Source organism: Agromyces sp. C10 (assembly GCF_023217995.1).
In the GTDB taxonomy this organism is placed as follows: Bacteria; Actinomycetota; Actinomycetes; order Actinomycetales; family Microbacteriaceae; genus Agromyces; species Agromyces indicus.
Genome location: NZ_JALPSX010000007.1, coordinates 1 through 55,528 on the forward strand (window position 1 = coordinate 1; position 55,528 = coordinate 55,528).

Annotated in this window: 52 protein-coding genes and 1 pseudogene (1 of these 53 cut by a window edge); 24 read left to right on the forward strand and 29 right to left on the reverse strand. The window is 72.5% G+C overall.

Features of this window, described 5'->3' with window-relative positions; all coding sequences use genetic code 11:
* Position 1: 1 nt before the first annotated feature.
* The 3 genes from M1L56_RS09135 to M1L56_RS09145 all read right to left on the reverse strand — a co-directional run bounded on the left by M1L56_RS09135 (position 2) and on the right by M1L56_RS09145 (position 3,452).
* Positions 2 to 1,462, reverse strand: a complete 1,461-nt coding sequence (locus M1L56_RS09135; RefSeq protein ID WP_248598978.1) for an MFS transporter — start codon at positions 1,460 to 1,462, stop codon at positions 2 to 4.
* 139 nt (positions 1,463 to 1,601) lie between these two features.
* Positions 1,602 to 2,390, reverse strand: coding sequence for an endonuclease/exonuclease/phosphatase family protein (locus tag M1L56_RS09140; protein WP_248598979.1), 789 nt, complete (start codon positions 2,388 to 2,390; stop codon positions 1,602 to 1,604).
* A 168-nt stretch (positions 2,391 to 2,558) separates the two neighbouring features.
* Positions 2,559 to 3,452 carry a serine protein kinase RIO gene (locus M1L56_RS09145; protein ID WP_248599137.1) on the reverse strand — a complete coding sequence of 298 codons (894 nt, stop codon included), beginning with the start codon at positions 3,450 to 3,452 and terminating at the stop codon, positions 2,559 to 2,561.
* A 324-nt stretch (positions 3,453 to 3,776) separates the two neighbouring features.
* Between M1L56_RS09145 and M1L56_RS09150 the strand changes: the two genes are divergently transcribed.
* Positions 3,777 to 5,384, forward strand: a complete 1,608-nt coding sequence (locus M1L56_RS09150; protein WP_248598980.1) for an MFS transporter — start codon at positions 3,777 to 3,779, stop codon at positions 5,382 to 5,384.
* Between the two features lie 42 nt (positions 5,385 to 5,426).
* On the opposite strand, the gene M1L56_RS09155 is transcribed toward M1L56_RS09150, so the two are convergent.
* From M1L56_RS09155 to M1L56_RS09175, 5 genes are all read right to left on the reverse strand, one after another.
* A complete protein-coding gene (locus tag M1L56_RS09155; RefSeq protein WP_248598981.1) occupies positions 5,427 to 6,005 on the reverse strand; it encodes a hypothetical protein in 579 nt (192 codons plus the stop codon).
* Positions 6,006 to 6,048: 43 nt separating this feature from the next.
* Positions 6,049 to 7,359 carry a 23S rRNA (adenine(2503)-C(2))-methyltransferase RlmN gene (rlmN, locus tag M1L56_RS09160; protein ID WP_248598982.1) on the reverse strand — a complete coding sequence of 437 codons (1,311 nt, stop codon included), beginning with the start codon at positions 7,357 to 7,359 and terminating at the stop codon, positions 6,049 to 6,051.
* Between the two features lie 72 nt (positions 7,360 to 7,431).
* The gene (locus M1L56_RS09165; RefSeq protein ID WP_248598983.1) at positions 7,432 to 8,955 is read right to left on the reverse strand and encodes a M1 family metallopeptidase; all 1,524 of its coding nucleotides are present in this window, start codon (positions 8,953 to 8,955) and stop codon (positions 7,432 to 7,434) included.
* Positions 8,956 to 9,126: 171 nt separating this feature from the next.
* Positions 9,127 to 9,678: a hypothetical protein gene (locus tag M1L56_RS09170; RefSeq protein ID WP_248598984.1), complete on the reverse strand. Its 552-nt coding sequence runs from the start codon at positions 9,676 to 9,678 to the stop codon at positions 9,127 to 9,129.
* 228 nt (positions 9,679 to 9,906) lie between these two features.
* The gene (locus tag M1L56_RS09175; RefSeq protein ID WP_248598985.1) at positions 9,907 to 10,659 is read right to left on the reverse strand and encodes a hypothetical protein; all 753 of its coding nucleotides are present in this window, start codon (positions 10,657 to 10,659) and stop codon (positions 9,907 to 9,909) included.
* Positions 10,660 to 11,070: 411 nt separating this feature from the next.
* Here M1L56_RS09175 and dnaK point away from each other — a divergent pair, with 411 nt between their 5' ends.
* From dnaK to M1L56_RS09200, 5 genes are all read left to right on the forward strand, one after another.
* Positions 11,071 to 12,948 carry a molecular chaperone DnaK gene (gene dnaK / locus M1L56_RS09180; RefSeq protein ID WP_067949528.1) on the forward strand — a complete coding sequence of 626 codons (1,878 nt, stop codon included), beginning with the start codon at positions 11,071 to 11,073 and terminating at the stop codon, positions 12,946 to 12,948.
* Between the two features lie 2 nt (positions 12,949 to 12,950).
* Positions 12,951 to 13,622 (forward strand): nucleotide exchange factor GrpE, encoded by a 672-nt coding sequence (locus tag M1L56_RS09185; protein ID WP_248598986.1) that lies wholly within the window; start codon positions 12,951 to 12,953, stop codon positions 13,620 to 13,622.
* 127 nt (positions 13,623 to 13,749) lie between these two features.
* Positions 13,750 to 14,745: a DnaJ C-terminal domain-containing protein gene (locus tag M1L56_RS09190; RefSeq protein ID WP_067949526.1), complete on the forward strand. Its 996-nt coding sequence runs from the start codon at positions 13,750 to 13,752 to the stop codon at positions 14,743 to 14,745.
* Positions 14,745 to 15,167 carry a heat shock protein transcriptional repressor HspR gene (locus M1L56_RS09195; RefSeq protein ID WP_248598987.1) on the forward strand — a complete coding sequence of 141 codons (423 nt, stop codon included), beginning with the start codon at positions 14,745 to 14,747 and terminating at the stop codon, positions 15,165 to 15,167. Before M1L56_RS09190 ends, M1L56_RS09195 begins: the two co-directional genes overlap by 1 nt.
* Before the next feature lie 111 nt (positions 15,168 to 15,278).
* Positions 15,279 to 16,061 (forward strand): EAL domain-containing protein, encoded by a 783-nt coding sequence (locus M1L56_RS09200; RefSeq protein WP_248598988.1) that lies wholly within the window; start codon positions 15,279 to 15,281, stop codon positions 16,059 to 16,061.
* Here the strand turns inward: M1L56_RS09200 and M1L56_RS09205 are convergent.
* The 9 genes from M1L56_RS09205 to M1L56_RS09245 all read right to left on the reverse strand — a co-directional run bounded on the left by M1L56_RS09205 (position 16,046) and on the right by M1L56_RS09245 (position 25,120).
* Positions 16,046 to 16,318 (reverse strand): hypothetical protein, encoded by a 273-nt coding sequence (locus M1L56_RS09205; protein ID WP_248598989.1) that lies wholly within the window; start codon positions 16,316 to 16,318, stop codon positions 16,046 to 16,048. The two genes, M1L56_RS09200 and M1L56_RS09205, sit on opposite strands and share 16 nt — an antisense overlap.
* 41 nt (positions 16,319 to 16,359) lie before the next feature.
* On the reverse strand, positions 16,360 to 16,674 hold the full coding sequence (locus M1L56_RS09210; RefSeq protein WP_067949519.1) for a hypothetical protein: 315 nt from the start codon (positions 16,672 to 16,674) through the stop codon (positions 16,360 to 16,362).
* A 28-nt stretch (positions 16,675 to 16,702) separates the two neighbouring features.
* Positions 16,703 to 17,014, reverse strand: coding sequence for an ATP-dependent DNA ligase (locus M1L56_RS09215; protein ID WP_248598990.1), 312 nt, complete (start codon positions 17,012 to 17,014; stop codon positions 16,703 to 16,705).
* A 97-nt stretch (positions 17,015 to 17,111) separates the two neighbouring features.
* Complete coding sequence (locus M1L56_RS09220; RefSeq protein ID WP_248598991.1) at positions 17,112 to 18,563, reverse strand: sensor domain-containing diguanylate cyclase; 1,452 nt, start codon at positions 18,561 to 18,563, stop codon at positions 17,112 to 17,114.
* Positions 18,560 to 19,381 (reverse strand): alpha/beta fold hydrolase, encoded by an 822-nt coding sequence (locus M1L56_RS09225; RefSeq protein ID WP_067949512.1) that lies wholly within the window; start codon positions 19,379 to 19,381, stop codon positions 18,560 to 18,562. Before M1L56_RS09225 ends, M1L56_RS09220 begins: the two co-directional genes overlap by 4 nt.
* 209 nt (positions 19,382 to 19,590) lie before the next feature.
* Entirely contained in the window at positions 19,591 to 21,081 is a 1,491-nt protein-coding gene (locus M1L56_RS09230) for a cryptochrome/photolyase family protein (RefSeq protein ID WP_248598992.1), read from the reverse strand.
* Positions 21,082 to 21,087: 6 nt separating this feature from the next.
* Positions 21,088 to 21,858, reverse strand: a complete 771-nt coding sequence (locus M1L56_RS09235; protein ID WP_248598993.1) for a hypothetical protein — start codon at positions 21,856 to 21,858, stop codon at positions 21,088 to 21,090.
* 35 nt (positions 21,859 to 21,893) lie between these two features.
* Positions 21,894 to 23,243: an MFS transporter gene (locus M1L56_RS09240; protein ID WP_248598994.1), complete on the reverse strand. Its 1,350-nt coding sequence runs from the start codon at positions 23,241 to 23,243 to the stop codon at positions 21,894 to 21,896.
* 107 nt (positions 23,244 to 23,350) lie between these two features.
* Positions 23,351 to 25,120, reverse strand: coding sequence for a bifunctional UDP-sugar hydrolase/5'-nucleotidase (locus M1L56_RS09245; protein ID WP_248598995.1), 1,770 nt, complete (start codon positions 25,118 to 25,120; stop codon positions 23,351 to 23,353).
* Positions 25,121 to 25,370: 250 nt separating this feature from the next.
* On the opposite strand from M1L56_RS09245, the gene M1L56_RS09250 reads away from it, so the two are divergent.
* Entirely contained in the window at positions 25,371 to 26,801 is a 1,431-nt protein-coding gene (locus M1L56_RS09250; protein WP_248598996.1) for a M20/M25/M40 family metallo-hydrolase, read from the forward strand.
* Here the strand turns inward: M1L56_RS09250 and M1L56_RS09255 are convergent.
* Complete coding sequence (locus tag M1L56_RS09255) at positions 26,798 to 27,274, reverse strand: DUF4383 domain-containing protein (protein WP_248598997.1); 477 nt, start codon at positions 27,272 to 27,274, stop codon at positions 26,798 to 26,800. The genes M1L56_RS09250 and M1L56_RS09255 overlap by 4 nt on opposite strands.
* Before the next feature lie 98 nt (positions 27,275 to 27,372).
* Here M1L56_RS09255 and M1L56_RS09260 point away from each other — a divergent pair, with 98 nt between their 5' ends.
* The 5 genes from M1L56_RS09260 to M1L56_RS09280 all read left to right on the forward strand — a co-directional run bounded on the left by M1L56_RS09260 (position 27,373) and on the right by M1L56_RS09280 (position 33,248).
* A complete protein-coding gene (locus M1L56_RS09260; protein WP_248598998.1) occupies positions 27,373 to 28,503 on the forward strand; it encodes a methyltransferase in 1,131 nt (376 codons plus the stop codon).
* 58 nt (positions 28,504 to 28,561) lie between these two features.
* Positions 28,562 to 31,240 carry an adenylate/guanylate cyclase domain-containing protein gene (locus M1L56_RS09265; RefSeq protein ID WP_248598999.1) on the forward strand — a complete coding sequence of 893 codons (2,679 nt, stop codon included), beginning with the start codon at positions 28,562 to 28,564 and terminating at the stop codon, positions 31,238 to 31,240.
* A gap of 12 nt (positions 31,241 to 31,252) precedes the next feature.
* On the forward strand, positions 31,253 to 31,549 hold the full coding sequence (gene clpS, locus M1L56_RS09270; RefSeq protein ID WP_248599000.1) for an ATP-dependent Clp protease adapter ClpS: 297 nt from the start codon (positions 31,253 to 31,255) through the stop codon (positions 31,547 to 31,549).
* Positions 31,546 to 32,043 carry a DUF2017 family protein gene (locus M1L56_RS09275; protein ID WP_248599001.1) on the forward strand — a complete coding sequence of 166 codons (498 nt, stop codon included), beginning with the start codon at positions 31,546 to 31,548 and terminating at the stop codon, positions 32,041 to 32,043. The genes clpS and M1L56_RS09275 overlap by 4 nt, the downstream gene beginning before the upstream one ends.
* A 74-nt stretch (positions 32,044 to 32,117) precedes the next feature.
* Positions 32,118 to 33,248 carry a DUF998 domain-containing protein gene (locus M1L56_RS09280; RefSeq protein WP_248599002.1) on the forward strand — a complete coding sequence of 377 codons (1,131 nt, stop codon included), beginning with the start codon at positions 32,118 to 32,120 and terminating at the stop codon, positions 33,246 to 33,248.
* A 60-nt stretch (positions 33,249 to 33,308) separates the two neighbouring features.
* On the opposite strand, the gene M1L56_RS09285 is transcribed toward M1L56_RS09280, so the two are convergent.
* Positions 33,309 to 33,704: an SHOCT domain-containing protein gene (locus tag M1L56_RS09285; protein ID WP_248599003.1), complete on the reverse strand. Its 396-nt coding sequence runs from the start codon at positions 33,702 to 33,704 to the stop codon at positions 33,309 to 33,311.
* A gap of 176 nt (positions 33,705 to 33,880) precedes the next feature.
* Here M1L56_RS09285 and M1L56_RS15930 point away from each other — a divergent pair.
* The 5 genes and pseudogenes from M1L56_RS15930 to M1L56_RS09305 all read left to right on the forward strand — a co-directional run.
* Positions 33,881 to 34,291 (forward strand): annotated as a pseudogene (locus M1L56_RS15930) (AI-2E family transporter); the annotation flags it as partial.
* A 139-nt stretch (positions 34,292 to 34,430) separates the two neighbouring features.
* Positions 34,431 to 34,868, forward strand: coding sequence for an AI-2E family transporter (locus tag M1L56_RS09290; RefSeq protein WP_308198842.1), 438 nt, complete (start codon positions 34,431 to 34,433; stop codon positions 34,866 to 34,868).
* Between the two features lie 84 nt (positions 34,869 to 34,952).
* Entirely contained in the window at positions 34,953 to 36,101 is a 1,149-nt protein-coding gene (locus tag M1L56_RS09295) for a type III polyketide synthase (RefSeq protein ID WP_248599004.1), read from the forward strand.
* 3 nt (positions 36,102 to 36,104) lie between these two features.
* On the forward strand, positions 36,105 to 36,866 hold the full coding sequence (locus tag M1L56_RS09300) for a methyltransferase domain-containing protein (protein WP_248599005.1): 762 nt from the start codon (positions 36,105 to 36,107) through the stop codon (positions 36,864 to 36,866).
* The gene (locus tag M1L56_RS09305; RefSeq protein WP_248599006.1) at positions 36,859 to 38,031 is read left to right on the forward strand and encodes an NAD(P)/FAD-dependent oxidoreductase; all 1,173 of its coding nucleotides are present in this window, start codon (positions 36,859 to 36,861) and stop codon (positions 38,029 to 38,031) included. The genes M1L56_RS09300 and M1L56_RS09305 overlap by 8 nt, the downstream gene beginning before the upstream one ends.
* A gap of 87 nt (positions 38,032 to 38,118) precedes the next feature.
* Here the strand turns inward: M1L56_RS09305 and M1L56_RS09310 are convergent, their stop codons facing one another.
* Positions 38,119 to 38,571, reverse strand: a complete 453-nt coding sequence (locus M1L56_RS09310) for a nitroreductase family deazaflavin-dependent oxidoreductase (protein ID WP_248599007.1) — start codon at positions 38,569 to 38,571, stop codon at positions 38,119 to 38,121.
* Positions 38,572 to 38,731: 160 nt separating this feature from the next.
* Between M1L56_RS09310 and M1L56_RS09315 the strand changes: the two genes are divergently transcribed.
* Positions 38,732 to 39,067, forward strand: a complete 336-nt coding sequence (locus tag M1L56_RS09315; RefSeq protein ID WP_248599008.1) for a hypothetical protein — start codon at positions 38,732 to 38,734, stop codon at positions 39,065 to 39,067.
* A gap of 224 nt (positions 39,068 to 39,291) precedes the next feature.
* Positions 39,292 to 41,502, forward strand: coding sequence for an ATP-dependent Clp protease ATP-binding subunit (locus tag M1L56_RS09320; RefSeq protein ID WP_248599138.1), 2,211 nt, complete (start codon positions 39,292 to 39,294; stop codon positions 41,500 to 41,502).
* Positions 41,503 to 41,520: 18 nt separating this feature from the next.
* Here M1L56_RS09320 and M1L56_RS09325 read toward each other — a convergent pair whose 3' ends face one another.
* Positions 41,521 to 41,877: an alkaline shock response membrane anchor protein AmaP gene (locus M1L56_RS09325; RefSeq protein ID WP_248599009.1), complete on the reverse strand. Its 357-nt coding sequence runs from the start codon at positions 41,875 to 41,877 to the stop codon at positions 41,521 to 41,523.
* A 70-nt stretch (positions 41,878 to 41,947) separates the two neighbouring features.
* On the opposite strand from M1L56_RS09325, the gene M1L56_RS09330 reads away from it, so the two are divergent.
* The gene (locus tag M1L56_RS09330; protein ID WP_248599010.1) at positions 41,948 to 42,997 is read left to right on the forward strand and encodes a zinc-dependent alcohol dehydrogenase family protein; all 1,050 of its coding nucleotides are present in this window, start codon (positions 41,948 to 41,950) and stop codon (positions 42,995 to 42,997) included.
* A 96-nt stretch (positions 42,998 to 43,093) separates the two neighbouring features.
* On the opposite strand, the gene M1L56_RS09335 is transcribed toward M1L56_RS09330, so the two are convergent.
* The 6 genes from M1L56_RS09335 to M1L56_RS09360 all read right to left on the reverse strand — a co-directional run bounded on the left by M1L56_RS09335 (position 43,094) and on the right by M1L56_RS09360 (position 49,294).
* Positions 43,094 to 43,684 (reverse strand): nitroreductase family protein, encoded by a 591-nt coding sequence (locus M1L56_RS09335; protein ID WP_248599011.1) that lies wholly within the window; start codon positions 43,682 to 43,684, stop codon positions 43,094 to 43,096.
* 96 nt (positions 43,685 to 43,780) lie between these two features.
* Entirely contained in the window at positions 43,781 to 44,866 is a 1,086-nt protein-coding gene (locus M1L56_RS09340) for a low specificity L-threonine aldolase (protein WP_248599012.1), read from the reverse strand.
* A 254-nt stretch (positions 44,867 to 45,120) separates the two neighbouring features.
* A complete protein-coding gene (locus tag M1L56_RS09345) occupies positions 45,121 to 46,233 on the reverse strand; it encodes an ABC transporter permease (protein WP_067949480.1) in 1,113 nt (370 codons plus the stop codon).
* Positions 46,230 to 47,114, reverse strand: a complete 885-nt coding sequence (locus M1L56_RS09350) for an ABC transporter ATP-binding protein (RefSeq protein ID WP_067949478.1) — start codon at positions 47,112 to 47,114, stop codon at positions 46,230 to 46,232. The genes M1L56_RS09345 and M1L56_RS09350 overlap by 4 nt, the downstream gene beginning before the upstream one ends.
* Positions 47,115 to 47,222: 108 nt before the next feature.
* Positions 47,223 to 47,987 (reverse strand): response regulator transcription factor, encoded by a 765-nt coding sequence (locus M1L56_RS09355; protein ID WP_248599013.1) that lies wholly within the window; start codon positions 47,985 to 47,987, stop codon positions 47,223 to 47,225.
* Positions 47,984 to 49,294, reverse strand: a complete 1,311-nt coding sequence (locus M1L56_RS09360) for a sensor histidine kinase (protein WP_248599014.1) — start codon at positions 49,292 to 49,294, stop codon at positions 47,984 to 47,986. Before M1L56_RS09360 ends, M1L56_RS09355 begins: the two co-directional genes overlap by 4 nt.
* Before the next feature lie 162 nt (positions 49,295 to 49,456).
* On the opposite strand from M1L56_RS09360, the gene M1L56_RS09365 reads away from it, so the two are divergent.
* Positions 49,457 to 50,809, forward strand: a complete 1,353-nt coding sequence (locus M1L56_RS09365) for an MFS transporter (RefSeq protein WP_248599139.1) — start codon at positions 49,457 to 49,459, stop codon at positions 50,807 to 50,809.
* A gap of 59 nt (positions 50,810 to 50,868) precedes the next feature.
* Here the strand turns inward: M1L56_RS09365 and M1L56_RS09370 are convergent, their stop codons facing one another.
* Together M1L56_RS09370 and M1L56_RS09375 are read right to left on the reverse strand one after the other, a co-directional pair.
* Entirely contained in the window at positions 50,869 to 51,333 is a 465-nt protein-coding gene (locus tag M1L56_RS09370; RefSeq protein WP_248599015.1) for an SRPBCC domain-containing protein, read from the reverse strand.
* On the reverse strand, positions 51,314 to 51,667 hold the full coding sequence (locus tag M1L56_RS09375; protein WP_248599016.1) for a metalloregulator ArsR/SmtB family transcription factor: 354 nt from the start codon (positions 51,665 to 51,667) through the stop codon (positions 51,314 to 51,316). The genes M1L56_RS09370 and M1L56_RS09375 overlap by 20 nt, the downstream gene beginning before the upstream one ends.
* A 182-nt stretch (positions 51,668 to 51,849) precedes the next feature.
* Between M1L56_RS09375 and M1L56_RS09380 the strand changes: the two genes are divergently transcribed.
* From M1L56_RS09380 to M1L56_RS09390, 3 genes are all read left to right on the forward strand, one after another.
* A complete protein-coding gene (locus M1L56_RS09380; RefSeq protein WP_248599017.1) occupies positions 51,850 to 52,869 on the forward strand; it encodes an extracellular solute-binding protein in 1,020 nt (339 codons plus the stop codon).
* 73 nt (positions 52,870 to 52,942) lie between these two features.
* Positions 52,943 to 54,550 (forward strand): iron ABC transporter permease, encoded by a 1,608-nt coding sequence (locus tag M1L56_RS09385; RefSeq protein ID WP_248599018.1) that lies wholly within the window; start codon positions 52,943 to 52,945, stop codon positions 54,548 to 54,550.
* On the forward strand, positions 54,547 to 55,528 hold the 5' portion of the coding sequence (locus tag M1L56_RS09390; protein ID WP_248599019.1) for an ABC transporter ATP-binding protein. It continues 155 nt past the right edge of the window; 982 of the gene's 1,137 nt are visible here — the first part of the coding sequence; the start codon lies at positions 54,547 to 54,549; its stop codon lies beyond the right edge, outside the window. The genes M1L56_RS09385 and M1L56_RS09390 overlap by 4 nt, the downstream gene beginning before the upstream one ends.

Consider the following 55,528-nt stretch of genomic DNA (forward strand, 5'->3'; position numbering starts at 1 on the left):
GCTAGCCGTCGGAGCGGGGCACTGAGGACGGGGTCGCGTGCGCGGCATCCGCGACCCGCTTCGGCAGCCGCACGAACAGCATCATCACGAACCCGGCCGCGAGGACGAGCGCGATGCCCAGGATGCCCCAGTACTGCGCGCCGAACACCGCGATGAATCCCGCCCACGCGAGCGGTGCGAGGAAGCTCGCCGCGCGGCCAGTGGTCGCGTACAGCCCGAAGATCTCACCCTCGCGTCCGGCCGGGGTCACCCGGGCGAGGAACGACCGGCTCGCGGCCTGGGCGGGCCCCACGAGGGCCGACAGGAACAGGCCGAACACCCAGAACACCGTCTTGCCGGCGTCGTGTGCGACGAAGACGACGACCGCCGAGACGATCAGCCCGCCGAGGGTCGCGAGGATCACGGCCCGCGGACCGAACCGGTCGTCGAGCCGGCCGACCACGATCGTCGACACGCCCGCCACCACGTTGGCGGCGACGCCGAAGATCACGACCTCGTTGAACGAGAAGCCGAACGTGATGCTCGCGATCACCGCGCCGAATGTGAAGACGCCCGCGAGCCCGTCGCGGTACACCGCGCTCGCCAGCAGGAACCAGAACGTCGGACGCGCCTCGCGCCAGAGCCGGGCGATGTCCCGCCCGAGCACCACGTAGCTGCGGAAGAAGCCGACGCGCTCGCGGCCCGGTGCGGCCGGGGCCTCGGGCACGTTGAGGAAGATCGGCAGCGAGAACACCACCGTCCAGATCGCGCAGAACAGCGCCACGAGCCGGATGTTGAGCCCGCCGTCGGTCGGGATGCCGAACCAGTCGGCGAAGTCGGCCACGACGACCAGCGCGAGCACCACGATGCCGCCGAGGTAGCCGAAGCCCCAGCCGAGCCCGCTCACGCGACCCACCGTGCGCGCGTTCGACACCTGCACGAGCATGGCGTTGTAGTTCACGCCCGCGATCTCCTGGAACACCGTGCCGGCCGCGAGCAGCCCCGCCCCCAGCCAGAAGAAGCGCCAGTCCGCCTCGACGAACACCATCATCGCCTGGCAGAGCACCACCCCGCCCGTGGCGAGGGCCAGCCAGAACTTGCGCCGGCCCGCGGCATCCGCTCGCTGCCCCAGCACCGGCGCGAGCACCGCGATGAGGATGCCGCCGAGGCCGACCGCGAGCCCCAGCTGCGACGAGAGCTCGGCGAGGCCGCGCTCGTACGCGGGATCGTCGGGCGACAGCCCGGCCACCTGCGGCGCGAGGAACAGGGCGCTCGTGAGGTACACCGAGAAGACGAACGTCGTGATGACGGAGTTGAACGGCTGCGTCGCCCAGTCCCACAGCGCCCACGACCACACCTGCCGGCGCGGCACGGGCCGGTCGCCGGCGAGCTCGAGGCCGGTGATGACCCGCAGCTCGCCGGTCGAGAGGTGCGGGGCGGTCGCGGTCGAGGCGCGCTCCGCCGGGGGCTGTGGGTCGGTCATGGGGGCAGTCTTCCGGCGCGGGGTGAACGGGCGGTGACGGCGCGCCCGGCCGGGCCGATCCGCGTCGATCCCGTGCAGGCTAGCGGCTCGGAGCACCCGGGCGGAAGTGGTCGCGAGCACCGCCCGACCGGTGTGCGCGTCACCGCGGCGGGAGGCGCACGTCGGCCGTCACCATGAAGTGGTCGCTCGGGAAGAGCCCGCCGATCGGCTCATCGACGATCGATGCGGCCTCCACGACGGCGCCGGATCCGTTGGCGATGAGGATGTGGTCGATCCGCCGATCCATCTCCTTCACCGCCTCGAGCGGTGCGAACGGAACCGCCGAGCTCAGCGTCACCGCATCCGCTGCACCGCCGGCGATCGCCCAGGCATCCACCGCCACCGGCGCCAGCGGCGCGAACTCGGCCTGGGAGACGTCGCAGTTGAGGTCGGCGAGGAGGAACGTCGGCGGCGCCTGGTCGGGCGCGCCGATCAACTCGGCGAGCCGCGTCGTCTGGGCGAGGTGGTCGTCGGCGTACGCCGGTTCCCATTCGGTGGCCGCGACCACGACGCGGAACGGCGTCTCGGGGTGCGCGATCCGCGCCTCGAGGGCGACCGGGGCGACCTGCCGGTGGCTCACGGGCAGCTCGTGCTCCACGGTGCCGGCGATCGGCCACCGGCTGACGAGGCCCACGCCCATCCGCACCCCTGCCTGGTCGTCGTGCTCCGGCGGCTCCGGCACCGGCGGCAGCGACGGGCCCGCGAAGGCGGCGTGCATCCCGAGGTGCGCGGCGATGCGATCGGCCTGCGACTCCGTCCGGGTCGCCCAGCACTCCTGCAGGCCGAGCACGTCCGGGGCGACGCGTTCGAGCGTCGCCAGGATCCCGCGCTCGCGCGCCCGCCAGTCGGGCGCGAACCGCCAGAGCACGTTCCACGTCGCGAGTCGCATGCGCGGCAGCGTAGGCGCGAGCGCCGAGGATCGCGAGCCCCTTGCGCCGCCCGGGTCGCCTGGGTGCGAGCCCGGCGGACGGGAATCGTCGGATCGGCGATCCGGTACCGACGATTCCCGTCCGACCTGTGCTCGGCGGCGTCCAACCAGACGAGCGGATGCCGCGCCTCAGCCGGTCACGTCGCCGACGAGCTGCGCGAACAGGTCCTCGGCGTCGCACTCGAGCCGCTGCCGCGTGAACCAGTCGCACACGTTGACGCAGTCGCGGTGCAGCAGGTCGAATCCGTTCGGGTTCGCGACGACGTCGACCACCTGCGGCAGATCGATCGCGACCACGCGTTCCCGGTGCACGAGCAGGTTGTACGGCGAGAGGTCGCCGTGCGCGAGGCCCGCGAACGCGAGCGTGTGCATGAAGTCCACGACCTGGTGGAACAGGTCGCGCAGCTCGTCGCGCGAGGCGCGGACCTGCGCGAGCCGCGGCGCCGCCACCCGCCCCTCGCCGATGAACTCCATGAGCACCTCGGTCTCGCCGACCTGCACGGGATACGGGACGGCCGCGCCGAGCTCGGCCAGCCGGCTGAGCGCGGCGAACTCGGCGTACGCCCACTCGGTGCGCGCGACCTCGCGGCCGTACGACGACGAGCGCTGCACGGCGCGCACGTCACGGCTGCGGCGCGGCGCCGCGCGGCCCTCGGTGTACACCGCCGAGCGATGGAACATCCGATGTTCGGTGCCGCGATAGCGCTTCGCGGCGAGGAGCGTGCGGTTGCCGGGCACCTCGGGCGGCGCACCCGGCACCGCGCGTTCGATGAGCCAGAGGTCGGCCTCCTTGCCGGTCTTCACGATGCCGAGTTCGGTGTCGATCGCGGCGGCGGAGGTGACGACCCAGTCGGGGCGCGGGAGAGGCCCGCGCTCGCTGGGCTGGGTGGCCGGCCAGGTGGACCAGCGCTGGTCCTCGCCCGGCTCGACGTCGGCGAAGGCGAGGTCGTGGGCGAACGCCGCGGCGAGCGGCGTGGCGGATGCCGCGCGGCGCGCGGCGGAATCGTCGAGTGACGACAGCATGTTCACGGTGGTTCTCCGAGATCGTGGAGGCCACCGTCGCGGATGCTAGCGGGCGGCCTCGCAGGGAAGGGTGTCTGCGATACGCGCGACAAGGACGGTGTTCATCGCTCACTCCTTCCGGTCTCGGCCCGCTGGGCGCTCGTGCTCGCCTCGATCGAGGCGACGGATGCCGCGTGGCGCGGCCCGCACGAGCATACGCCCGTGCCGCGGCATCCGTCCAGACCCCGGGGTCGCGGATCAGCGCTCACGCTTCGCGGCCCGCTCCCGAGCGAGCGGGAGGCCGTTGGTCCCTGGGGGCGCCGTACGCGCGTGCTCTGATGAGGCATGACCACGCCGACGAGCGGGCCCGACGCGCCCGCGGCATCCGGGATCGAGCCCTTCAACGGTCGGCTCGCCATCCTGCTCGCGATGGCGATGTTCGTGCTCGTCGTCGACACGTCGATCATGAACGTGTCGATCTCGGCGGTCGTGCGCGACCTCGGGACCACGGCGAGCGGCGTGCAGGGCGCGATCGCGCTCGAGGCGCTCGTCTCCGCGGCGTTCATCCTCATCGGCGGCAAGGCGGGCGACCTCATCGGCCGAAAGCTCGCGTACGTCCTCGGACTGCTGGGTTACGCGATCGGCGCCGTCGCGATGACCCTCGCCCAGGGCCTCACCGCGATCATCGTGTTCTGGGCGGTCATCGGCGGCATCGGCGCCTCGCTGCTGCTGCCGTCGATGCAGTCGCTCATCCACGGCAACTTCACCGGCGCCCACCAGAAGCGGGTCTACGCGCTCGTCGGGGCCTCCGCCGCGATCGCCGCCGCCGTCGGCCCCCTCATCGGCGGGTTCATCACCACGTTCCTGTCCTGGCGCGTCGGCTTCCTGATGGAGGCGGTCATCATCGCGATCGTCCTGTCCGGCATCCGTCTCGTGAAGGACGTGCCTTACACGGGTTCGCGCGCGGTCGACTGGGTGGGGGCGCTGCTCTCGGTCGTCGGCATGGGCGGGGTCGTGCTCGGCATCCTCGTCTGGCAGGAGGGTGGCGCCTACGTCGGCGTGCTCATCGGCGTCGGCGCCGTCGCGCTCGCCGGCTTCGTCTGGTGGCTCCGCGATCGCAAGCGCCGGAAGCGGGCGACGCTCATCGACCGCGCGCTGTTCGAGTCGAAGCCCTTCCGATTCGGCGCGAGCGGCCAGCTCCTGCAGCAGGTCGCGCTCGGCGGAACCATGATCGTGCTGCCGCTCTACCTGCAGATGGTGCTCGAGTACAACGCGCTGTGGGCGGGGCTGTCGATCGCGCCGCTGTCGCTCACCATGTTCGTCGTGGCGCTCCTCGCCGGGCGTCGCGGTCGCGGCCGGCCCGCGAACGTCATCCTGCTCGGGTTCGCCCTGCTCGTCGTCGGCGTCGCGATCCTCATGCCGATCGTCCCGCGCGCGGACTCCGGCTGGTGGCTGCTGCTGCCGCTCGTCGTCGCCGGCGCCGGCCTCGGCCTGCTCGTCTCGCAGCTGAACAACTACACGCTCTCGCCGATCTCCGACGAGCGCGTGAGCGAGGCCGCGGGCGTGAACTCCGCCGCCGGATCGTTCGGCCTGTCGTTCGGCATCGCCTTCGCCGGCGCGATCATGCTCGCCACTCTCTCGTTCACGTTCACCGCGAGAGCGGATGCCAGCACCGTGCTGTCCGACGAGCAACAGCAGCAGGTGGCCGCCGTGCTCGAGGAGGACGCCCAGCTCGTCTCCAACACCGGCCTCGAGGAACTCCTCGCCGACGAACCCGAGGACGTGCAGGACGAGATCCTCGCGATCAACACCGAGGCCCGGCACATCGCACTGCAGGTCGCCCTGCTCGTGCCGCTGTTCGCCGGACTCCTCGGCATCCTCAACGCGCTCAGGATGCGACGCCAGCCCGACCCGAAGCCGTCCGCGGCGGCGGAGGGGGTGCTCGGCGGGTGAGCCGCAGGCCTGGGTGAGCCGTCCCGCGCTCGCCGTCCCGCGCTAGCCCGACTGGGCGAGCTGGACGAGGAAGTCGGCCGAGGTGGTGAAGTACGTCACGCCGTCGACGTGCGCCATGACGGGGATGTAGTTCGGGTCGTAGTCCGGCGGGGCCTCGAGTGCGCCGGGAAGCGGGTAGCCGGTCTCGACCCACCCGGACCCCTGCAGCCCGGCCGAACGCGCCTGCCACGCGGCATCCGTCTCGGACAGGATCGTGAACCAGACGCCGAGGTCGCCGTCGCCGAGCCAGGTGCACGACAACCCGCCGTCGGCGGCGAGCTCGGCGGCGGCCGGACCGAAGGGCTCGGAGCGGTCCGCGCGGTACTCCAGCCCGTCGGCTTCGAGGCGCGCGGCGTCCTCGGTCGCGAGCACGTTCTCGCAGGTGATCTCCTCGCCGGACGACGTGGTCGGCGCGGGCGCCGCGCTCGCGGTCGGGCTCACCGAGCCGGCGGACCCGGACGCGCTCGGGGGCGCACTGCCGGTGGGGCGCGACGCGGGCGGGGCGGGCTCCGCGACGCATCCGGTGAGGAGGCCCAGGACGAGCCCCGCGCCGGCGAGCGCCGGAAGCGACGTTCGGATCATGGCGGTAGCGTACCCGCGGCTCCGGATCGGGCAGGTGAAGCGGTCAGGCGCGGGCGGCGACCGCCTCGTCCTCCTCGGTCGCGACGAGCTGCCCGCAGGCGCCGTCGATCTCCTTGCCGCGCGTGTCGCGGATCGTGGTGGGGATGCCGGCGGCCGTGAGGCGACGCACGAACTCCTGCTGCACGTCGACCTCGGACGCGGTCCAGATCGAGCCGGGCGTCGGGTTCAGTGGAATCGGGTTGACGTGCACCCACCCGTGGCCGCGCTCGTTGAGCTTCTCGGCGAGCAGGTCGGCGCGCCATCCGTGGTCGTTCATGTCCTTGATGAGGGCGTACTCGATCGACACGCGCCGGCCGGTCTTCTCGAAGTACTCGCGTGCGGCATCGAGCGCCTCGTCGACCTTCCAGCGCGAGTTCACCGGGATGAGTTCGTCGCGCAGCCCGTCGTCGGGCGCGTGCAGGCTGAGCGCGAACGTGACGGGCACGTGCTCGTCGGCGAGCTTGCGGATGGCGGGCACGAGGCCGACCGTCGAGACGGTGATGTTGCGGGCCGACATGCCGAGGCCGTTCGGCGCGGGCGCGGCCATGGTGCGCACGGCCCGCATGAGCCGGGCGTAGTTCGCGAGCGGCTCGCCCATTCCCATGAACACGATGTTCGAGACGCGCTCGGGCGTGCCGTCGTCGGCGCGCTTGCCGTGCAGCGCACCCGAGGCGATGACGCGGTTCGCGGCGACGACCTGGTCGAGGATCTCGGCGGCCGACATGTTGCGCGTGAGGCCCGCCTGGCCGGTCGCGCAGAACGGGCAGTTCATGCCGCAGCCGGCCTGGCTCGACACGCACAGCGTGATGCGGCCCGGGTAGCGCATGAGCACCGACTCGACGAGCGCACCGTCGTGCAGCTTCCAGAGGAACTTGATCGTGTCGCCGCGGTCGGTCTCGAGGCGCTTCACCTCGGTGAGCAGCGGCGGCAGCAGCCCGGCGACGAGCTCCTCGCGGCCCTCAGCCGGGAGGTCGGTCATCTCGGCGGGGTCGGTGGTCCAGCGCGTGAAGTAGTGGCGGGCGACCTGCTTGAGCCGGAACGCGGGCACGCCGAGCTCGTCGGCCTTCGCCTTCCACTCCTCGGGTGCGAGGTCGGCGAGGTGGGCGGGCGGCTTGCCGCGCTTCGGCGACGCGAACTGCAGCAGCGGGCGGCCGTCGGCGTCCTTCGCCTGCTGCCATCCCTCGGTCTTCGGCCGCACCTGGCGGGGCTTGGTCGAGCGGATGCCGGTGCTGCGCGTCTCGCGCACGGCGCCGTCGCGCGGGGTCGCCGCCGGCTCCGCGATGCGGGCAGGGGTGTCGGGCGCGTCGGTCGGCATCCCTCCAGCGTACGCGGAGGCGCCCGAGCATCCGCTGGATGCCCGGGCGCCCCGGTCGTGCGTGCCCGCCCGCTACGGCGCGACGGTCCAGGTGGCCGGCGGCTTCACCTGGTCGTACAGCCACGTCTGGAAGAACACGTCGAGGTCCTTGCCCGAGACCTCTTCGTAGATGGCCTGGAAGTCCTCCGACGTGCCCGCCGAGTCGTCGTACCGCTCGAGCCAGAGCTTCGCGGCGTTGAAGAAGGCGGTGTCGCCGACCTCGAGTCGCAGCGCGTGGAGCGTGGCCGCGCCCTTGTCGTAGACCTGCGGGGCGAAGAGACCCATCGGACCCGGATCGCCGATCTGGAAGGCCCAGTACGCCGCGTTGCGCGCCGGGGCGTACCAGTTGTTGTACGCCGTCTGCGCGGTACGGATGCCGCGATGCTCGTTCCACATCCACGTCGCGTACGTCGCCCAACCCTCGTTGAGCCAGATGTCCTGCCACCGCTCCGGGCTCACGGCATTGCCGAACCACTGATGGGCGAGTTCGTGCGCGACGGTGCCCTCGCTGGCCTGCGTGGAGTAGACCGGGCGAGTCTGCGTCTCGAGCGCGTACGCGATCGAGTCGTTGTCGACGATCGAGCCGTACGCCACGAAGGGATATGCGCCGAACTTCGACTCGAAGAAGTCGATCATCGCGACCTGGCGGCCGAGGCTCGCGTTGGTCGTCGTGAGTCGAGTCGAGGTCAGCTTGGTGTCGACCGCGTCGATGATCGGCACGCCGCTCGTCGAGTAGTAGGTGGGACGCAGGTCGAAGTCCCCGACCGAGGCCGTCGTCAGGTAGCTCGCCTGCTGGTCGGGTGCATCCCAGAACCAGGTCGTCCAGCCGTCGGCCGTCTCCTGCGGCTTCGGCTGGATCCCGTTCGCGACCGCGACCTTGCCCGCGGGGACCGTGATGGCGAAGCTGTAGGTCGCCTTGTCGGTCTGGTGGTCGCTCACCGGGTACCACGTCATCGAGCCCTCCGGCTCGCTCGCCACCATCGCGCCATCGCGCATGGTGACCCAGCCGTACAGCGAGTCCTCGATGTCCGTCGGCCGCGTGGTCGCGCCGCCATACTCGATCACGAGCTTCACCGCCTGGCCCGCCTTGATCTTCGGCCGCGGCTGGATCGTGAGCTCCCAGCTTCGTTGCGCGTCGTCCTGCACGTGCCAGTACGCGGCACCGTCGACGACCTGACCGGCCAGGGGCGGCTCGATCCCGGTCGCCGCCTTGCCGTTCACCGTGACCGAGCGGACATCCATTCCCCGCAGATCGAGGTTGAACCGGTCGAGGTCCTGCGTGGCGACGAGGTCGATCGTGGCGACACCGTCGAACTGACCCGACAGCGGCGCGGGGGATGGGGCGGGCGGTGCGTAGCGGATGGCGAGATCGTAGTGCTGGACGTCGTATCCGCCGTTGCCGGCGAAGGGGAAGTACGCGTCGCCGACGCCCGAAGCGCCGGCCGTGTATCGCGGTCCCGCATTGTCGGGACCCTTGCCCGGGGCCGCCGCGGCCGCCGTCGCGCCGAATGCGCCGAGGACCACCATCGCGGCGGTCGCCCCGCCGATCAACCTCATCCTGTGCCGAATCATGCTCACCCTTTCCTGATGCCGGTGGCTGCACCCTATGAGAAAGCGTTTGGCGCGCAACAGACCCCCGAGCGGGGAAGTGCGCAGGTTTCCGGCGTCCTTCAGCGCGTCACGCCTGATCCGTGCGTGGGTGCCGATTCGGACAGCGTTTTCGAAGGGTCAGCTCGCCGGACGGACCCACTGCGCGAAATCGGGCGCGCTGACCCACGTGATCGTCCCGTCGGCGAGCACCACGATCGGGCTCACGCCGCTGCCCGGCTCGGCCGGGCCCGTCCACGCGCCGGCCACGGGCCCGTCGGCCTGCGCATAGCCGGCCTCGGCGAGGGCGGTCGTCCACCCGCCCTCGTCCACGCCGGTCGCGTGGGCGAGGGCCAGCATGATGTCGGTCTGCGGCTTCACCCACGCGCAGGCGATCCCGCCGTCCTCGACGATCCGCTGGGCGACCGGGTCGATCGGGTCGGGATTGCGCGTTTCGAGCCCGTCGGCCTCGAGCTTCGCGTACGCGTCGGGCGCGAGCACGTCCTCGCAGCTCGCGCCGATCGCGGGCTGTTCCGTGGTCGTCGGCTCCGTGGTCGGCTCGGGCGAGGCGGCGGCCGGCGTCGTGGGCGCCGCCGTCTCGGCGGGGTCGTCGCCCGCACAGGCGGCGAGGCCCAGTGAGAGTGCCAGTGCAGCGGATGCCGCGAGCACGCGCGGCGCGAGGGTCCGAGTCATGCGCCTCACCGTATCGCCCGCGCCCCGCACCGACGTCGGTGCGTCCCCGAGAAGTCGGCACCGCGGCATCCGTCGGCTCTAGCTCGCACGAACGCCCCGCCAGCCGCGGCCGCGCAGCGCGCGTTCGAGTTGGTCGAGGGCCCGCTCCATCGGCAGCCGGCGCCCGACCCGGATCACGATCCACCCGTCTGCGGCGAGGTCGTTGAGCCGTTCGACGTCTCGGTGGAACTACGCGTCGTCGCCGCGGTGCTGCTCGCCGTCGTACTCGAGCAGCACCCCGTACGCGCGGAAGACGAGGTCGCCGTGCGCGGTCCACCCCGCGCTCAGCGGGATCGGCGCATTGAGCTCCGGCTCGGGGAAGCCGGCGCGTACCACCTGCAGCCGCAGCCGGGTCTCCCGCGGCGACGCCGCACCCGGCCGGAGGTCGAGCCGTGCCGCATCCCGCGCGCTCGTCCCGCGTCCGCCGCGATGCCGCTCGATCGCCGCGTCGAGCTCGTCGGCCGAGACGAGCGGGCGGGGCCAGCCGAGCAGCCGGTCTCCGGCGGCGACGAGGTCGTCGTGGGACAGCGCGGTCGCGAGCTGGCACCACGAGTCGCACGCCGACACCACGGGGAGCCCGCGGACGGCGCCGACCCGGACCCGATCGGCGCGGAGCCGGTGGCCGACCACGCCCGGCACGCGCGGCTCGCGTCCGCGCAGGGCGGAGACGTGCAGCGGCCCCCGTTCCAGCGCGGACGGCAGCGGCACGCCCCACAGCAGGGCGGCCGTGGCGTGGCTGAACACCTGGGTGACGGGCATGCGGGCGGCGAACGCGGCGCAGCGCTCGGCATGGGTCGCCGGGGGGACGGTGGCGCGTACGCCGTGGAAGGGCGCGGAGAGGTCGAGCGCGCGGAGCCGCCCACGCGGGACGCCGAGCTCATCGGCACGCGGCACCGAGAACGGCACTCGGCGGAGTTGCGGCGGGAGGGGGCGCGCCGGCACCGGACCATGCTGCGCGCCGCGCCCACGGCGCACCGGCGCCGAGGCGCGTGCGGTGGGTCCACTCGCCTCATCGCGGCCTGTGCAGGACCGGTCGCCGCTTCGAACCCCCATCGAGTGTCCAATGGATGCCGCCACGGGAGCGTCGCGGCGACATCCATTGGACACTCGCACGCGAGGGCTGAGGCCCGGCCCGGGGGATGGGGCGCAGGGGGAATGCGGACGGGCGAGGTCGGTTGAGTCACATAGGCTCAACTTTCAGCGTCCCGACTTGACATCGAACGGATGCCGCTGCGAGACTTGAGCGGTCGAGGCTCAAGTCTCGACGAGCAGACTTCGGCCGCGGGCGGGCACCGCCGGGCCGATCGCCGCGGGGCGACATCCGAGAACCCCCCGGCAGAAGGAGAGACACACATGTCACGTGCAGTCGGAATCGACCTGGGGACCACCAACTCGGTCGTGAGCGTCCTCGAGGGCGGCGAGCCCGTCGTCATCGCGAACGCCGAGGGCTTCCGCACCACCCCGTCGGTGGTGGCATTCACGAAGGACGGCGAGGTGCTCGTCGGCGAGACCGCCAAGCGCCAGGCCGTGACCAACGTCGATCGCACCATCTCGTCGGTCAAGCGCCACATGGGCACCGACTGGAAGAAGGAGATCGACGGCAAGACCTACACGCCGCAGGAGATCTCGGCGCGCATCCTGCAGAAGCTGAAGCGCGACGCCGAGCAGTACCTGGGCGACACGGTCACCGACGCGGTCATCACCGTGCCGGCGTACTTCAACGACGCGGAGCGCCAGGCGACCAAGGAGGCCGGTGAGATCGCGGGCCTCAACGTGCTCCGCATCATCAACGAGCCCACCGCCGCCGCGCTCGCGTACGGCCTCGACAAGGGCAAGGAGGACGAGCTCATCCTCGTCTTCGACCTCGGTGGCGGCACGTTCGACGTGTCCCTCCTCGAGGTGGGCAAGGACGACGACTTCTCGACCATCCAGGTCCGTGCGACCGCGGGCGACAACCGCCTCGGCGGCGACGACTGGGACCAGCGCATCGTCGAGCACCTGATCAAGCGCTTCAAGGACTCGACGGGTGTCGACGTCTCGAAGGACAAGATCGCCCTCCAGCGCCTCAAGGAGGCCGCGGAGCAGGCCAAGAAGGAGCTCTCGTCGAGCATGTCGACGAGCATCCAGCTGCCCTACCTCTCGCTCACCGAGAACGGCCCGGCCAACCTCGACGAGACGCTCACGCGCGCTCAGTTCGAGAACATGACGAGCGACCTGCTCGACCGCACGAAGAAGCCGTTCGAGGATGTCATCCGCGAGGCCGGCATCAAGGTGGCCGACATCGCGCACGTCGTGCTCGTCGGCGGTTCGACCCGCATGCCCGCCGTCTCCGAGCTCGTGAAGCAGGAGACCGGCAAGGAGCCCAACAAGGGCGTGAACCCGGACGAGGTCGTCGCCGTCGGCGCCGCTCTCCAGGCCGGCGTCCTCAAGGGCGAGCGCAAGGACGTGCTGCTCATCGACGTCACCCCCCTGAGCCTCGGCATCGAGACCAAGGGCGGCATCATGACCAAGCTCATCGAGCGCAACACGGCCATCCCGACCAAGCGGAGCGAGACCTTCACGACCGCCGACGACAACCAGCCGTCGGTCGCGATCCAGGTGTTCCAGGGCGAGCGCGAGTTCACGCGCGACAACAAGCCGCTCGGCACGTTCGAGCTGACCGGCATCGCCCCGGCTCCCCGCGGCATCCCGCAGGTCGAGGTCACCTTCGACATCGACGCGAACGGCATCGTGCACGTGTCGGCGCGCGACAAGGGCACCGGCAAGGAGCAGTCGATGACCATCACCGGCGGCTCGTCGCTGCCGAAGGAGGACATCGACCGGATGGTGCGCGACGCCGAGGAGCACGCGGCGGAGGACAAGAAGCGCCGCGAGTCGGCCGAGACGCGCAACCAGGCGGAGCAGCTCGTCTACTCGATCGAGAAGCTGATCAAGGACAACGAGGACAAGCTCCCGGCCGACGTGAAGAACGAGGTCCAGGGCGACGTCGACGCGCTGAAGACCGCGCTCGCCGGTGACGACGACGACGCGGTGAAGTCGGCGTTCGACAAGCTGAACCAGTCGCAGGGCAAGCTCGGCGAGGCGATCTACGCGCAGGGCCAGCAGGCCGATGCGACCGCCGGCGCCAACCCCGGTGAGGACGCGAACCCGTCCGGCACCGAGGGCTCCGACCAGTCCGACGAGGACGTGGTCGACGCCGAGGTCATCGACGACGAGGACGAGAAGAAGTAGCCATGGCTGACGAGAACCAGAACCACGACGAGCCGATCATCCGCGACAAGCGGCGGATCGACCCCGAGACGGGTCAGGTTCGCAAGCCCGATGCCGACGCCGGTGCCGAGGGGGCGGGCGAGCAGTCCGCCCCCGAGGCGGGGTCGACGGATGCCGCCGGCACGGCCGAGGGTGCTGCACCCGACGTCTCGGACGTGCTCGACGAGGAGGCCCTCACCGTCGACGACATCCTGAACGCCGCGCAGGCCGAGGTCGACGACCCGTCGGCCGAGCACCTCGCCGACCTGAAGCGGGTCACCGCCGAGTACGCGAACTACCGCAAGCGCACCGAGGCGAACCGCGAGGTCGAGCGGGAGCGGGCGATCGGCGCGGCCGTGGCCGTGCTGCTGCCCGTGCTCGACGACCTCGACCGCGCCGAGAAGCACGGCGACCTCGAGGGCGACACCCCGTTCGCGACGATCGCGGCGAAGCTGCGCGCGTCGGTCGAGAAGCTCGGCCTCACGCCGTTCGGCGAGGTGGGCGAGGCGTTCGACCCGCAGCGGCACGAGGCGATCTTCCAGCAGCACTCCGACGAGGTCGAGGTCGACACGGTCGCCGACGTCGTCGAGACCGGGTACCTGCTCGGCAGCACGCTGCTGCGTGCGGCGAAGGTCGTCGTCAAGACGCCCGCGTAGCGGGGCACCGCTGGTCGAGGAGGCCGCCCGCGGCCGTATCGAGACCGGGTCACCCGATCTCGATACGCGCCGCAGGCGGCGCTACTCGATCACCGATCCGCACTAGATTTCGAGGAAGGAGGCGCCGATGGCCAGCCAGGATTGGTTCGACAAGGACTTCTACGCGATCCTCGGCGTCTCCAAGGACGCCAGCGACGCCGACATCAAGAAGGCCTACCGCAAGCTCGCGCGCAAGTACCACCCCGACCAGAACCCGGGGGATGCCGCCGCCGAGTCGAAGTTCAAGGAGATCAGCGAGGCGCACTCCGTGCTCTCCGATCCCGAGGAACGCAAGGAGTACGACGCGGTCCGCGCGATGGGGCAGGGCGCCCGGTTCACCGCGCCCGGCGCCGGCGGCGCCGGCGGCTTCGAGGACGTCTTCGGCGGCATGTTCGGCGGCCCGGGCGGCCGCGGCACGCGCTACACCACCCAGCAGGGCGCCGGCCAGTACGACGACCTGCTGAGCGGCCTCTTCGGCGGCGGCCGGTTCGGCCAGCCCACCGGCGGCTACGGCGGCTTCGGCGGCCCCACCCGCGGGCGTGACGTGACCGCGTCGACGACGCTCGACTTCGTCACCGCCACCAAGGGCGACCGCATCACGCTGCAGACCGCCGAGGGGCGCGAGATCACCGTCAACGTGCCCGCGGGCGTCGCCGACGGCCAGAAGATCCGGCTGCGCGGCAAGGGCCACCCGTCGCCCGACGGCGGCGAGGCCGGCGACATCGTGCTCACCGTCAAGGTGCGCAAGCACCCGGTGTTCGAACGTGACGGGCTCAACCTCCGCGTCAACGTGCCCGTCACCTTCGTCGAGGCCGCGCTCGGCGCCACCATCCAGGTGCCGACGCTCGGCGGCGAGCCGGTCAAGCTGCGCGTCGCGCCGGGCACTCCGAGCGGCCGCGTGCTGCGCGTGAAGGGTCGCGGCGTCGAGACGAAGAAGGGCACGGGCGACCTCCTCGCCGTCGTGCAGGTCGCCGTGCCGTCGCACCTGTCGAAGGAGGCCGAGGAGAAGCTGCGCGAGTTCGCCGCGCTCCTGCCCGACGAGAATCCCCGCGAGGACCTCCTCGCCAAGGCCCGGGGCCACTGATGCAGGTCGACGGCGAGAGCCCCCTGTTCGTGATCTCGGTCGCGGCCGAGCTCGCCGGCATGCACCCGCAGACGCTCCGCCAGTACGACCGCATGGGGCTCGTGTCCCCGAAGCGCACGGCGGGCAAGTCGCGTCGCTACTCGATGCGGGATGTCGCGCAGCTCCGCGAGATCCAGCAGCTCTCGAGCGAGGGCGTGAGCCTCGAGGGCATCCGCCGCATCCTCGGCCTCGAGAACGAGGTCACCGACCTCCGCCAACGCGTCCGCGAGCTGGAGCGCGCGCTCGCCGATGAGATGCTCAACCGGCCCGGGCGCCGGGTCTTCGCCGCCGGGGCCCACGGCGAGGTCGTCTCGCTCAAGGCCGGCACGCGCGTACGGCGCGAGAACGCCGTCGTCGTGTGGCGGCCGCTCGACCGGAGCTGAGGTCGGCGAGCGGATTATAGGGCGCGGAGCGCCTCGTGTCTCGCCTTTGTCCGAAATCGGATGTTGCACGCACAATGGCCGGGGCTCTCGGAGAGCCCGGGGGAGGGTGTCGTGCACGGGAACCAGCGAGTGGTGCGCGACCTGCGGCGTGCCGCGGTGCGCGGCGAGATCGTCGCCGAGTTCCAGTCGCAGGTCGACGCCCGGGACGGGCGCACGGTGGCGGTCGAAGCGCTGAGCCGGTGGCGCCATCCCCAGCGAGGCGTGCTCGGGCCGCAGCACTTCATCCCGATCGCCGAGGAGACCCGGTCGATGGATGCCATCGGCGACGCCATGCTCCGGTGCGCCTGCCGCTTCGCTGCCGACCTGGCCTCCGCGGGACGACGGATCGAGGTCGCCGTCAACGTCGCCGCCGTGCAGCTCGAGCGGGCCGACTTCGCCGATCGGGTGCTCGACCGGCTGCGGACTGACGGCATCCGCCCCGAGCTGCTCATGCTGGAGCTGACCGAGTCTCGACCGTCGCCCGCCGCCGCGGAAGGCAACCTCCGCCGGGTGCGCGACCACGGGGTCGGAGTCTCGCTCGACGATGTGCGATCCGTCGAGGAGGCCGAACTCCGCGCGGGCGCGCTGCCGATCACCGAGCTCAAGGTGGACCGCTCGCTGATCCAGCACGTCACCGAGGAGCGCACGGAGGTCGCTCGACTGGTGCGCTTCGCCCGCGATCGAGGGCTGCGCACGGTCGCCGAGGGCGTCGAGACCGAGCTGCAATGGGAAGCGGTGCGAGAGTTGGGATTCGACCGGGCCCAGGGGTTCCTGTTCGGCCGACCGTCGACGCCCGAACGGATGACCGCCCGCCTCCGGGCGGAAGCGGGCGGTCCGGCTCAGAGCGAGCTGTAGGGATCCGCGAACTCGTCGGGGTCCTGCCCCGACGACGTCCCGGACGCGTCGCCGGAATCGCCGATGTCGAGCTGGGTCCAGCTCACCGGCATCCCCGGCGAGAAGAGGATGTCGATTCCCGGGCCGCCTCGAAGCGGGGGGATGGTGACGTATCCGCCGCCGCCCTGGATGGCGGCGAGGATCTGCGCGCGAAGCTCATCGATGGGGTCGGGCAGGAAGTAGTCTTTGCCGTCGACCGTCAGCCGGTGGATCTTCAAGGGATGCTCCGTTCTCTCGTTCCGTCGTCGGGGGTGCGGTGTCAGGGTCCGGCGGCGTCGGCCGGCTCGGGCACCCATTGGAGCCCGGCGCGGCTGTTCGCGCTGTCCATCAGCATCTCGAGCCAGGCCCGGTTGAGCTTGGGTGCGCGATTGCCGCTGAAGCGGAAGTGCACCTGCGCTGCGGGGCTGATCCAGATCACGCTGCGGCCGCTGCCGCGCTCCATCCCGTGGCTCCAGGTGAACATGAACTGCTCGCCGCGTTGCAGCTTCGCCGCGATGACGAATTGCAGGTGCGCGAGCGTGCGGTCCTCGATCTCGAACTCCGAGATCCGCTGACCGTAGATCAGGGTGCCCATCCCGTTCCTCCTCCTGTTCGTGTCACGCTCATCGAGCGGGGGTCGCCTCGACGGGCTCGGGGATCAGTCGCAGGCCACCTGCCGAGTTGGCCGCCTTGGTGAGCACCTCGACCCACCGGGGGTTCAGTTCGGCGGGCTCGGCCCGGTCGAACTGGAACGTCATCGGAATGGTGGGGCTGCACCAGACGGAGGTCCTCGGCGGTGTCGCCTCCTCGTCGATCCAGGTGAACGCGAAGTGCTCACCGCGGCGCAGCTTCGACCAGATCGCCACCTGCAGGTGGGCGAGTGTCCGGTCGTCGAACGTCGCCGAGAGCTTCGAGTTGTATTCCAGTGTTCCCATGTCGCCTCCTTCCTAGCGATACATCTCAGGGCGGTACGCAGGTCGTCACCGAACCCGGCGGGCGGGCCGCGCGGTGCGCCGTGAGCGATGGGCCCGACTACACCGTCACCGATGTGACCCGATCGCGGCCGCCGCGCTTCGAGGCGTACATCGCCTCGTCGGCCAGCCGGATCAGCCGTTCGGGTTCCGGCACGTCGGCCGTGTCGTCGGGAGTCCAGGTCGCCACGCCGACGCTCGCTGCGACGCCGTAGCTGGGGGGCACGCTCGTCAACGGACGGCCCACCTCGTGCCGGAACCGCTCCGCGATGACCCCGGCCGCCTCGGCATCCGCGTTCTCGCACACGATCACGAACTCGTCCCCGCCGTACCTCGCCACCGGGTCCGATGCGCGCGCGACCCCGCGGAGCCGCTCGGCGACCTCGACGAGCACCTCGTCGCCCACGCGGTGGCCGAGGGCGTCGTTGACGGCCTTGAAGCCGTCCAGGTCGATGAACACGATCGACAGCGGGCGCGCGTCGCGCCGTGCGCCGGCGAGCGCCTCGTCCAGTCGGATCTGGAGCAGCTTGCGGTTGGCCAGGCCGGTGAGCTGGTCGTGGAGCGCACGATGGGCCAGCTCCTCCTGCAGTCGCACTCGCCGCAGCACCTGGGAGGCCTGACGGGCGAGTGCGGCGTGGATGTCGCGCGTGTCGTCGTCGAAGACCTGGTCGCGCCCGAAGAAGCAGACGACGACGCCATGGGCGCCGGAGTCGCCTCGGAGCGGCGCGATGCTGAGGGCGGCGAGCCGCTGCTCCTGCAGCGCGACGTCGAGATCGGGGCGGATCGTCGCCGCCTGGTCGAGGCTCGCGACCGTGACGACCTCGTCGCCCTCGATCGCCTGCATGGCGAGGTCCATGAGGCCCGCGGAGATGAGTGGGTCCATCTGGACGCCGTCGACGATGAGGTCCCGGCCGTCGCGCTCGCCGGGGAGGAGGACCGCCGCACTCGCGGCGAGCAGTCCCGTGCGCGCGGCGGTGATGAGCGCCTCCCCGAGCTCCTGGACGCTCATGGCGAGGCCGAAGGCGCTCGATGCGTCCTGGAGCACGCGCACGCGTGCTTCGGAGGCCTCGGCCTGGCGGCGGGCCACGAGCAGCTGACGCTCGTAGTCCTGGCGCTCGGTGGCGTCGAAGACGGCGATGCGGATCTCTTCGGCTCGCTCGCCGTGCGCGGGGACGATCACCGCGTTGATGAGCACGGGCAGGTCGCGGAGATCGGCGCAGCGCATCGAGAGCGCGACCTCGCGGACCTCCCCGGAGAGCCGGAGGACGGTGGCGAATCGGGATTCGTAGAAGAGCTGCCCCGCCGTGGTGAGGAGGTCGACGAAGGCGGTGCCGAGCAGCTCGTCCTCGCCGAGTCCGGTCCAGGTCGCGAGGGTCCGGTTCACGCGCGTGATCACGCCGTCGGCCGTGGTCGTCAGGTATCCGCACGGCGCATCGTGGAACAGCTCGACGTACGACTCGTGGAGTTCGTCTTCGCCGCTCCTGGTGGGCGGCGGGCTGGAGGAGATCGTCATCGCAGGAACGCCGTGATCTCCGCGGCGAGCTCCTCGGGCGCCGACAGGTTCGGGCAGTGGCCGGTGGCCGCGAGCTGGACGAACCGGCTTCCGGAGATCTGCTCGTGCACGTACCGGCCCACGGCCGGCGGGGCGATGACGTCCTCGGAGCACTGCAGGACGAGGGTCGGCGTGCGCACCTGCTCGAGGTCCCGTCGGTTGTCGGAGAGGAAGGTGACCCGAGCGAACTGGCTCGCGATGCGCGGATCGACGCTGCAGAAGCTCTCGGTGAGGTCGGAGCCCAGCTCCGGCCGAGCGGGGTTGCCCATGATGAGCGGAGCCATCGTCTCGGACCATCCGAGGTAGTTCGCGTCGAGGGCGTCGAGCAGCCCTTCGATGTCCGCGTGGCTGAAGCCGCCGGTGTAGTCGTCGTCGTCGAGGTATCGGGGAGACGGACCGACGAGCACGAGCGCGCCGAACCTCGACGGGTCGACGTTCGAGGCCAGGACCCCCACCATCGCGGCGACGGAGTGCCCGACGAACACCGCATCGTGCAGGTCGAGGGCGTCGAGGATCTCCAGGAGGTCGTCGGCGTAGCCGTGGAGGGAGTCGTAGCGCGCCGGGTCGTACGCGCCGAGGTCGGACGCGCCCGATCCCACGGCGTCGAACAGCACGACCCGGTGGTCGGACTCGAACCGCGGCGCGACGGCGTGCCACACCTCCTGGCTGCAACCGAACCCGTGCGCGAACACGATCGGCCGCCCTGCCGGGTCGCCGGTGACGGTGACGTTGTTGCGTCGGAGCACCTGCGACCGGGCGGCGCTGGCAATCGTGCTCATGGTGCTCCTGATCGGCGCGGGGTTCGGGTTCCGCGGACGCGACGGCGCCTCGGTGGCATCCTGCCCGGACTCTATCCCGCCATGAGCCGCCCGACATAGTTTGGACGGTTCGGTCAAGGGGGATTGACGAGGGTCGCCGCGAGCGGGTATGTGGCGGGCGCGGCGGGCATGACGAACTCGGATCGGGTCCGCCCGGTCGACGGCCCTCCTCAGCCCGGAACCGGCCCGAAGCCCTCGCTGTCGAGGTCCCGCGCCCGCTCCTGCGCGACGACCGCCTCGCGGTCCGACAGGCGTCGCAGTCCGGCGAGGGGCTGCGCCATCCGGTGGTTGCCGCGCAGGTGCGGTTCGGCCCGGTCGAGGAACGCCCAGTACCCGGCGGTGACCGGGCACGCGTCGGGGCCGAGGCGCACCTTGGGGTCGAATCGGCATCCGCCGCAGTAGTCGGTCATCTTCGAGACGTACGCGCCACCGGCCGCGTAGGGCTTCGTCGCGACGAGGCCGCCGTCGGCGTGCTGCGACATCCCGACCACGTTCGCGGGCATGACCCAGGGGGTGCCGTCGACGAACGCGCCGGCGAACCAGTCGGTGAGCTCGGCCGGATCGACCGCGCGCTGCAGCGCCCAGTTCCCGAGCACCATGAGCCGCTGGATGTGGTGCGCCCAGCCGTGCGCGCGCACGTCGTCGAGCGTGTGCCGGATGCAGGCGGCGTCCACGCCGGCCGTGTCGAGGGTCGCGAACGGGCGGGGCACCGGTCGGGTCGCCTCGAGGCGGTTGTGGGCGCGCCGGTAGCCGGGCCCGAGGTGCCAGTAGAGGTGCCACATCCAGTCGCGCCATCCGATCACCTGCCGCACGAAGCCCTCGACGCTCTGCAACGGCGCACGGCCGGCGGCGTGCTCGGCGGCGACGCGCTCGGCGAGCGCGAGCGGGTCGATCAGGCCCAGGTTGAGCGGCACGCTGAGCAGCGAGTGCGCCATGACCCAGTCGTGGGTGAGCACCGCGTCCTCGTACGGGCCGAAGTCGCCGAGGCGCGTCTCGATGAAGTCGGCGATCGCGTGCTCGACCTCCTCCTCGGTGACGGCGAAGCGGCGCGGGCCGTCGTCGCCGATGAGCTGCACGCGTCCGTCGGCCTGCCAGCGATCGAGGTCGCGGCGCACCTCGCGGTCGATCTCGTCCTCCTCGGGCCACCACGGCTCCGGCAGGCCCAGCGTGACCGCTCCCCTCGGCGGCGGCTGCCGGTTCTCGCGGTCGAGGTTGAAGCGGCCGCCCTCCGGCTCGGGTCCGCGCATCAGGATCCCGGTGCGCTCGCGCGTCCACCGGTAGAAGTCCTCCATGCGCGGGCGACGGCCCTCGCGACCCGCCATCCACTCGGCGAAGTCCGCCTCCGAGGTGACGAAGCCCCGGCTCGGCAGCATCCGGATGCCACGGCGCCGGAGCGCCGCCCGCGCCGCCCACGACACCGGCGCGACCGCCTCGAGGTCGTCGCGCCCGTCGACGGCGTCGCCGAACCGCTCCACCTGCCGGAACTCGACGCGGTCGCCGAGCTCCGCCGCCCGGTGCCGGATCGCGGAGAGGTACAGGTGCGCCTTCTGCCGGTGCATCGGCCGGCGGCCGAACGCCGCGCGGGCCTCGACGAGCAGCATCCGCCCGCCGTCGTCGAACTGCGACCCGAGCTGCTCCGCGAAGATCCAGCGCACGGGCATGGGGGCTCAGCGACCCCAGGCCGACGGCGGGGCCGGCACGACGGGCACCGGCGAGGTCGACCACCACGTGCCGTACCCGTAGTGGCTCTCGGCCCAGGGCGACGCCCAGACCGCCCGCGCCGCGGCATCCGCTGACGTGCCGGCCTCGAGGGCGGCGACGATGTCGGCGTAGAACGTGCGCTTCTGCAGGTTGGATGCCGCGTACCGGGCGGCGTCGACGAGGGTCGTGTAGCTGCCCAGGCCGCTTCCGCCGCCCGATCCGTACCCGTTGTTCAGCGGGTTGTTGCGGTTCCACCAGTTGTCGGGGCCGTTCTCCTCGCGCATCCACTCGACCATGAACCGCACGTTCTCGTCGGTCACCGGCCAGTCGCCGAACACGAGCACGAGCTTCGCCCAGTCGTAGTTGGTGCCGGATGCCACGAGCGTCTCCGGTCCGGTCGCCGTGATGTAGCGCTCGCGCGACACCCCGGCCACGCTGAGGTCGCCGGGGACGGCGACCTCCTGCACCTCGCCCCGGAACGGGGAGACGGAACCGGCGGCCGCGTCGGCGAGCGCCACCGACGGGCGCGGGAGCGGGGCGAGCGCGACCGTGGCGAGCAGGCCGCCCACCGCGACCGCGGCGACGAGCGCCGCGACGCTGCGTCGCCTGGCGAGTCGACGCGACCCCCGCTCGGTGCGGGTCGCGCGACGCCGACCCTCGGGCGCACGTGACGGGCGCCGCGCGGGCGTTCGAACCGCCGCGCGGCGCTCCCCCAGGTGCTGCGCCGAATGTCGCATTGCGGGCTGAGGGTAGCAAACCCGGCTGGGCGCCGTCAGCGCCGACGTCGAACCGCGGCCCGTCGGGCCCAGATGACGACCGGCACGAGCAGCAGCGACAGGAGCCCGCCGACGACCGACAGCGTCGCGTAGTCGGTGGCCGCGAGCACCAGGCCGGACAGGGCGCTCGCGCCGGCGCCGGACAGCGCGATGAGCACGTCGATCGACCCCTGCGTCTTCGCGCGGTGGGAGGGCGAGGTGGCATCGACGACGAGCGCGGTGCCCGAGATGAGGCCGAAGTTCCAGCCGAGGCCGAGGAGCGTCAGCGCGACGATCAGGAGTCCGAGGGAGTCGCTCGGTGCGAGGGCGGCGACCCCGCCCGCGAGCAGCATCGTGACCGCCGCCGCGACGGCCATCGGGATGCGGCCGATGCGGTCGACGAGGACGCCGGTCACGAGGGACGGCAGGTACATGGCGCCGATGTGGATGCCGATCACCAGCCCGACGGCCGAGAGGGCGTGGTCGTGTCCGCGCATGTGCACGGGCGTCATGGTCATGATCGCGACCATGGTGGCCTGCGTGAGGATCATGATCGTCGCGCCGAGCACGACGCCCGGTGCGAAGCGGTCGCCCCGGGCGGGGGCGGACGGCTCCGGCTGCGACGCGGCGGACGCGCCGGGCTGAGCGGGCTCGGCGGGGGTCGGGACCTCGGGGGCGACGGCGGGCGGGAGCCCGGGCGCGTGATCGAGGTGCTGCGCCACGAGGAACGGGTCGGGCCGCAGCAGCAGGAACAGGACGCTGCCCGCACCGAGGTAGGCGGCTGCGGCGAGCAGGAAGGGCCCGGCGAGCGGGGGGATGCCCAGGGAGAGGGCGAGCGCGCCGAGCGGCTCGACCAGGTTCGGGCCCGCGACCGCACCGAGCGTGGTCGAGACCATCGCGATGCTCACGGCGGTGCCGCGCTGCGTCGGCAGGGCGAGGTCGGTGCCCGCGTACCGGGCTTGCAGGTTCGTGGCCGTGCCGGCACCGTAGACGAACAGCGAGGCGAACAGCAGCGGCACGTTGCCCGACACCGCGGCGGCGACCACGCCGATCGCGCCGGCGCCACCTGCGGCGAACCCGAGGCCGAGGCCGGTCCGGCGGCCCCACCGCTGGGTGACGCGGCCGACGAGGAAGGCCGCGAGCGCGGATCCGAGCGTGAACAGCGCCGCGGGGGCGCCGGTGAGGCTGTCGGAGCCGAGCAGGTCGCGCGCGAGCAGCGCGCCGACCGTGATGCCGGCCGCGAGACCGGCGCCGCCCAGCACCTGGCTCGCGACGACGACGGCGAGCGTGCGACGCTGCACGCGGCGCCGAACGGCCTCGTCGGCGCCGATCGCGCGGGCGAGGCCGGCGAGGTCGGTGGCGGGCATACGGCGAGCGTACTCGCGCGCACGCGCGAAGGGCGCGGACCGAGGGGTCTCGGTCCGCGCCCTCCGGATGGGCTCGACGGCCGGTCTCGGCCCGCGCCCTTCGGGTGCTACCCGACCACCGTGCCGCCGATGGCGAGCCACCACGACTCGTCGGCGAAGTCGGCCGGGTCGATGACGCCGCGCTCCTGCGCCCAGTCGATGAGCAGCTGGCGGATCTCCTTCTGCTCGTCGTAGACGACCGGGGCCGAGGCGATGTGCGGGAACCCGCCGCCGCCGGAGCGGCGGTAGTTGTTCACGGCGACCACGACCTCCTGGTCGTCGGCGAGCGGCGTGCCGTCGGCCAGGACCAGCCCCTCGATGCGCGACCCGACCGGCTGCGACAGGTCGATCTCGTACTCGACGCCCGCGATGATGTCGAGGTTGTAGTCGGGGGTGCCGCCCGCGGCGGTGTGCGCCTCGGGGTCGAACGTGCCGCCGACGGGCACCTGCGCGTAGTACTTCGCCGAGTACTCGAGGTAGTCCTTCACCTGCGCACCGGTCATCGTGACGGCCTGCAGCGTGTTGTCGTAGATGTAGAGGCCGGCGATGTCCCGCACGGTGACGTCGCCCTGCGGGAAGACGGCGGTGCGGCTGAACGGCGCGGCGATCGACAGCACGGGCAGGTCGGCGTAGGCCGTGCCCGCGAGCGAGCCCGCCACGGCATCCGTCTGCACCTGCTGGATGAAGTCGATGATCGCCGTGTCCTCGTACCTCGAGGTGACCGCCGACAGCTCCTCGGTCGAGCGCGCGACGACCTGGTTCACGTACGCGACGGTCGTGGCGTGCTGGTCGGCGACGAGGTCGACGATCGCAGGGGACTCCGGGTAGGCCGCCGTGCGGATCGCGGACGCCTCGGCGTCGGCGACATCCCACTTGCCCTTGACCTTCTCGAGCGAGAGGTCGACGCGCGAGACGGTGGAGCCCCAGCGGTAGGGCTGGGTGAGCAGCACCTCGTCGCCGGTGACCTCGTTCACGACGACCTCGCTCGGCTTGTCGAGGTGCGAGTGGCCGACGACCACGACGTCGATGCCGGGCACCTCGCGGGCGATGTCGGCCGTCGCGTTCTCGGGCGGCGCGATCGACTCGTCGTACGACGAGCCGCCCGTGCCGGCGTGCGAGAGCACCACCACCACGTCGGCGCCCGCCGCGCGGACCTTCGGCACCCACTCCTCGGCGGCGTCGACCATGTCGCGGAACTCGAGCTCGCCCTCGACGTTCGCCTTGTCCCAGATCGCCGAGCCGGGCGTGGTGAGGCCGAGGATGCCGACCTTGACGGGCTTGTGCCCCTTCACCTTCTTGGTGACGAGCGTGTACGGGTCGAACGCGGGCTCGCCGGTCTCGGCGTCGAGCACGTTCGCGCCCAGCAGCGGGAACCCGAGGTCGTCCTCGTACGCGGCCAGCAGGTCGAGCCCGTAGTTGAACTCGTGGTTGCCGACCACCTGGGCGTCGTAGCCGATGGCGGCGTACGCGGCCGCCATCGGGTGGTCGGCGCCGGTCTCCTGCACGGGCTCCTGCACCGCGTAGTAGTAGCTGAGCGGCGTGCCCTGGATGGCGTCGCCGTTGTCGACCACGAGGAGGCGCTCGTCGCCGACCTCGGCGCGGACCTCGTCGACGACCGAGGCGACCTTGGCGAGGCCGACGGAGTCGCCGGCGCGGTCGCTGTAGGCGCGGTCGCTGAAGTAGTCCCAGTTCAGGACGCGCCCGTGCAGGTCGGTGGTCGCGAGCAGGGTGAGGTCGAGTTCGTTCGCGGTGTTCGGTGCGGCGGCGGCGGGAAGGGCGGCGCCACCGCCGAGGAGCAGGGCGGCGGTCGCCGCAGCCCCCAGGAGTCGGGTCTTCACGTGTCGGGATTCCTCTCGAGGTGGTTCGTTCAGGGCGGCGGCCCGCCCGGGCACACGCTAGGCCACGTGGGTTCCCTGCGCGTGAACCGCCGTCGACCGATGCGCGTCGGGCGATCATCGCCCCGACCACCGACGTCGCGGAAGATCTTGACGCCCTCGGCCCCGGTCGGGTACGCCGCCCCAGTACCTCGCGGTGCCCGACCGGGTCAATCCCGTACCGCGGCGAAGTCCGGCGTGGCTACCGTGACGCATGACCGACCTGATGGATGCGGCGGCGCGGACCCGGCGGTTCGTGGAGGGGCGGCGAGCTGCATTCGCGGAGGAACTCGCCGAGTGGGTGCGCATCCCCTCGGTGGCCGGCGATCCGGACCGGGCCGATGCGATGCGCTGGTCGGCGGCGCACCTCGCGGCCCGGATGCGCGCGGTCGGCTTCCCCCGCGTCGAGGTCTGGCCGCAGGGCGACACCGTCGCGGTCTACGGCGAGTGGATGCCGCATCCGGGCGCCCCGACGGTGCTCGTCTACAGCCACCACGACGTCCGCACGGTGCACGCCGAGGACTGGCAGGAGACCGCGCCGTTCGAACCGGCGGTCCGCGACGGCGTGATGTTCGGCCGCGGTGCGTCCGACGCCAAGGGCCAGGTCGCGGCGCACCTGCTGGCCCTCGCGGCGCACGTCGCGGTCGACGGGGGCCCGGCGGTGAACGTGCGGTTCCTGATCGACGGCGAGGAGGAGCTCGGTTCGCCCCACCTCGCCGATCTGCTCGAGGCCCACCGCGACGACGTCACAGCCGACCTCGTGCTGTACTCCGACACCCTGCTCGCCGACGCCGACCGGCCGGCCCTGTGCACGAGCGTGCGGGGGATGATCGGGGCGACGCTCACGGTCCACGGGCCGCTGGTCGACGTGCACAGCGGCACCGTCTCGGGCGCCGCCCCCAATCCGATCCACGACCTCGCGGCGGTCATCGCCGACCTCCACGACGACGAGGGCCGCATCGTCGTCCCTGGCATCGGCGACGTCGCCTCGCCCGACGACCGCGACCGCGACGAGTTCGACGGCCTCGCGCTCGAACCGGAGGACTGGGCGGAACGGACCGAGACGGCCCGCGTGGTCGGCGACGGCGGCCACTCCCTGCCCGAGCGACTGTGGGCGCGTCCGGCCATCGAGGTGATCAGCATCACCGGAGGCGACACGGAGGGCCTGCCGCGGTCGGTCATCCCCGCGACCGCGACCGCCGACCTCAGCATCCGGCTCGTCGGCGACCAGGACCCGCAGGCCGTGGCCGAGCACCTCGAGGCGTGGATGGCCGACCGGCTGCGCGGCATCCGCTACGACTTGGAGTTCGACCACCTCACCGCGGAGGCGCCGTACCGGACGCCCGAGCACCCGGCGCTGGACGCGCTCGCGGCGGCCATGGCGGTCGGCTTCGAGGTCGAGCCGGACGAGGTGGGTCGCATGGGCAACGGCGGTGGCGGCCCGGCGACGCTGCTCGCGCGGACGACCGGGGCGCCGCTCGTGTTCTTCGGCACCGGCCTGCCGAGCGACCGGTGGCATGCGCCCGACGAGCACGTGCGGATGGACGTGCTCGAGCGCGGCGCGCTCACCCTGGCCGAGTTCTGGCGCCGAGCGCCCGGCGCCCTCGAGGGGGCGCCGGGCGCGAGCGGCCCCTCGGGGGGCTAGCGGCGGTCGGCGACGCCGGGCCGGCGCGCGCCCGTGCGGTTGCGCGTGAGCAGCACGCCCAGCGCGATCATGCCGACGGCGAGCACGAAGTGCAGCCAGTCGTCGGCGTCGTTCATCGGCACGAAGTTCGCGGCGCTGTCCTCGGCGACCAGCAGGCCGTAGAGCCAGAGCAGCGCGTACACGGCGCCGCCCCAGATGAGGAAGTTCTTCGAGCCGCTGTACGAGCGCGCGAGCAGGACGCCCGCCACTCCGAACAGCAGGTGGACGATGTTGTGCAGGATCGAGACCTGGAAGATCCCCAGGAGCAGGGCCTCGGAGTGGTGCCCGGCGAACTGCATCTGGTCCACGTTCGTCGTGATGCCGGGGATGAACCCGAGGATCCCGACGACGAGGAACACGATTCCCACGATCAGTGCGGCCTTCTGGACCGGTGTCTCCGCGTAGCGGACCCCGGTGCGGTCATTGACGGTCATGATGCCTCCTTCATTGCCGCGATCCTCCCGGCCCCGCGCCCGGCGCCGACAGGGGGTTGACGCCACGGGTGCCGCGGTCGCCGGGGCTACGATTCGGTGTGGCCATCGACCTCGACGCCCTCCGGCGCGCCCCCGACCTCGAGGGGCCGAACCTCGTGGCAGCGGATGCCGCGGACCGGCTGATCCTCGACGAGGCCGTCGACGCGCTCGCCGCGGCGGCCGGGATCCCGGGTGCCGTCGTGGTGATCGACGACGCGTACGGCGCCCTCGCCCTCGGCGCGGTCGACGCCGGCGCGCACGAGGTCCGCGTGCACCAGGACCCGATCACGGGCGAACGGGCGCTCGCCGCGAACGCCCGGCGGCTCGGCGTGCCCGACTCCGACCGGCCGCGCAGCCTGCCGCTCTCGCCCGAGCTGGTCGCGGGCGCGCGGGTCGTGCTCATGCGGCTGCCGAGGTCGCTCGACCGGCTCGACGAGGTCGCGGCGACGATCGCGCTCGGCGCGGCGCCCGACGTGCGGGTGTTCGCGGGCGGCCGCATCAAGCACATGTCGCTCGCCATGAACGAAGTGCTCGGTCGCCGCTTCGTGCGGGTCGACGTCTCCCACGCCCGGCAGAAGTCGCGCGTCCTCGTCGCCTCGGGCATCGGCGCGCGTCCCGCCGAACCCCTCCGGCCCGCACAGCGGCGCGACGACGAGCTCGGACTCACGGTCGTCGCCCGCGGTGGCGTGTTCGCCGGCACGTCGGTCGACATCGGCACCCGGTTCCTGCTCGGGGTCCTCGGCGATGCGGTCCCGGATGCCGCGAGCGCGGTCGACCTCGCCTGCGGGTCGGGCGTCGTCGCGGCGTGGCTCGCGCGCGAGCGACCCGGACTCGTGGTGCACGCATCGGACCGGAGCGCCGCGGCCGCGGCATCCGCTGCCCTGACCGCCGCGGCGAACGGCGTCGACGACCACGTTCGCGTGACCCGAGCCGACGGCCTCGAGCACCTGCCCGACGCGAGCGAGCGCCTCGTGGTGCTGAACCCGCCGTTCCACTCGGATGCCGCCGTGCACACCGGCATCGCCGCGCACCTCTTCGCCGAGGCGGCGCGCGTGCTCGAGCCCGACGGCGAGCTGTGGTGCGTGTGGAACTCGCACCTGCGGTACCGGTCGCTGCTCGAGCGGACCGTCGGCCCGACGCGCCAGGTCGAGCGCAACGCGAAGTTCACGGTCACCGCCTCCGTGCGCTGAGGTCGCCGACCGGCCGACAGGGGGTGCGGTCGAGCGCCGGTCGTGCCACTCTCGAAGGGTGACCACCACGGCGTCGCGAAGCCGTCGTCGTCTCCCGACGGGGACGGTCACCTTCCTGTTCACGGATGTCGAGGGATCGACCCGCCTGCTGGAAGCGGCCGCCGATCGGTGGCCGGCGTTGCTCGCCGACCACGACCGGCTGGTCCGCGACGCCATCACGCGGCACGACGGCGTCGTCGTGAAGACCGAGGGCGACGGATTCTTCGCGGCGTTCGCCTCGGCCGCCGACGCCGTGTCCGCCGCCGCCGACGCCCAGCGGGCCATCACCGGGCACGACTGGCCCGCGGGACTCGCGCCGAGGGTGCGGATGGGACTGCACACCGGGCTCGGCCTCCTCGGCGGCGACGACTACGTGGGCATCGACGTCCACCGCGCCGCCCGCATCAGCGCCGCGGCGCACGGCGGCCAGGTCGTGATGTCGGCCCCCACGGCCGCGCTCGTCGACCACGACCTGCCGGACGGCGTGGCGATGCGCGACCTCGGCCGACACCAGCTCCGGGGCCTCTCCCGGGCCGAGCGCATCTTCCAGCTCGACGTCGAGGGACTCGAGCACGACTTCCCGGCGCTGCGGTCGCTCGAGAGCGTGCCGAACAACCTGCCCGTGCAGGTCACCCACTTCGTCGGCCGTCGCCGCGAGAGCGCCCGCGTGCGCGAGCTGCTCGAGTCCTCGCGCGTCGTCACGATCACCGGGACGGGCGGCACCGGCAAGACCCGCCTCGCCCTGCAGGTCGGCGCGGAGATCGGAGCGCGCTTCCGCGACGGCGTCTACTTCGTCGACCTCGCGCCGGTCGACGACCCCGACGTCGTCCCCTCCCAGGTGCTGCGCGCGCTCGGCGAGGACTCCGCACCTGGGAACCGGCTGCCCAGGGACGCGCTCCTCGACCGGCTCGCCGACCGGGAGGTGCTGCTCATCCTCGACAACTTCGAGCAGGTGATCGCCGCGGCATCCGTCGTGGCCGACCTCGTGACCGCGTCGCCGAGGTCCCGCTTCCTCGTCACGTCGCGCGGTCCGCTCCGCATCGCCGCCGAGCAGGAGATGCCCCTCGAGCCCATGCAGCTGCCCGACCGGCACGACGCGGTGGGCGCCGCCGAGTCCGACGCGGTGGCGCTGTTCCTCGATCGCGCGATGGCCGTGCGCCCGGACTTCGCGGTGACGCCGGAGAACGTCGAGGCCGTCACCGAGCTCGTCCGCGGCCTCGACGGCCTCCCGCTCGCGATCGAGCTCGTCGCGTCCCGGGTCCGGCTCCTGCCGGTGCCCGAGATCCTCGCCCGCCTCGACCCGGCCAGGCCCGGCACCGGCACGATCGACCTGCCGGAGCGCCAGCGCACGATCGAGGGCGCGATCGCGTGGAGCCACGACCTGCTCGACCCGCCCGTGCGGGAGCTCTTCGCGAGGCTCGGCGTGTTCGCGGGCGGCGCCGACCTCGAGCAGATCGAGCGGGTGTGCGACGACGTCGACGTCGACCTGCTGAGCGGCTTGGCCGAGCTCGTCGACCAGGGCCTGCTTCGACAGGTGGCCGCGCCCGGCGGTCGCGCCCGCTTCCGGACGCTGCACGTCATCCGCGAGGTCGCCCTGCTCAAGCTCGAGGCGAGCGGGACGGGCGAGGCCATCCACCGTCGGCACCTCCAGGCGTACGTCGACTGGGCGGAGGAGGTCGCCGCCCACGTGCTGGGGGAGGACCGTTCGGCGTGGCTCGACCGGTTCGACGCCGACCACGACAACGTGCGCACGGCACTGGACTGGGCCGCCGTTCACGGCGAGACCGACCTCGCCCTCCGGCTCGCGGCAGCCTCGTGGCGGTTCTGGCAGTCGCGCGGCCACCTCTATGAGGGTCGGAGCCGGCTCGAGACGGTCGTCTCGCTCCCGGGCGGCGAACCCCGGAATCGGGCGCGAGCGCTCGAGGCCCTCGGCGGCGTCTACTGGTGGCAGGGCGAGATCGACCGCTGCGTCGGGCCGTACCGCGAGGCCCTCGCGATCCAGCGGGAGTTCGGCGGCCCCGCCGAGATCGCCAACGCCATCTACAACGCCGCGATCGGGCAGTCCGTGGCCGCCGCCTCCACGGGCGCGACGGAGGAGGTCCGGCGCGAGGTGTTCGCCCTCTACGACGAGGGGGAGGCCATCTACCGCGGGCTCGGCGACGAGGACGGCCTCGGCAACATCGCCTGGGGATTGGGCCAGGCCGTCGCCGACTTCGACGACGACCAGGCGCGCGCGCTCCGGCTCTTCCACGAGAGCATCGAGCACTACCGGCATGCGGGCGACGAGTTCGGCATGGGCTGGGGCATGTTCGAGGTCGCCGTCTTCAGTGCCCGGGTGGACGACCTCGAGACGGCATGGGAGTACCTCGAGCACGGGCTCGAGCTCTTCGCGCCGCACCGCGACGTCTCCGCGGTCGTGATGTTCCTCTCGCTCGCAGCCGCGCTCGCGCAGGCGGCCGACGACGAGGAGCGCGCGGCTCGACTCCTGGGTGCGGCGCGCGGACTCAGGAACTCCTCGGGCACGAGGATCGTGGACCACGAGGTGACCCGCATCCGCGGCCTCTCGATCGACGAGCTCGACCCCACGCGCCCGGACCTGGCGCCGCTGTACCGGGCGGGCATGGAGATGAGCCTCGAGGAGGCCGTCGCGGCGGCGCTGGGCCCGACGGGGGACGTGCGATCGGCCCCGGGTCCGTGACAGTCTGGAAGGGTGTCGTCCACGATCGAGCAGCTCGACGCCGACCTCGTCACCGATGAGGTCGTGCGGCCCGACGTGCCGTGGCAGACCATCGTGTGGGACGACCCGGTCAACCTCATGACCTACGTCACGTACGTGTTCCGCAGCTACTTCGGCTACCCGCGCGAGGAGGCCGAGCGGCTCATGCTGCAGGTGCACCACGAGGGCAGGGCGGTCGTCTCCACGGGCAACCGCGAGGCGATGGAACGCCACGTGCACGCCATGCACGGCTACGGACTCCAGGCGACGGTGTCGAGGGCCGAACCGTGATCGTGGCCGGCCGCGAGGGCGGCGCCGATGGCGTCCGCATCGTCCTCGAGACCGAGGAGGCGATGCTCCTGTCCGAGCTCGCCGACCAGGTCGACTCCGTGCTGCTCCTCGGCGGCGACGACGACCCGGCGCTCGACCGACTGTTCCCCTCGGCGTACCGCGACGACGAGGCCGCCGCGCGCGACTTCGAGCGCTATACGCGCGACAGCCTCGTCGACGGCAAGCGCCAGGCGGCGCAGGCGGTGCGGGATGCCACGGCCGTGCGCCGTGGGGAGGGCGTCGTCGAGATCGAACTCGACCAGGCGCAGGCGTGGGGCTGGCTGACGTTCCTCACCGACCTGCGGCTGATCCTCGCCGAGCGGGTCGGAGCGACCGACCCCGAGGAGGCCGAGCCCGCCGACGAGGAGCGCGACGACTACCTGCGCGCCGCGTACGAGTGGGCCGGCGTGGTGCAGGGATCGATGCTCGAAGTGCTCGACCCCATCGGCCGGTAACTGGCAGGCTGGTTCCGCGAGCCGCGGGCACGCGCCGGGGGACGGCGGGCCGCGGCCGCTGAGCGGAGGCGAGCATGTCCCAGCCGGCGTCCATCATCGGCATCCTGCGCGAGCCGACCCGCACGACCGAGTCGATCGAGTCGTCGGCGCTGATCGTCGGCGCGGCGGTGTTCGTCGTCGCCGCGCCGCTCGGGCTGCTGCTGTTCTGGGGCGACTCGCTGCCGATCGCGGGTCGGGGCTCGCTCGGCATGGCGGTCGCGCTGGGCGCGGCGGTCGCCGCGGCCCTCGCCTTCGTCGCGGGGCGGCTCGTGCTGCGACGGCGGTTCGGCGCGGCATCCGCCGTCGATGCCGACACCGGCGGCACCAGGGCCCCGGCCGGCTCGCCCGGCGCACCCGACCACCCCGGGCCGCGACTGCACTGGTTCGACGTGGCAGCCCTCTCGCTCGCCCACGCGGTGATCGCGCTGCTGGGGTGGACGGGCCTCGCCGACGTGCTCGAGCAGAGCTTCCGCGGCGCCGTGGTGTTCACGATCCCGGGTGCCCTGCTGTTCGGCGTCGCGCTCGCCGTGACCGCCTACGTGTGCTTCCTGTCGTCGGTGCGGATGACGCCCATGCTGCTGTCGATCGTGCTCGCGGTGTTCCTCGTCGTCGGCGTCATCACCGCCATGCTGAGCGCGAGCGACCCGCTGTGGTGGCAGGAGAACCTCAGCGCGCTCGGCATGACCGACGACCTGTCGGCGTTCGCCTTCAACCTCACGCTCATCATCGCCGGGGCGATCGTGACGATCGTCGCGCGCTACGCCACCGCCGGGCTGCCCGCGGGCACCGACCGGGAGCGCCGCGGGCGCGACGTGGTGCGCTGGGGGCTCGTGCTCATCGGCATCCTGCTGGCGCTCGTGGGCGTGTTCCCCGTCGACCGCTTCTTCCTCATCCACAACACCGTCGCGACCGGCATGGCCGTGGTCTACGCGGTGATGGTCATCGGCCTGCCGCGGTTCCTGCCGTCGATGCCGCGCGTCTTCGTCGTGCTCGGCTGGGTCTACGTCGCCGTGATCGTGCTGCTCGGCATCTTCTTCGCGATCGGCTACTACAACCTGACCGCGGTCGAGCTGGTCGCGGGCGTGCTCATCTTCAGCTGGATCATCCTGTTCCTCCGCAACACCGGCCCGGCCGGTCCGCGCCGGGTGGTCGCGGTCACCGCCTGACGCACGCACACGCAACGCGGCCGGGTGCTTCCGCACCCGGCCGCGCCGTTCGGGTCCCGGTCAGGAGTGGGCGAGGGCCTTCGCCTTGAGCGACTCGAACTCCTCGGGCGTGATCGTGCCGGCGTCGAGGAGGGCCTTGGCCTTGGCGATCTCGTCGGCCGGGCTGTGGGCCCCGGCCGTCTGCCGGATGTACTGGTCGGTGGCGGCCTGCACCTCCGAGGCCTGCTTGGCCGAGCGGCGGGCCATGCCGTCGCCACGGGCGATGAGGTAGGCGAGCGCGGTCAGGAACGGCATGAAGACGAGGAAGATGATCCAGATCGCCTTCACCCATCCGTTCAGTTCGTGGTCGCGGAAGAGGTCGCCGATGATCGCGAAGAGCGCGAACAGGTAGGCGATGAATGCGAAGCTCCAGAAGAAGATCCACACGAAGTTCCAGAAGTTGCTCCAGAAGTCCACGGGGTGCGCCTTTCTCTCGGTCAGGAGGGACTGAAGACCTGCTCCCTCGAGCGTCACACTACTCAGCAGCCCACGACGCTCCGGGACTTTCGGCACGCGGGTCTCCGGCCCCCCTCTAGGGTGGTTTCGTGGACGCCAGGGGCGCTCCGGCGCAGCCGTCACCGAGCACGCGCAGCATGCTCACGCTGATCGCGGTCGTGGCGGTGCTCGCCGCGCTGTGGTTCGCGCGCGAGATCGTGGCGCCCCTCGCGCTCGCCGCCGTGCTGGTGATCATCGTCCACCCCATCCGCCATCCGCTCGAGCGCCGGGGCTGGCCGCACTGGCTCGCGACCACTGCGGTGGTCGGGGTCGCGTACCTGATCCTGGCCGCCCTCGCGGCCCTCCTGGTGTTCGCCGGCTTCGAATTCGGCGTGCTCGTGACCGACGTGCTCGACGAGTTGGAGGCCGCCGCGGCATCCTTCGCCGGATGGCTCTCGGCGATCGGCCTGAGCGGGCAGGTGACGGATGCCGCGGCATCCGCCCTCGACCCGTCGGCGCTGCTCGACCTCGCGTCGCGCGTCAGCGCCTGGCTGGTCGGCTTCGCCACCGCGGCCTTCTTCGTGCTCGCCTACGTCATCTTCATGGCGGCCGACGCCGCTCGCTACACGCGGGCCGACCTACGTCGTCAACGCGAGCTTCGGCGCGATCGTCGCGATCATCGACGGGCTCGCGCTGTGGGCCCTCGGGGTGCCCGCGCCGGTCGTCTGGGCGATCCTCGCGTTCGTCACCAACTTCATCCCGAACATCGGGTTCGTGCTCGGACTGGTGCCGCCGGCCGTCCTCGCGTTCGTCGTCGGCGGGCTGCCGCTCCTGCTCGCCGTGATCGCGATCTACTCGGTCGTGAACGTGGTGCTGCAGGTGCTCGTGCAGCCGAAGTTCGTGAGCGACACGGTCGACCTGTCGCTCACGCTGAGCTTCTTCTCGGTGGTGTTCTGGACCTTCGTGATCGGTCCGCTGGGCGCCATCCTGTCGATCCCGCTGACGCTGCTGTTCCGCGACGTGCTGCTCGACCGCGACCCGGGTGCCCGCTGGCTGCGGTGGCTCTCGGGCGATGCCCGGGTCCCCGACGACGGCGGTCGGATCGCCGGCGCGCGGTCCCAGCACACTCCCGGCCGCGATCCCTAGACCCGTGCGCGACCCGCTCGTTAGTCTGCAAGCGGGAGAGGGGGCACCCATGCCGCAGCGAGGAACCGACCCGAGGACGACGGCATGAGCCCGGGAGTGACCCTCCGGGGACTCTCGACCGTGGTGCCGCGGACCGAGCTGCCGCAGGCCGCCGTCCGCGACGTCTTCGCCGCCCAGCCCGGGCTCAACCGCCTCGCGCAGCGCATCATCGCGACCTCGTTCGACGTGTCCGGCATCGAGCGCCGCTACACCGTGCTCGACGAGCTCACCTTCGACGACGTCGACGGCGACCCGGTGTTCTTCGACCGCGAGACCGGCGACCTGCTCATGCCGGGGACGAAGGCCCGCAACGACATCTACGCGATCGAGGCGACCAAGCTGTACGTCGAGGCCGCCCGCGACGCGATCGCGGCGACGCCCGGCATCGAGGCATCCGACATCACGCACGTCGTCACCGTCTCGTGCACCGGCTTCTACGCACCGGGACCGGACTACATGCTCGTGCGCGAACTCGGCCTCGGCCCCGCGGTGCAGCGGTACCACCTGGGCTTCATGGGCTGCTACGCGTCGATGCCGGCGCTGCGCACGGCGAAGCAGTACTGCGAGGCCGACCCCGACGCGGTCGTGCTCGTCGTGAGCGTCGAGCTGTGCACGCTGCACCTGCGCTCATCGAACGACCCCGACACCATCGTCGCGTCGTCGCTGTTCGCCGACGGTGCGGGCGCCGGCATCGTCACCGCCCGGCCGCACGAGCCGGGCGAGCGGGGGTTCTCGCTCGACCGCTTCGAGACGCGCATCACGCCCGTGGGCGAGGGCGACATGGCATGGAAGATCGGCGACCACGGCTTCGAGATGGTGCTCTCCAACGCGGTGCCGTCGATCATCGACGACCACATCACCGGCGCGCTCGAGCCGCTGTTCGCCCCCGACGACGACCTGGCCGAGGCGCTGGCGACGGATGCCGCGGGCGAGCACGTCGCCCACTGGGCGATCCACCCGGGCGGGCGCAGCATCCTCGACAAGGTCGAGTCGCGGCTCGGGCTCGCCGAGGAGCAGCTCGTGCCCGCGCGGTCCACCCTGCGCGACTACGGGAACATGTCGAGCGTGACCGTGCTGTTCGTGCTCCGCGACATCCTCGACCGCGCGACGTCGGCCGACGGCGACCGGGTCGCCGCGATGGCGTTCGGGCCGGGCCTCACCGTCGAGTCCGCGCTCCTCACCGTGAAGGGCTGACGGATGCCGCGTCCCGCCGCCCGCGAACCGGGGCTGCTGCGCGCCCTCGCGAGCCTGGATCGCCGCGACGAGCACGCCGTCGAACTCATGGACGACCGCGCCGCGGACCCCGAGGCGCTCGACCGCACGTACCGCCGCTTCGGGATCGTGAACCGCATCGTGTCGCGGCCCGCCGCGGTGTACGAGGAGTGGGTGCGCCCGCACCTCTCGCCGACGCGGACCTCGCGGCTGCTCGACGTGGGCGCGGGCGGCGGCGACCTGCCGCTGCAGATCCTGCGGCTCGCCGAACGCGACGGGCTGCGCCTCGAGGTGCTCGCGATCGACCCCGACGAGCGCGCGGTGCGGTACGCGTCGCGCCACGCCGAGCCGCGCCTGCAGGTGCGGACGGCGACGACCGCCGACCTCGTCGCCGAGGGCGAGACCTTCGACGTCGTCTGGTCGAACCACGTGCTGCACCACCTCACGCCCGCCGAGCTCGGCGCGCTGCTGGCCGACACCGAGCGGCTCGTCGCGCGCGGCGGCATCGCGGTGCACGGCGACATCGAGCGGAGCCGGGGCGCGTACCTGGCGTTCTGGGCGGCGACGCTGCCGTTCGCGGCGACGCTCTTCCGCGGGTCGTTCATCCGCGCCGACGGACTCACCTCGGTGCGGCGCAGCTACAGCGCGCCGGAGCTCGCGCGCGCTCTCCCGCGCGGGTGGCGCGTGAAGCGCGGGTTCCCGGCCCGCCTCGAACTGGTCTGGGGCAGCGAGATCGCCGATGACTGACCGCGTCGGGGCCGACCGCTCCGAGACCCGCATCCACGACGTCGCCATCGTCGGCGGCGGCGCCGTGGGGCTGCTGCTCGCGTGCCTCCTCGGCCGGCGCGGGCGCGACGTCGTCGTGCTCGAACGCCGCGCCGACCCGCCCCCGCCCGGCTCGCCCTCGCGCGCGATCGGCGTGCACCCGCCCGGCCTCAAGGTGCTCGACCACGCCGGCATCGGCGATGCCGTGCGGGACCGGGCCGTGGTGATCCGCGAGGGCCGTGTGACGTGCGAGGGACGCACGCTCGGCGCGATGCGGTTCCCCCGCTCGGGGCTCGTGCGGTCGCTCCCGCAGCGCGAGGTCGAGGCCCTGCTCGAGGAACGCCTCGCCGAGCTGCCGAACGTGCGGCTGCGCCGGGGCGTCGAGGTCACGGGGCTCCGCGACCGCGGCACGCACGTGGTCGTCACGGGTGCCGCGGGCGACGACGAGGTCGCGGTGCCGGCGCGCTACGTCGTCGGTGCCGACGGGGTGCGCAGCGGCATCCGCTCGCTCATCGACGCGCGCTGGCGCCCGCGCGGCCGCGGCGCGACCTACGTCATGTGCGACACCCGCGACGACACCGGCGCCCGCGAGACCGCGCTGCTGCACTTCGAGCCGACCGGCGTGGTCGAGTCGTTCCCGATGCCGGGCGGCGTGCGGCGCTACGTCGCGCGCGTGCGGCGCCGGCCGTCGGTGCTCGACGCCGTCGCCGTCGCCGCCATCGTCGAGGCGCGCACCGGGCAGGGGTTCGACACGGATGCCGCCGGCGAGCCGACCGCGTTCGACGCGCGGCAGCACCTCGCCACGCCGATCGCCGCCGGGCGGGTGGCCCTCGTCGGCGACGCCGCCCACGAGGTCAGTCCCATCGGCGGACAGGGCATGAACCTCGGGTGGATCGCCGCGCAGCACCTCGACCACGAGCTCGACGCGGCGCTCGCCGCGGGCGCCCCGCTCGACGCGTTCGCCGGCTACGAGCGCGCGCGACGGGCCGCGGCGACGCGCGCGATGCGGCAGGCCGCCTTCAACATGCACATGGGCGCGCCCGTCACGGGCCTGCGGCTGCGGGTACGGAACGCGTCGGTGCGCCTGCTCGGGCTGCCGCCCGCGCGCTCGGTGCTCGCTCGCGCGTTCACGATGCGCTGGCTCTGAGGCCGCGCCCGCGCCCCTCGCGCCGCGGAACCACCTTCCGGCGCCGGAACCACGCCATTCGCGGGTTCCGGCGCGGGAACCTGGTTCCTACGCGTCGGCCTCCGGATCGAACGGCGTCAGGACGAAGAGCGGGATCTCGCGGTCGGTCTTGGCCTGGTACTTGTCGTAGTCGGGCCACACGTCGGTGGCGCGCTTCCACCAGGTCGCCTTCTCGTCGCCGGTGACCTCGCGCGCGAGGTAGTCGCGCTTCACGGGGCCGTCCTGCAGCTCGACGTGCGGCTGCCGCTTCATGTTGAAGTACCAGGCCGGATGCTCCGGGTCGCCGCCCTGCGAGGCGACCACCGCGTACTCGCCGTCGTGCTTGACGCGCATGAGGGCGGTCTTGCGCAGCTTGCCGCTCTTCGCGCCGACGGTGGTCAGCACGATCACGGGACGCCCGCGCAATTCGGTCCCCTCGCGACCCCCGCTGGCCTCGTAGGTCTCGGCCTGGTCGCGCGCCCACTTCGACGTGCTCGGTGCGTACTCGCCCTGCAGCGGCATCCGTTCCTCCTCGTTCGGTTTCCTGCGTCGTCTGCCCCAACGTGACCCGTGCCGCGCGCATTCCGACCTCTCGCGAAGGGGTGGGCGCGCCCGCGCAACCCCGGTGCGCTGCCCGCCGGTCGCGCCTACGCTGGCCGCACGACCGAGGAGGAGGACGACGATGGACATGCACGGCGAGGGCGAAGACCGAGGGCGAGCGGATGCCGCGGCGATGAGCGCGGGGCAGCAGGCCGCGTTCGGCGACGGCATCTCCGGGGGTGCCGACGGGCGGCGCGTCCCGGGCGAGCACCAGGACGCCGCGCGGGACGACGACGCGCAGTACGACGGGCGCGACGAGGACCACTCGGGCCTCGTCGGCGGCGGCCCGGCCGAGGCGTCGGATGCCGCGGACGACCCGCGTGCGGGCGCCGGCGAGGTCGCGGCCGACCGGGCCCGCGCCGAGGAGGCGAGCGTCACCGAGGAGGAGGCCGGGCTCGCGCCCGGCGAGTCCGACTGAGCCGGGGCGGCACGCCGCGCCGCCGGGCCGCCCGCCCGGCCGTCGCGTCGCATGCAGCGTCGCCGGTCCGCGGCCTCACCCGCCCCGCGTCGAGCGAGTGTCCGATGGATGCCGCTTCCGGGTCCCGCGGGCGACATCCGTTGGACACTCGATGGAATAGCGCTCGCGCCGGGAGAGTTGAGCGTAGTACACTCAACTTTGTCGAAGGGAACTCCGTGGCCAACATGCAGGGCGCGCCGAGCTCGCAGGAGGAGCAGAAGTCGGCGCTCGAACAGTACGGCGTCAACCTCACTGAGATCGCACGCCAGGGCAAGCTCGACCCGGTGATCGGCCGTGACGCCGAGATCCGCCGCGTCAGCCAGGTGCTGACCCGGCGCACCAAGAACAACCCCGTGCTCATCGGCGAGCCCGGCGTCGGCAAGACCGCCGTCGTCGAGGGGCTCGCGCAGCGCATCGTGGCCGGCGACGTCGCCGACTCGCTGAAGGACAAGCAGCTCGTCGCGCTCGACATCTCCGCGCTGGTCGCCGGCGCCATGTACCGCGGCCAGTTCGAGGAGCGCCTCAAAGCCGTGCTGAAGGAGATCAACGAGGCCGAGGGCCGCATCATCACGTTCGTCGACGAGCTGCACCTGCTCATGGGCGCGGGCGGCGGCGAGGGCTCCGTCGCGGCATCCAACATGCTGAAGCCCATGCTCGCCCGCGGCGAGCTGCGGCTCATCGGCGCGACCACGCTCGACGAGTACCGCGAGTACATCGAGAAGGATGCCGCGCTCGAGCGCCGCTTCCAGCAGGTGTTCGTCGGCGAGCCGAGCGTCGAAGACACGGTCGCGATCCTCCGCGGGCTCAAGGGCCGGTACGAGGCCCACCACGGGGTGACGATCACGGATGCCGCGCTCGTGGCCGCGGCATCCATGTCGAACCGCTACATCTCGGCCCGTCAGCTGCCCGACAAGGCCATCGACCTCATCGACGAGGCCATGAGCCGCCTCAAGATGGAGATCGACTCGAGCCCGGTCGAGATCGACCAGCTGAAGCGCCAGGTCGACCGCATGAAGCTCGAGGAGCTGGCCCTCAAGAAGGAGAAGGACGACGCGTCGAAGGAGCGCCTCGCGACCCTGCAGGAGACGCTCGTCGGCCTCGAGCGCGACCTCGCGCAGCTCGAGGAGCGGTGGGCTCGCGAGCGGATGTCGCTGAACCGCGTCGGCGAGCTCAAGAAGGAGCTCGACGAGGCCATCACGCAGCGCGACCGCGCCATGCGCGAGGCCGACTACGCCACCGCGTCACGACTCGAGTACGAGACCATCGCCCGGCTGCAGCGCGACCTCGAGGAGGCCGAGCGCGCCGAGCAGGCACCCGACGAGCCGCGCATGGTGAACGAGCAGGTGACCGAGGAGGACATCGCCGCCGTCATCGCCCAGTGGACCGGCATCCCCGTCGGCCGGCTCATGCAGGGCGAGACCGAGAAGCTGCTGCACCTCGAGCAGGAGCTCGGGCGTCGCGTGATCGGCCAGAAGCGGGCGGTCGGCGCGGTCGCCGACGCGGTGCGCCGCGCGCGTGCCGGCGTCTCCGACCCCGACCGGCCGACCGGCTCGTTCCTGTTCCTCGGCCCGACCGGCGTCGGCAAGACCGAGCTCGCGAAGGCGCTCGCCGAGGTGCTGTTCGACGACGCGCACGCGATGGTGCGCATCGACATGTCGGAGTACGGCGAGAAGCACTCGGTGTCCCGGCTCGTCGGCGCCCCTCCCGGCTACATCGGCTACGAACAGGGCGGCCAACTCACCGAGGCCGTGCGTCGCCGCCCGTACTCGGTGATCCTGCTCGACGAGGTCGAGAAGGCGCACCCCGAGGTGTTCGACGTGCTGCTGCAGGTGCTCGACGACGGGCGCCTCACCGACGGCCAGGGCCGCACGGTCGACTTCCGCAACGTCATCCTCGTCCTCACCTCGAACCTCGGTTCGCAGTTCCTCATCGATCCCACGCTCTCGTGGGAGGAGAAGGAGGCCGCGGTCATGGCGGCGGTGCGCCAGGCGTTCAAGCCCGAGTTCGTGAACCGCCTCGACGACCTGGTCGTGTTCTCGACGCTCACCGAGGAGGAGCTCGGCGAGATCGTGAACCTGCAGATCGATCGCCTCACCGCGCGGCTGCACGAGCGTCGGCTCGAGGTCGGCGTCACGCCCGACGCGCGGACCTGGCTGTCCGAGCGCGGGTACGACCCGCTGTACGGCGCGCGGCCGTTGCGCCGACTCATCCAGACCGAGGTGGCCGACCGGCTCGCCCGTGCCCTGCTGGCCGGCGAGATCCGCGACGGCGACACGGTCGTGGTCGAACTCGACGAGAGCGGCGAGCACCTCACGGTCGCCCGTGCGCCCGAACCGGGCGACGCCCCGCAGGGCGGCGACCACGACGTGATCGACGCCGAGATCGTCGAGGAGTGACCGGGCCCGCGGCCGGCGTCAGGTACGTCGGCCGCGGCGCCGCAGCACCAGCCCGCGCACGATCAGCAGCAGGCCGACGCCGAAGAACGCGGCGGCGCCGATGATGATGGTCGCCTGCAGCACGTAGTCGGCCTGGGCGTCGCCCTCGACTGGGGTGCTCCGCGGCATGAAGGCGTACAGGCCGATGCCGATGAGTCCGATCACGACGAGGATCGCGCCGACGACGAGGTGCACGGGCGTCTTGGTGCGTCCGCCCGGGCGGTACTCGCCGACCCCGGCTCCGGTGTCGCGAACCCCCGGCTCGAGGCCCTCCACGAGGTCGCGGTCGCGGATGTCGTCTCGTCGGTCGTCGTCTCGTCGGGTGTCGTCGGTCATGCGGCGACGCTACGTGCCCCCGGGGCCGGCTTGCAGGGGGTTGACGGATGCCGCGCGTAGGCTCGCACGCATGCTCGCCACCGTCATCCACGCCGCCCGTGACATCCGCGTCGAAGAGGTGCCCGACCCGCAGCTGTCGACCGGCGGCGACGCCGTCGTGCGGGTCGTCGCCTCGTGCGTCTGCGGTTCCGACCTGTGGCCGTACCGGGGCGTGACGCCCACGCGCGAACCGCACCGCATCGGCCACGAGTTCGTCGGCGTCGTCGAGTCGGTGGGCGCCGACGTGCGTCAGGTGCAGCCTGGCGACTTCGTGATCGCGCCGTTCTACGTCTGCGACGGCACGTGCGCGAACTGCCGCAACGGCGTGAGCACCTCGTGCCTGCAGGGCAGCTGGTGGGGCGGCGACGACCGGGTCGGCGGCGTCGCCGACGGCGGCCAGGGCGAGCGCGTGCGCGTGCCGCTCGCCGACGGCACCCTGTTCGTCGTGCCCGGTCCGGTCGCCGACGACGAGGTCCCCGGCCTCCTGACGCTGTCGGATGTCATGGGCACCGGCCACCACGCGGCGGTCTCGGCGGGCGTCGGCCCGGGCGACTCCGTCGCGGTCGTGGGCGACGGCGCGGTCGGCCTGTGCGCGATCATCGCCGCGAAGCGCCTCGGTGCGACGACGATCATCGCGATGTCGCGGCACGCCGACCGGCAGGCCCTGGCCCGGGAGTTCGGTGCCACCCACGTCGTCGAGGAACGCGGCGACGAGGGCGTCGCGGCGGTGCAGGAACTCACGGGCGGCATCGGCGCCGACCGCGTGCTCGAGTGCGTCGGCACGAAGGAGTCGATGGACCAGGCGCTGCGTTCGGCGCGACCCGGCGGGATGGTCGGCTACGTCGGCGTGCCGAACGGCGGCCCCGAGCTGCCGATCCGGCAGATGTTCAACCGCAACGTGGGCGTGAACGGCGGCGTCGCGCCGGTGCGCGGGTACATCGGCGAGCTGCTGCCCGACGTGCGCTCCGGCGCCATCCGCCCCGGACTCGTCTTCGACCTCGAGCTGCCGCTGACGGAGGCCGCTGAGGCCTACGCCGCGATGGACGAGCGCCGGGCCGTCAAGGTGCTGCTGCGGCCGTAGGTCGAGTGCGCGGGTTCGCGTCGAGCGCGTGGTCAAGGACTCGCGCGCTCGTCGTTTTCACGCGCACTTGACGCCGTTGACGCCGCGGGCTGCCGCTCAGGCCGCGGTGATGACCAGCTCGTCGAGCGGCTTGCGGCTGCGCGGGGCGACCTCGCGCTCGCGGAGCGGCTCGGGCAGGCTCGAGGCGTCGCCGACCTTGCCGACCGCGGTGATCGACACGATCTCGAGGCCCTCGCGCAGGTCGAACGCCTCGGCCAGGCGCGCCCCGTCGAACCCGCCCATCTGGTGGGTGTGGAGCCCGTCGTGCTGGGCCTGCACGGTCAGGTGCGCCACGGCCTGTCCGAGGTCGTACTTCGCCCACGGGCGGGGCTTGCCGTCCTCGTCGGTGAGCTCGGCGATGTTGACGATGAGCGCGGCGGCCGAGTCGGCCCAGGCCTGGTTGAAGCCCATGAGCGCGTCGTGGATGAGCGTGAAGCTCTCGCTGCCGCGCCGGGCGACGATGAAGCGCCACGGCTGGAGGTTCATCGCCGACGGCGCCCAGCGTGCGGCCTCGAGGAGGGTGCGCACGTCGGCGTCGGTGAGCTCGGCCGTGGGGTCGTACGCCCGGGGGCTCCAGCGCTCGATGAGCGGGGCGATGAGGGGGGCGTCGGTGTCGGCGTGACGGGGGCCGGTGGCGGTGAGGGTCATGGCGTCGCCTTTCGGATCGTGCGGATTCGGACGGGACGCCATCGGCCTGATCCATGACAACGCATGGACCGCCGGGCTATTCCCGAGCGCCGCCCGTCACGCGCGGGCGAGCTCCTCCCGGATGCCGGCGACGAACGCGTCGATGTCGTCCTCGGTGGTGTCGAACCCGCACATCCAGCGGACCTCGCCACGCGCGGCGTCCCAGTCGTAGAACTTGAAGCCGCGGTCGCGGAGGCGGTCGGCGACGCCGGCGGGCAGCACGGCGAAGACGCCGTTGGACTGGGTCTCCTGCGTGAACGACAGGCCGGGCAGCTCGCCCGCGGCGATGCCGACATCGAGCGCGTCGCGCAGGCGGCGGGCCATCGCGTTCGCGTGGGCCGCGTTTCGCAGGTAGAGGTCGCCGTCGAGCAGCGCGATGAGTTGCGCCGACACGAACCGCATCTTCGACGACAGCTGCATGTTGAGCTTCCGCAGGTACTTCAGGCCCTCGGATGACTCGGGGTTCAGCACCACGATGGCCTCGCCGAGCAGCGCCCCGTTCTTGGTGCCGCCGAAGCTCAGCACGTCGACGCCGGCGTCGCGGGTGAAGTCGCGGAGCGGCACGCCGAGCGAGGCCGCGGCGTTGGAGATGCGCGCACCGTCCATGTGCAGCTTCATGCCGCGCTCGTGGGCGTGGTCGGCGAGGGCCCGGATCTCCTCCACCGAGTAGGCGGTGCCGAGTTCGGTGGTCTGCGTGATCGACACGACGAGCGGCTGGGCGCGGTGCTCGTCGCCCCAGCCCCACGCCTCGCGGTCGACGAGCTCGGGCGTGAGCTTGCCGTCATCCGTCGGCACCGTCAGCAGCTTGATGCCGCCGACCCGCTCGGGAGCGCCGCCCTCGTCGACGTTGATGTGCGCCGTCGATGCGGCGATGACCGCGCCCCAGCGGGGGAGCATCGACTGGAGCGCCGTGACGTTCGCACCCGTGCCGTTGAACACCGGGTAGACCTCGACGGGGTCGCCGAAGTGGCGCGCGACGACCTCGTGCAGGTGCGCCGTGTACTCGTCGTCGCCGTAGGCGACCTGGTGCCCGCCGTTCGCGGCGGCGATCGCGGCGAGGACCTCGGGATGCACGCCGGAGTAGTTGTCGGAGGCGAATCCGCGGAAGGCAGGGTCGTGCAGGGGCTGGAACTCGTGGGTCACCGGATGATTCTCCCAGATGCGACCGGGCCGGTCGCGCGGTGAACGCGCAGCGAACGGATGACGCAACGGGTTGACTCGGGTACCCCCGACAGGGGAACGTGTCACGGTGATCGATCGGACTGTGGTGCCCTACCTCGCAGGTTTCCTCGTATGCGTCGGAAGCGTGCTCGTGCTCGCCGCGTGCACTCAGGGCGGCGGCGATGCGGAGCGGCCGGCGGCCGTCTCGTCGGCCGCCGGCGTCCGCTGACGCCGCGCTACCGCGCGAGCGCCTCGCCGAGCTTGACCCGGCTGCCCATGCGCAGCAGCGAGTTCCGGTAGATCCGCTCGCCCACGAGCACCGCGGCGACCGTGGTCGCCGCGAGGATCCCGAGCGACAGGATCGGCTCCCACCACGCCGCGTCGCCGAGGAAGATCCGGACGGGCATGCCGATCGGCGCGGAGAACGGCACGTAGCTCATGACCGCGAGCACCGCCGGGTCGTCGAAGAAGAACACGACGAGGAAGTACGGGATCATGATGAGCATCGTGACCGGCGTCGTGGTCGACCCGACGTCCTCGACGCGCGAGACCATCGAGGCGGTGCCCGCGAACAGCGCGGCGAGCATCACGAACCCGACGGTGAAGAAGATCGCGAACCAGACGATCGACGGGCCGACGCCGCCGAGCAGCACGCGCTGACCGGTCGCCGCGAGCCCGATGAGCGCGAGTCCGGCGATGGCGACGATCTGCCCGAAGGCCATCACCGAGTTGCCCACGATCTTGCCCGTGAGCAGCGAACGCGCCGTGACCGTGGAGAGCAGGAGCTCGACGACGCGCGTCTGCTTCTCCTCGACCACCGACGACGCGATCGTCGAGCCGAACGTGATGGCCGACATGAAGAAGACGATCCCGAAACCGAACGCGACGAGGTAGGCCAGGCCCGTGTCGACGGGCGCCGGGTCGAGGAGCTCGACGGCGGGCGAGACCGACAGCGCGGAGACGACCTGGCCGGGCGGCTGGTCGAGGCCGATGACGCTCACCCCGACGCCGTCGCCGCCGGCGGGCACGAGCACCGCGTCGACCTCCCCGTCCCGCAGCAGTTCCTCGCCCTCGGCGCGGTCCGTCACGGCGACGGGCTCGAGGCCGTCGACGCCGTCGGCGACGGATGCCGCGGCGCCCACCACGGCGACCGGCGCCGCCTCGTCGTCCGAGGCGAACACGCTCGGCAGGATGACGGACGCGAGGACCGCGAGCATCAGGATGCCGGTCGAGATCAGGAACGCCTTCGAGCGCAGCCGCGACATGATCTCGCGGCCGGCGACGAGCCCGACGATGCGGGTGAAGCGTGGGGTCGTGCGCTCGGGCTCGAGTCGCGCGTCGGTGGTCATCGGACGACCTCCTTGAAGATCTGGGCGAGCGTGGTGTGCTCGCGGGCGAACGCGACGACCTCGCCGCGGGAGAGGGCCTCGGCGAGGACGGCCTGCCGGGCCGCCTCGGTCTCCGCCTCGAAGAGCGCCCATCCGCCGTCGAACCGGGCGACGCGGATGCCGGGCTGCTCGCGCAGCCAGCCGACGTCACCGGCCATGAGCAGCTCCCAGCGCTCGCCGCCGTGCTGCTCGCGGAGCGCGTCGCGCGAGCCGGACGCCCGGACGCGTCCGTCGGCGATGATGACGAGGTCGTCGCACAGCCGCTCGACCACGTCGAGCTGGTGCGACGAGAAGAGCACGGGCGCTCCGGATGCCGCGGCATCCGTCAGCACCGACTGCACCGTCTCGACGGCCATCGGGTCGAGCCCGGAGAACGGCTCGTCGAGCACGAGGACCTCGGGCCGGTGCACGAGGGCCGCGGCGATCTGGGCGCGCTGCTGGTTGCCGAGCGAGAGCGATTCGACGGTGTCGTCGAGGCGGCCCTCGAGGCCGAGGCGCTCGAGGAGGTCGAGTGCGTTGCGGCGGGCGGCCGCGGGGCTCCAGCCGTGGAGCCTCGCGAGGTAGACGATCTGCTCGAGCACGCGCATCTTGGGGTACAGCCCGCGTTCCTCGGGCATGTAGCCGAAGCGGCGCCGGTCGAGTTCGGTGACGGGCGCGCCGTCGAGCACGACCCGACCGGCGTCGGCGGAGAGCACGCCGAGCACGATGCGCATGGTCGTGGTCTTGCCCGCGCCGTTGCCACCGACGAAGCCGGTGAGGCGGCCGGCGCCGACCGTGAACGAGACGTCGTCGAGCGCGAGGCGTTCGCCGTAGCGCTTGGTGAGGTGGCTGAGTTCGAGCATGCGGTCCACGCTACGGAGGAGGCGGGCCCGCGGCATCCGTCTCGGGACGGGTTCCCGGCGGCGGGCGCCGGTCACTCTCCGCCACGCGACGGAGGCGGCCGCGAGGGCTCAGCGGGGCGGGCGCACCACGCCGTGCTCGTAGGCGTAGACGACCGCGTGGACACGGTCGCGCAGGCCCAGCTTCATCAGCACCTTCGACACGTGCGTCTTCACGGTCGCCTCGCCCACCCACATGCGCGCGGCGATCTCGGCATTCGAGAGGCCCTCGGCCAGCAGCCCGAGCACCTCGCGCTCGCGTTCGGTGAGCTCGGCGAGGCCCGGCGCCTCCGGTTCCGGGCGCCGGTCCGGGGCGGTCGCAGCGCCGCCGGGGCCGGGGTCGGGGTCGGGGTCGGGCGAGCGTCGGCTGACGGACGCCGCTTCGATGACCTGCCGCGTGACGTCGGGCGAGAGCAGGGCGTCGCCGCGCGCGAGCACCTGCACCGCCTCGACGAGGTGCTCCGGGCTGGAGTTCTTCAGGAGGAACCCGCTCGCGCCCGCCTCGAGCGCCGCGAACAGGTAGTCCTCGCGGTCGAACGTCGTCAGCATGAGCACCGCCGGGGGCGAAGCGGATGCCGCGTCGAGGATGCGGCGCGTCGCCTCGAGGCCGTCCATGCCGGGCATCTGCACATCCATGCAGACCACGTCGGGCCGGAGGTCGAGGGCGGCCGTCACGGCGCTGCGTCCGTCGGCCGCCTGGCCGACGACGGCGATGCCCGGCTCGGAGTCGAGGATGGTCGTGAAGCCGGCGCGCACGAGCGCCTGGTCGTCGACCACGAGCACGCGGATGTCGGACGCCGCCGCGCTCGCCGCGGCATCCGCTGCGCCGCCGCTCATCGCGACGCCTTCCGGTACGGCACTCGGGCGCGCACGAGGTAGCCGCCCCGAGGCCGCGTGCCGAGTTCGAGCGTGCCGCCCACCGCGGCCACGCGCTCGCGCATGCCCACCTGCCCGACCCCGACGGTGCTCCCGGCGGCGACCCGGTCGCCCACTCCCGTGTCGGTCACCTCGAGTTCGATGGCGTCGTCGAGCCACCGCACCCGGACGTCGGCCCGCGCCGCCGCGCCCGCGTGCTTCCGGACGTTCGTCAGCGCCTCCTGGGCCAGGCGGTAGACGGTGAGGTCGACCATCGGCGTGACGTCGTGCGGATCGCCGACGACGGTGAGTTCGACGGGCAGGCCGGCCGTGCGAGCGTCGTCGACGAGGTGCGGCAGGCGCGCGACGCCGAGGGTGCTGCCCGCCGGGTCCGCCCCCGGGGCGGCGGCGTCGTCGGGTGCGCGCAGCGCGGTCACGGTGCCGTGCAGCTCGTCGACCGCGTCGCGCGCGCTCTGCTCGATCGACGCGAGTGCGGATGCCGCGGCCTCCGGGTCGCGGTCGAGCACGCGCCGCGCCGCGCCGGCCTGCACGCCCATCACCGACACGTGGTGGGCGACGGAGTCGTGGAGTTCGCGGGCGATGCGCATGCGCTCGAGCGCGACCGCCTGCTCGCGGGACCGCTCGCGTTCGGACGAGAGCTCGGACGTGCGTTGCTCGAGCTCGGCGCGGGCACGCGCGGAACGGTAGGCCGCGTCGCCGAAGTACCAGGCGCCGCCGAAGTACAGCAGGTTGGTGAGCACGTTGATGAGCCCGTACGCGACGTACGGGGAGAGCGGCCCGTCGGCCTCGCGGTCGAGGTCGGGCAGGTAGTCCTGCACGGCGGAGAAGTAGATCAGCGTCCACAGCAGCCACCCGAACATGATCACGACGATCACCGCGCGCACGACGAGCGCGCGCACGCGGCTGCGACCCCATGCGCCGACCGTGTAGATCGCGATGAACAGGGCGATGTTGCAGATGAGGACCTCGCCGACCTCGGCGATCGCCCCGGCCATGAACACGGCCGACATGACGACCACGACGACCTCGGGCGCCAGGCGGCGCGCGGCGAGCGGCAGCGTGACGCCGGCCGCCCACAGCGCCGACCATCCCCACTCCGCCGAGTCGCCGTAGCCGGTCGCGCGGTGCAGCGCCACGCTCGCGGCCGCCGCGGCCATGAGCACGACCGCCAGCACGACGTCGCCTCGCACCTGCGTCGACGTCGGTCCGGGCCGCACCCATTCCACGCCGTCGATCACCGGGGGCGTGTGGGTGGAGCGAGGACGCATGCCACCACGCTAGGCGCGGCTCGGCGACGCGTCATCCGTCGTTCGGGGGAGTGGGGCTACCGGATGCCGGTGGTTCGACCTACGCTCCCGACCATGGCCGACGGAACCACGGACCCCGGTCCGGCGCCGTCGTCGACGGGCGTCGAGCCGCCGGCGAACGGCATGCGCCTCTTCCTGCAGGTGCTCGTGAACACGATGATCGCGAACATCACCACGAGCTTCCTGTGGTTCGCGCTGACCTTCTGGGTCTACCTCGAGACCCGCTCGGTGCTCGCGACCGGCATCATCGGCGGGGCGTACATGCTCCTCATCGCCTTCTTCGCCATGCTGTTCGGCACCATCGTCGATCGGCACCGCAAGCTGCAGGTGATGATCTTCTCGAGCATCGTCACGCTCGCCTCGTTCATCGCCGCCGGCCTGCTCTACCTGCTGCAGCCCGAGTCGGCGCTCGTCGACCTCGGCGGCCCGTGGTTCTGGGTGTTCGCGGGCATCATCCTGTTCGGCTCGGTCATCGAGCACATGCGCAACATCGCCCTGTCCACGACCGTGACGCTCCTCGTGCCGGTCGAGCGCCATGCCAACGCCAACGGCATGGTCGGCACCGTGCAGGGCCTCGCCTTCATCGTCACGAGCGTCTTCAGCGGACTCGCGATCGGCCTGCTCGGCATGGGCTGGACCCTGGCGATCGCGATCGGGCTGACGCTCGTGGCGCTCGTCCACCTGCTGTTCCTCCGCATCCCGGAGGAGCGGCCCGAACCCGACGGCGACCACCCGCCGGCGATCGACATCCGTGGGAGCGTCACCGCGATCCGCGGCGTCCCGGGACTGTTCGCGCTCATCCTGTTCGCGACCTTCAACAACCTCATCGGCGGCGTGTACCTCGCGCTCATGGACCCGTACGGCCTCACCCTCTTCGCGGTCGAGGTGTGGGGTGTCGTCCTCGGTGTCGCGTCGACGGGCTTCATCATCGGCGGCGTCGTCATCGCGAAGTTCGGCCTCGGGCGCAATCCGATCCGCACGATGCTGCTCGTCGTGGTCGGCATGGGCGTCCTCGGGGCGGCGTTCACCATCCGCGAGTGGTGGTGGCTCTACGCGGTCGGGATCTTCCTGTACATGGCGCTCGTGCCCGCGGTCGAGGCCGCCGAGCAGACGGTCATCCAGAAGGTCGTGCCGTTCCGCCGGCAGGGGCGCGTGTTCGGCTTCGCCACGGCGGTCGAGTCCGCTGCCGCGCCGATCACCGCGTTCCTCATCGCCCCGATCGCGGAGTTCTGGATCATCCCGTTCATGGAGTCCGAGGCGGGCCGGGAGGCGTGGGGCTGGGCGCTGGGCGAGGGCGACGCCCGCGGCATCGCCCTCGTCTTCCTCTTCGCCGGGCTGGTCATGGTCGTGCTCGCCCTCGCGGCGTTCGCGACGAAGTCGTACCGGCTGCTCTCCGAGCGCTTCACCGGCGCGGCCTCGGTGGCGGCCGAGGAGCCGACCGACGCCGATCGGCTCGCCGCCGACCCGCGCCGCTGAAGATCCGGCCGCGGCCGGCTGGACCCGGCCGCCCGCACCGCGCCGACCCGCGGCGGCGGTCAGCGCGCCCGGACCGTCACCTGGTCGCCGAGCAGGTCGAACGCCGAGTCCCAGCCGTCGTACACGTCGCCGTCGCCCGGGGCCCCGGCGAACCCGCGCAGGTGGAACAGCATCTCGGTGCGGTCGCCGTCGAGCTCGCGGAGGTCGACGGTGATCACCGGCGCCGTGTCATCCGGGTCGCCCGGCGAGGCCCACGTGAACACCAGCCGCCGCGGCGGCACGACCTCGCGGTAGACCCCCGCCGTCGGGTACTCGGTGCCGTCGGCCGGGTTCACCATCGTGTAGGCGTATCGCCCGCCCGGCCGGGCATCGACCGCGACGCTCCCCTCCTTGATCTCGATGCCGCGCGGATGCCACCACTCCGCGGCATCCGCGGACTCGGTCCAGGCGCGCCACACCAGGTCGCGGGGCGCGTCGAAGATCCGCGTGATCGTGAACTGCGCGTCATCCGCTCGTTCGGTCATGATGGTCCCCCTTCATCCGGCGGAGCTGCTCGTCGAGCAGGTCGAACCGCTCGTTCCACTCGCCGCGGTGCCGTTCGACCCAGGCCGATGCGTCGTCGAGCGGTTCGGTGCGCAGCGAGCAGGTGCGCCACTGCGCGGTTGCGGTGCGTTCGATGAGCCCGGCGCGCTCGAGCACGTTGAGGTGCTGGGAGATCGCGGGTCGGCTCATCGCGAACGGCTCGGCGAGGGCGCCCACGGTCGCCGGTCCGGCGTGGAGGCGCGAGAGGATCGCGCGCCGCGTCGGGTCGGCGAGGGCGTGGAACACCCGGCTGAGTTCGTCGTCCGCCGCCTTCACGTAAGCAACTCCTTAATTAATGATCTGCTTACCGTACGCCCAGTGAGTCGGCGCGTCAAGAGCCCGACGGGCCTCGCGACATCGCTCCATGACGCGACCCAATGCAGGTGAGGCTAAGCTAAGTAGCACCCCGCATCTCGACGGGTCCTCACCTCCCACCGACCGATGGAGTCAGCACGCCCATGCGCGCCCACCGCGGAATCGCCCTCGCCACGACCGGACTCGCCGCCGCCCTCGCCCTGACCGGCTGCGCGACCGACCCCGCCGCCGAGGAGGGCACCCTCACGGTCTACATCGGCCGCGATGAGGCGCTCGTCGGCCCGCTCATCGAGCGGTTCGAGGAGGAGACGGGCATCGACGTCGAGGCGCGCTACGCCGCGACCCCCGAGCTCGCGGCGCTCCTCCTCGAGGAGGGCGACCGCACGCCGGCGCAGGTGTTCCTCTCGCAGGACGCCGGCGCCCTCGGCGCGCTGGCCGACGCGGGCCTCGAAGCCACGATCCCCGCCGAGCTCGCCGACCTGATCCCCGACGGCTTCACCTCGCAGGACGACTCGTGGATCGGCGTCACCGGTCGCGCGCGCGTCATCGCCTACGACGGCGAGCAGCTCGCCGAGGCCGACGTGCCCGACACCGTCGACGCGCTCACCGGCGAGGAGTGGAAGGGCGAGGTCGCCTTCGCGCCCGGCAACGCGAGCTTCCAGGCGTTCGTCACCGCGCTCCGCGTGCTCGAGGGCGAGGACGCCGCAGCCGAGTGGGTGGCCGGCATGGCCGCGAACGACCCCGAGCTCACCGAGAACAACCTCGCCACGCTCGACCTCGTCAACAACGGCCAGGTGCAGCTCGGGCTCATCAACCACTACTACTGGTACCGCCAGGCCGCAGAGGTCGGCGCCGACAACATGCGCGCGCAGCTGAAGTTCCTTCCCGGCGACCCGGGCGGCATCGTCAACGTCACCGGCGCGGCGATCCTGAAGAACGCCGCCGACGACCCCGAGGCACGCGCGTTCGTCGAGTTCCTCGTGTCCGAGGAGGCCCAGCGTTACTTCGTCGAGGAGACCTTCGAGTACCCGCTGCTTCCCGGCATCGACGCCCCCGAGGGCCTGCCCGCGCTCGAGTCGCTCGTGAACCCGGGCCTCGACCTGTCCGACCTCGAGTCGGTCGGCGAGTCCCAGCGCCTCCTGGCCGACAACGGCCTCATCTAGTCAGGCGAACGGATGCCGCGGCGACCCGCTCCCAGCAGGCATCCGTCTTCGCCCGCCTACGCTTGACCACGACATGACTGCCCAGGTCGCGACCTCGAGCCCCCGCCGTCCGTGGGGGCTCATCGCGGCATCCCTCGTCGCGGTCGCGCTGGCCGCCATCCCGGTCGTGCACCTCGTCGTGCGCGTCGCCTCGGCCGACCCGGCCGAGCTCGCAGCGGTGTTCGAGCGGCCCCGCATCCCGATGCTCGTGGGCAACTCGGTGATGCTCGCGGCATCCGTCACCGCGACCGCGATCGCGCTGGGCGTGCCGAGCGCGTTCCTGCTCGCGCGCACCCGGCTGCGGTGGCGCGGGTTCTGGGCGGTGCTCGCCGCGCTGCCGCTCGCGATGCCCTCGTACCTCGCCGCGTACGGCTGGCTCGCGTGGCAGCCGTCGATGAAGGGCTTCTGGGCGGCGTGGCTCGTGCTGAGCTTCGTCTCGGTGCCGTACGTCACCCTGCCGGTCGCGGCGGCGCTGCGCATCGGCGGCACCGGCCTCGACGATGTCGCCCGCACGCTCGGGCGCGGCCCGCTGGGCTCGTTCATGCTCGGCACGTGGCCGCAGATCCGCCCGGCGGTGCTCGCGGGCGGCCTGCTCGTGGCGCTGTACACGTTGAGCGACTTCGGCGGCGTGGCGCTGTTCCGCTTCCCCGTGCTGACCACGGCGATCCAGCAGGCGTACTCCGCGAGCTTCAGCCGCGACGAGGCCGCGGTACTCGCGGTGCTGCTCGTCTCGCTCGCGCTGCTCATCGTCGTGGGGGAGCAGTTCGCGCGCGGTCGTGCCGCGCGCCGCATCCAGGCCGCGCCGAGCGCGGGCCGACGGCGGATGACGCCGCTCGGCCGGTGGACCGTGCCGGCCATGGCGCTCCTCGTGCTCGTGCCCGTGATCGCGGTCGTGGTCCCCGTCGCGGTGCTCGTCTCCCGGGTGCTGACCGCCGAGACCCTGCGCGCGTTCGACCCCGCGAACCTCGCGAGCGCGATCGGCAACACGGTGCTGCTCTCGGCGGGCGGCGCGGTCGTCGCCGTCGCGCTGGCGCTGCCCATCGGCGTGCTCGCGGCCAGGCACCGGGGCCGGCTGGTCCGCGCCGTCGAGTCCACCGGCTACCTCGCGCTCGGACTGCCCGGCATCGTCGTGGGCCTCTCGCTCGTCTTCTTCTCGCTCAGCGTCGTGCCCGCGCTGTACCAGACGGCCCTCGTGCTCGCCTTCGGCTACGGCGTGCTGTTCATGCCGAAGGCGATCGGCTCGATCCGTGCTGCGACCGGGCAGGTGCCGACCTCGCTCGAGGACGTCTCGCGCACCCTCGGCAACTCCCGCGCCCGCACGTGGATGACGGTCACGGCCCGCCTGGCGCGGCCCGGCATCTTCGCCGCCGCGATGCTCGCCGCCGTCAGCGCGATGAAGGAACTGCCCGCCACCCTGATGCTGCGCCCCACCGGCACCGACACGCTCGCCGTCGAGCTGTGGCAGCGAACGGATGTCTCCGCCTACGGCGCCGCCGCACCGTACGCGGTCGCCCTGCTGCTCGTCGCCGCCGTGCCCGCGTTCCTGCTCTCCGATGCCCGCGCCGGACGCGAGGCGACGCGTGAGGCGATCGCGCCCGACACGCAGGCGGGGCGCGAGGCGAACCGGGAGGTCATCGCATGAGTCGGCTCGAGGTCCGCGGCCTGACGGTCGGCTACGAGGGCGGCCCGGTGCTGCATTCGGTCGACGTCGAGGTGCCGCACGGCGAGCTGCTCGCCATCGTCGGGCCGAGCGGATGCGGCAAGACGACGCTGCTGCGCACGATCGCGGGCCTGCTCCGCGCGCGATCGGGCGAGATCCGCATCGGCCAGCGCATGGTGACGACCCACGGCATCCACCTCGCGCCGGAGAAGCGGCGCATCGGCTGGGTGCCGCAGGATGCGGCGCTGTTCCCACACCTCACCGTCGCCGAGAACGTCGCGTTCGGCATGCTCGCCGGCCGCGGCTCGTCGCACGCGGCCCGGCGCGCGGCGCGGTCCGACGAGGTGCGCCGTCTGCTCGACCTCGTCGACCTCGGCCAGCTCGCCGACCGGGCGCCCGGCCAGCTCTCCGGCGGTCAGGCGCAGCGCGTGGCGCTCGCGCGCGCGCTCGCCGCCGGGCCCGAGCTCGTGCTGCTCGACGAGCCGTTCGGGGCGCTCGACCCGATGCTCCGCGCCGATCTCCGCGCGTCGGTGCGCGAGCTGCTGCGCACCGAGGGTGTCACCGGCATCCTCGTGACGCACGACCAGGCGGAGGCCCTGTCGATCGCCGACCACGTCGCGGTGCTGCGCGGCGGCGAGGTGCTGCAGCTCGGCACGCCCGAAGAGGTGTACCAGGTGCCCGCGACCCCGTGGGTGGCCGGATTCGTGGGCGATGCGGTGTTCCTTCCGGGCGTGCTCCACGGCGACGAGGTCGCGACGTCGATCGGCCGGCTCCGCGCGGTCCCGGTGACGGATGCCGCGGGGCTCGCGCCGTCCGACGGCGACGACGTCACGGTGCTCATCCGGCCGGAGGAGCTGCGGGTCACGCCCGCCGGCCCGGGTGCGCCCGCCGAACCCGCACCCGGCGCCGCGGCCGGCGCCGCGGCATCCGCTGCACTCGACGGCATCGTGACCGACGTGG

What these genes read in the sequence shown, in the direction of transcription:
- M1L56_RS09280 (WP_248599002.1), top strand. Translation starts at nt 32,118, where the DNA reads ATGTCCCAGCCGGCGTCCATCATCGGCATCCTGCGCGAGCCGACCCGC.
- M1L56_RS09215 (WP_248598990.1), bottom strand. Translation starts at nt 17,014, where the DNA reads ATGGGAACACTGGAATACAACTCGAAGCTCTCGGCGACGTTCGACGAC.
- M1L56_RS09345 (WP_067949480.1), bottom strand. Translation starts at nt 46,233, where the DNA reads ATGACCACCGACGCGCGACTCGAGCCCGAGCGCACGACCCCACGCTTC.
- M1L56_RS09370 (WP_248599015.1), bottom strand. Translation starts at nt 51,333, where the DNA reads ATGACCGAACGAGCGGATGACGCGCAGTTCACGATCACGCGGATCTTC.
- M1L56_RS09255 (WP_248598997.1), bottom strand. Translation starts at nt 27,274, where the DNA reads ATGACCGTCAATGACCGCACCGGGGTCCGCTACGCGGAGACACCGGTC.
- M1L56_RS09220 (WP_248598991.1), bottom strand. Translation starts at nt 18,563, where the DNA reads ATGACGATCTCCTCCAGCCCGCCGCCCACCAGGAGCGGCGAAGACGAA.
- rlmN (WP_248598982.1), bottom strand. Translation starts at nt 7,359, where the DNA reads ATGCCGACCGACGCGCCCGACACCCCTGCCCGCATCGCGGAGCCGGCG.
- M1L56_RS09195 (WP_248598987.1), top strand. Translation starts at nt 14,745, where the DNA reads ATGCAGGTCGACGGCGAGAGCCCCCTGTTCGTGATCTCGGTCGCGGCC.
- M1L56_RS09230 (WP_248598992.1), bottom strand. Translation starts at nt 21,081, where the DNA reads ATGCCCGTGCGCTGGATCTTCGCGGAGCAGCTCGGGTCGCAGTTCGAC.
- M1L56_RS09365 (WP_248599139.1), top strand. Translation starts at nt 49,457, where the DNA reads ATGCGCCTCTTCCTGCAGGTGCTCGTGAACACGATGATCGCGAACATC.
- M1L56_RS09355 (WP_248599013.1), bottom strand. Translation starts at nt 47,987, where the DNA reads ATGAGCGGCGGCGCAGCGGATGCCGCGGCGAGCGCGGCGGCGTCCGAC.
- M1L56_RS09325 (WP_248599009.1), bottom strand. Translation starts at nt 41,877, where the DNA reads ATGACCGACGACACCCGACGAGACGACGACCGACGAGACGACATCCGC.
- M1L56_RS09300 (WP_248599005.1), top strand. Translation starts at nt 36,105, where the DNA reads ATGCCGCGTCCCGCCGCCCGCGAACCGGGGCTGCTGCGCGCCCTCGCG.
- M1L56_RS09155 (WP_248598981.1), bottom strand. Translation starts at nt 6,005, where the DNA reads ATGATCCGAACGTCGCTTCCGGCGCTCGCCGGCGCGGGGCTCGTCCTG.
- M1L56_RS09140 (WP_248598979.1), bottom strand. Translation starts at nt 2,390, where the DNA reads ATGCGACTCGCGACGTGGAACGTGCTCTGGCGGTTCGCGCCCGACTGG.
- M1L56_RS09225 (WP_067949512.1), bottom strand. Translation starts at nt 19,381, where the DNA reads ATGAGCACGATTGCCAGCGCCGCCCGGTCGCAGGTGCTCCGACGCAAC.
- M1L56_RS09135 (WP_248598978.1), bottom strand. Translation starts at nt 1,462, where the DNA reads ATGACCGACCCACAGCCCCCGGCGGAGCGCGCCTCGACCGCGACCGCC.
- M1L56_RS09250 (WP_248598996.1), top strand. Translation starts at nt 25,371, where the DNA reads ATGACCGACCTGATGGATGCGGCGGCGCGGACCCGGCGGTTCGTGGAG.
- M1L56_RS09360 (WP_248599014.1), bottom strand. Translation starts at nt 49,294, where the DNA reads ATGCGTCCTCGCTCCACCCACACGCCCCCGGTGATCGACGGCGTGGAA.
- M1L56_RS09330 (WP_248599010.1), top strand. Translation starts at nt 41,948, where the DNA reads ATGCTCGCCACCGTCATCCACGCCGCCCGTGACATCCGCGTCGAAGAG.
- M1L56_RS09145 (WP_248599137.1), bottom strand. Translation starts at nt 3,452, where the DNA reads ATGCTGTCGTCACTCGACGATTCCGCCGCGCGCCGCGCGGCATCCGCC.
- M1L56_RS09185 (WP_248598986.1), top strand. Translation starts at nt 12,951, where the DNA reads ATGGCTGACGAGAACCAGAACCACGACGAGCCGATCATCCGCGACAAG.
- M1L56_RS09165 (WP_248598983.1), bottom strand. Translation starts at nt 8,955, where the DNA reads ATGAGGTTGATCGGCGGGGCGACCGCCGCGATGGTGGTCCTCGGCGCA.
- M1L56_RS09190 (WP_067949526.1), top strand. Translation starts at nt 13,750, where the DNA reads ATGGCCAGCCAGGATTGGTTCGACAAGGACTTCTACGCGATCCTCGGC.
- M1L56_RS09320 (WP_248599138.1), top strand. Translation starts at nt 39,292, where the DNA reads ATGCAGGGCGCGCCGAGCTCGCAGGAGGAGCAGAAGTCGGCGCTCGAA.
- M1L56_RS09235 (WP_248598993.1), bottom strand. Translation starts at nt 21,858, where the DNA reads ATGCGACATTCGGCGCAGCACCTGGGGGAGCGCCGCGCGGCGGTTCGA.
- M1L56_RS09295 (WP_248599004.1), top strand. Translation starts at nt 34,953, where the DNA reads ATGAGCCCGGGAGTGACCCTCCGGGGACTCTCGACCGTGGTGCCGCGG.
- M1L56_RS09335 (WP_248599011.1), bottom strand. Translation starts at nt 43,684, where the DNA reads ATGACCCTCACCGCCACCGGCCCCCGTCACGCCGACACCGACGCCCCC.
- M1L56_RS09150 (WP_248598980.1), top strand. Translation starts at nt 3,777, where the DNA reads ATGACCACGCCGACGAGCGGGCCCGACGCGCCCGCGGCATCCGGGATC.
- dnaK (WP_067949528.1), top strand. Translation starts at nt 11,071, where the DNA reads ATGTCACGTGCAGTCGGAATCGACCTGGGGACCACCAACTCGGTCGTG.
- M1L56_RS09315 (WP_248599008.1), top strand. Translation starts at nt 38,732, where the DNA reads ATGGACATGCACGGCGAGGGCGAAGACCGAGGGCGAGCGGATGCCGCG.
- M1L56_RS09305 (WP_248599006.1), top strand. Translation starts at nt 36,859, where the DNA reads ATGACTGACCGCGTCGGGGCCGACCGCTCCGAGACCCGCATCCACGAC.
- M1L56_RS09240 (WP_248598994.1), bottom strand. Translation starts at nt 23,243, where the DNA reads ATGCCCGCCACCGACCTCGCCGGCCTCGCCCGCGCGATCGGCGCCGAC.
- M1L56_RS09385 (WP_248599018.1), top strand. Translation starts at nt 52,943, where the DNA reads ATGACTGCCCAGGTCGCGACCTCGAGCCCCCGCCGTCCGTGGGGGCTC.
- M1L56_RS09310 (WP_248599007.1), bottom strand. Translation starts at nt 38,571, where the DNA reads ATGCCGCTGCAGGGCGAGTACGCACCGAGCACGTCGAAGTGGGCGCGC.
- M1L56_RS09380 (WP_248599017.1), top strand. Translation starts at nt 51,850, where the DNA reads ATGCGCGCCCACCGCGGAATCGCCCTCGCCACGACCGGACTCGCCGCC.
- M1L56_RS09350 (WP_067949478.1), bottom strand. Translation starts at nt 47,114, where the DNA reads ATGCTCGAACTCAGCCACCTCACCAAGCGCTACGGCGAACGCCTCGCG.
- M1L56_RS09210 (WP_067949519.1), bottom strand. Translation starts at nt 16,674, where the DNA reads ATGGGCACCCTGATCTACGGTCAGCGGATCTCGGAGTTCGAGATCGAG.
- M1L56_RS09170 (WP_248598984.1), bottom strand. Translation starts at nt 9,678, where the DNA reads ATGACTCGGACCCTCGCGCCGCGCGTGCTCGCGGCATCCGCTGCACTG.